Origin of the sequence: Streptomyces sp. NPDC006174 (assembly GCF_040614075.1) — a bacterium.
Classification (GTDB): domain Bacteria; phylum Actinomycetota; class Actinomycetes; order Streptomycetales; family Streptomycetaceae; genus Streptomyces.
The window spans coordinates 171,046-211,507 of the sequence record NZ_JBEXTJ010000013.1 but is presented as its reverse complement, the minus strand read 5'-3'; the positions used below and the strand labels follow the sequence as shown (position 1 = coordinate 211,507).

The window sequence follows — 40,462 nt, the reverse complement described above, 5'->3', positions numbered from 1 at the left end:
TGTATTTCTTTGTTTCGTCGTACCCCCCCCCCCCCGCGGGGGCGCGCTCTCTGTCCTACGGCCCGCCCCGCGGGGGGCTGTGCGCGCGGGGCCCGGGGGCCGCCCCCCCCAATCCCGGCCCCGCCCTCACCCCGCCCCCAACCCCCGCACCCGCTCCCACACCTCCGCGTCCACGGTCCCCACCCGACGCCGGAACCCGCCGATCCGCACCTCCCGCAGCTCATCCGTCTCCAGAAAGCTCTGCCGCCCGCGCTGATCCCCCACCGCCCCCGCAGGCAGCGCGATCACCCCGGGCCGCTCCTCATGGTGCTTACTGGTGATCTTGGCGACGAGCACCATGCGCCCCCGCCCCCGTCCCCGTACCGAAAGCACCAGGCACGGCCGGTCCTTGGACCCGGGCCCGTCCTCGTACGGCACATCGGCCCACCACACCTCGCCCGCCCGCGGCGTACGCCCCTCACCGCGTCCCGCCGGCCGCGACGGCTTTCCCGAGGGCCGCGAAGGCCGCGACGGAGGCCGGCCCGCCCCCTCCGGCCGCCGCGACCGCGGCCCCCGGTCCGAGCGCCCGCGCCCGTCCACCACCGCGGCGACGAGGGCCAGCAGAACCACGGCGACCAGCGCCACCCACCAGAACGTGTCCATCCCACGACCGTACCGGCGGGCCCGCGCGCACCTCGCCCGCGCCCGGACGCCGCGCCCGGGCCCACCGTGGGCGCGCTTCCATCGAACCGGTGACAGAGCAGGTGAGTTCCCCCACAACGGCAGGCGGCAGAGGAGCGACGCGGAGTTTTGCGCCTTACGCTCGACAAACCGCAAAACGTTCCGGCAGGAATTGCACGACCCTTCCGCACGAACCCTCCCCGTTCCCACGCCTCGGAGGTTCACGCTCCATGAAGCTCACCGTCGTCGGCTGCTCCGGCTCGTTCCCGTCCCCGGGTTCGGCATGCTCGAGCTACCTCGTAGAGGCCGACGGCTTCCGGCTGCTCCTCGACATGGGCAACGGCGCCCTCGGCGAGCTGCAGCGCCACGTCGGTCTCTACGACCTCGACGCGATCTTCCTCAGCCACCTGCACGCCGATCACTGCATCGACATGTGCGCGTACTTCGTCGTGCGCTACTACCGCCACGACGGCGCCCGCCCCGTTCCTCTGCCGGTCTACGGACCCGAGGGCACCGAGCAGCGCCTGACCGCCGCCCACGCCGACACCCCGTCCGAGCAGGCGATGAGCGAGGTCTTCGACTTCCACACGCTCAAGGCCGACGCCTTCGAGATCGGCCCCTTCACCGTTCGTACGGAGAAGCTCCGCCACCCGGTCGACACCTTCGGCATCCGGATCGAGCACGGCGGTTCCACCCTCGCCTACTCCGGCGACACCGGCACCTGCGACGCCTTGGAGGAGCTGGCCCGGGACGCGGACCTGTTCCTGTGCGAGGCGTCGTTCGTCGACGGCAAGGAAGACATCCCGGACCTGCACCTCAATGGCCGCGAGGCCGGCGAGGCCGCCGCGCGCGCCGGCGTACGCCGTCTCGTCCTCACGCACATCCCGCCGTGGACCGACGAGAACCGCAACCTCGCCGACGCGCAGGCGGTCTACCCGGGCCCGGTGGAGCTGGCCGTGCCGGGCGCGGTGTACGAGATCTGAGTACGCGTACGACGAGACCCCCGCCGTCCGGTACGGAGGCGGGGGTCTCGTGTGTACGAGGTGCGGCTGAGGGCTACTTCGCCTCGGCCTTCTGCAGCTCGGCGAGCTCCTCGTCCGACTCCCGGCCCGGGGTCGGGAGGTTGAACTTGGTGATCGCGAAGCGGAAGACCACGTAGTAGACCACCGCGAAGCAGAGGCCGACCAGGACCAGCAGCCACGGCTTCGACGCGATGCCGAGGTTCAGCAGGAAGTCGACCAGGCCGGCGGAGAAGCCGAAGCCGTCCTTCATGCCGAGCGCCCAGGTCAGGGCCATCGACACACCGGTGAGCACCGCGTGGATCGCGTACAGCACCGGAGCGATGAACATGAACGTGAACTCGATCGGCTCGGTCACACCGGTGACGAACGAGGTCAGCGCGAGCGAGAACATCATGCCGCCGACGACCTTGCGACGCTCCGGACGGGCGCAGTGGACGATCGCCAGGCAGGCCGCCGGGAGGGCGAACATCATGATCGGGAAGAAGCCGGTCATGAACTGTCCGGCGTTCGGGTCACCGGCCAGGAAGCGGGCGATGTCACCGTGGGCGCCGTTGTACTCGCCGGCCTGGAACCACGGGAAGGAGTTCAGCAGGTGGTGCATGCCGACCGGGATCAGCGCACGGTTGGCGACACCGAAGATGCCCGCGCCGACCGCGCCGGAGCCGACGAGCCACTCACCGAAGTTGTGCAGACCGGCGCCGAGCACGGGCCAGATCAGACCGAAGACGATACCGATGAGCAGACCCGCGAAGGCGGAGAGGATCGGGACCAGGCGGCGGCCGCTGAAGAAGCCGGCCCAGTCGGGCAGCTTCGTCCGGTAGAACTTCTGGTACAGCAGGGCCACGACTATGCCCATCACGACACCGCCGAGGACACCGGCGTTGACCGGCGCGTCGTTCATCACGATCTTGCCGTCGGCGACGCTCGCGACCTGCGGCAGGTTGCTGTCGGTGAAGGTGGCGAGCACCTTCTGGAAGACGAGGTAGCCGGTGACGGCGGCCAGCGCGGTCGAGCCGTCCGACTTCTTCGCGAAGCCGATGGCGATGCCGACGGCGAACAGCAGCGGCATGTTGTCGAGGATCGCGCCGCCGCCCGCGGCCATGTAGCCGGCGAGCTTCGTGATGAAGGTCGGGAACGACTCGCGGCCCAGCATGTCGCCGTTGCCGAGGCGGACCAGGAGTGCGGCGGCCGGCAGCACGGCGACCGGCAGCATGAGGCTGCGGCCGATGCGCTGCATGACGGCCATCGCGCCGGCGCCCTTCTTCTTCTCGGCCGCGGGTGCGGTCTCAGCCGTGGTCATCAACTTCCTCCATGGGACACGGTGCCGCCCAGGTCGTTGATGCGGGGAGGCGGCGACTCGACAGACCCTGCGGCAGAGCGCCGTGGTCTGGACCACTCAGTGGTGTAGACCAGTTTTAGCACGGTGAGGGTTAGATAAGGAACCTGCAATTCCCTGCTGATTCGCGGTAGCAGACCCGGTACGTTCGGTGACATGCGCAAGGCCCCCGGACCGGGCGGTCCGAGGGCCTTGCGTGACCGGGGTGAAACCCCGCCGACCTGCTACTTCGTCAGATCCTTCTCGATCTCCCTCTCGATCTCCTCCGGCTCACGGCCCGGCGTCTTGAGGTCGAACTTGGTGATCGCGAAGCGGAAGATGATGTAGTAGATCACCGCGAAGCACGCGCCGATGGGGATGATCAGCCACGGTTTCGTATCCAGATGCCAGTTGACGACGTAGTCGATCAACCCGGCCGAGAAGCTGAACCCGGCATGCACCCCGAGCAGCCAGGTGATGCCCATCGAGGCGCCGGTGAGCACCGCGTGCACGCCGTACAGCAGCGGCGCGACGAACATGAACGAGAACTCCAGCGGCTCGGTCACGCCGGTCACGAACGAGGTCAGTGCCACCGACACCATCAGGCCACCGACCTCCTTGCGCCGCTCGGGCCGCGCGCAGTGGGTGATGGCCAGAGCCGCTGCCGGCAGGCCGAACATCATGATCGGGAAGAAGCCCGAGGTGAACTGGCCGGCCGACGGGTCCTCGGCGAAGAACCGCGAGATGTCGCCCTGGACGGTCTGGCCGTCCGCCCCGGTGAACTCACCCGCCTGGAACCAGAAGAACGTGTTCAGGAACTGGTGCATACCGATCGGGATCAGCAGCCGGTTCGCGAAACCGAAGATCGCCGCGCCCCATGAGCCGAGGTCGATCAGCTGCTTGGAGAACCAGGTCAGCCCGTCACCCACCGGCTGCCACAGCAGCCCGAACAGCACGCCGAGGATCACGCAGAGGAACGCCATGATGATCGGCACCAGGCGCCGGCCGTTGAAGAAGCCGAGCCAGTCCACCAGCTTGGTGCGGTGGTAACGCTGCCAGATCACTGCGGTGAGCAGGCCGATCAGGATGCCGCCGAGGACGCCCGGGTTCTGCGGCTCGCCGTCGGGCAGCTCGTCCGTCACCGTCCCGTCCATCGGGAACGCGGTGAGGACGCCCCGGTAGACCAGGAAGCCGACGACGGCCGCGAGCGCGGTGGAGCCGTCGGCCTTCTTCGCGAAGCCGATGGCCACGCCGATGCAGAAGAGCAGCGGCAGGCCCAGCTGGCCGTCGAGGATCGCGGTGCCGCCGTTGAGCAGCACCTTGGAGGTCTTGTCCCAGAAGGCGCCGTCGAGGTAGGAGTCGAAGAGGTTCCCGAGGCTGACGAGCAGGCCCGCCGCCGGGAGGACGGCCACCGGGAGCTGCAGGGAGCGGCCGACCTTCTGCAAGCCCTGGACCGGCCCGTTCCACCATTTTGGCTGCGGTGCCGCAGCGGCGCTCGAACTCATCGGCATCCTTCCGGAACAGGCCTCGTTTGGCGGTCGTCGGAAACTGGTGTAGACCAGTTGCGTCACGGTCCGGGTCCGCCCTGAAGGCGAGGAGCCGGTGATCGTTATCTTTGGTGATAGTCCGGTTACCCGCCCGTGAAGTTGGGCCAACCGTGCGTTACCGTGACGAAACGGACCCGCAGCGGGCGGCCCGTCCGCACGTGAAAACCAGGGAGAAGGCATGGCCACCAAGGCTGAGAAGATCGTCGCCGGGCTCGGCGGCATCGACAACATCGACGAGATCGAAGGCTGCATCACCCGCCTCCGTACCGAGGTCCACGACGCCAGCAAGGTCGACGAAGCCGCCCTCAAGGCCGCCGGCGCCCACGGCGTCGTCAAGATGGGCACCGCGATCCAGGTCGTCATCGGCACCGACGCGGACCCCATCGCCGCCGACATTGAAGACATGATGTGACCGGCTGACAACCCGCCGCCGCGCACCGCAGGCCCCCGCACCTCACCAGGTGCCGGGGCCTGCGGCGTACCAGGGCGCCGGGCCCGCGCCGTACGTACGCTCCCAGGCTCCGCTCCCGGCCCACCGCACCCGAACGGAGCCACGCCCGCCACCCGATAAAGTCGGCCCCATGTCTCGCATCGACGGCCGCACCCCCGAACAGCTCCGCCCCGTCACCATCGAACGCGGCTGGAGCAAGCACGCCGAGGGCTCAGTCCTCATCTCCTTCGGCGACACCAAAGTCTTCTGCACCGCCTCCGTCACCGAAGGCGTCCCGCGCTGGCGCAAGGGCAGCGGCGAAGGCTGGGTCACCGCCGAGTACTCCATGCTGCCCCGCTCCACCAACACCCGCGGCGACCGCGAAGCCGTACGCGGCAAGATCGGCGGCCGCACCCACGAGATCAGCCGCCTGATCGGCCGTTCGCTCCGCGCCGTCATCGACTACAAGGCGCTCGGCGAGAACACCATCGTCCTGGACTGCGACGTCCTCCAGGCCGACGGCGGCACCCGTACGGCCGCCATCACCGGCGCGTACGTCGCCCTCGCCGACGCCGTCGCCTGGGCGCAGGGCAAGAAGATCGTCAAGGCCGGCCGCAAGCCGCTCACCGACACCGTCGCCGCCATCAGCGTCGGCATCGTCGACGGCACGCCGCTCCTCGACCTCTGCTACGAGGAGGACGTCCGCGCCGAGACCGACATGAACGTCGTCTGCACCGGCGACGGCCGCTTCGTCGAGGTCCAGGGCACCGCCGAAGGTACGCCGTTCGACCGCAAGGAGCTCGGCGCACTCCTCGACCTCGCCACCGCGGGCTGCGTCGACCTCGCCGCACTCCAGCGTGACGCACTCGCAACCACGCAGAACGCGTAGCGACTCACCCTCCCCGGGTAAAGAAGCAACCACATACGCACCACAGAGCGTCGTTACGAGCACGGGCGCACGGGTCGAACCGTGCGCCCGTCCGCGTAACCATCCCGGGGAGGGACCGCACCATGGCTTCGCGCCGCCACCAACGCCTCGCACTCGCCACCGCCGCCACCTTGCTGACGCTGACCACGGCCGTCGGCTGCGCCGGCCTCGACAAGGCCCTCGACTGCGTCCGCACCGCCGACGCCATCGCCACCAGTGTCGGCAACCTCCAGCAGGCCGTCTCCAGCGCCTCCGAGGACATCACGCAGGCCTCGGAGGCCCTGGACGACATCGACCGCGAGCTCAAGAACCTGGACGACACCACGGACAACGCCGACCTCTCCAAGGCGGTCGACGACCTCCAGGCGGGCGTCACCAACGTGCGCGAGTCCATCGAGAGCGGCGACGCCACTCCTGACATCACGCCGGTGACGAACGCGGCCACGGAGATCGGCAAGGTCTGCACGCCGTAGGATCCGCCCGCCGCGGGAGGAGACAATGGGCGCATGACGCGCCTGATCCTCGCCACCCGCAACGCCGGGAAAATCACCGAACTGCACGCCATCCTCGCCGACGCGGGACTCGCCCTCGACCTCGTCGGCGCGGACGCGTACCCGGACATCCCCGACGTCAAGGAGACCGGCGTCACCTTCGCCGAGAACGCGCTCCTCAAGGCCCACGCCCTCGCCCAGGCCACCGGCCACCCGGCGATCGCCGACGACTCGGGCCTCTGCGTCGACGTCCTCGGCGGCGCCCCCGGCATCTTCTCCGCCCGCTGGTCCGGCACCCATGGCGACGACAAGGCCAACCTCGACCTGCTCCTGGCCCAACTCGGCGACATCGCCGACGCCCACCGCGGCGCGTACTTCGCCTGCGCCGCCGCACTGGCCCTGCCCGACGGCACCGAACGCGTGGTCGAGGGCCGCCTGAACGGCACCCTGCGCCACACCCCGTCCGGTACAGGAGGCTTCGGCTACGACCCGATCCTCCAGCCGGAAGGCGAGACCCGTACCTGCGCGGAACTGACTCCGGCGGAGAAGAACGCGATCAGCCACCGCGGCAAGGCGTTCCGGGCGCTGGTGCCGGTGGTGCGGGAGTTGGTGGGGTAGGGCGTCCCCGCCAACATGGAAGGCCCGGCCCGCATCTCATGCGGGCCGGGCCTTCGACGGGGTGCGCGAGGAGGGACTCGAACCCTCACGCCACTAGGACACTGGCTTCTAAGGCCAGCCTGTCTCACCAATTCCAGCACTCGCGCGTCACCGGCAGTCTACAAGGGAGAAGGTGTAAGCCCTTTGGGTTATGTGGTGATCGACTTCGTACGGCGTCCTTTGCGGCACCACGTTTCGGTCAGCGCGTGACAGTTGGGGCACAGATAGCGCAGGTTCTCCGCCCGGTTGTCCAGCCCGAACTCCGCTGCCTTCCGCTGGAGCGTGCGTCGTCTGCCGCCGTTCTCCGGCAGCCCGAGTCGGCGCATCAGGTCGGTCCAGTTCGACGATGCGGATATGGCCTCCGCCAGCCGCTCCCGCGTGTACGGGCTGTTCCCCATGCGCCTGTCCCCCCTCCGATTCCGGCCGCACGTTCGCAGCCTCGTACGGAGTGACGAACCGTTTATCGGATGGTTACGTCCGGAATCCGGAGGGAGCACCTCAGAGGAAAGGTCTCAGAACTTCGGCTCGGGCGCCTGCGCCTGGACCAGTTCCGCCGCTTCCTCGTCCGTCTCCACCGACGGTGGCGAGCCGATCAGCGGCTGCTGGGCCGTCTCCTTCATGCAGGCCACCGCGATCACGCCGATCAAGGCCGCCGCCATCGCGTAGTACGCCGGCATCAGGTTCGAGCCCGTCCAGCTGATCAGCGCCGTGATCACCAGCGGGGTCGTACCGCCGAAGATCGAGGCGGAGAGGTTGTAGCCGACCGACAGTGAGCCGTAGCGGACGTGGGTCGGGAACAGGGCCGGGAGGGCCGCCGACATCGTGCCGAGCATGCAGACCAGGGAGAGGCCCAGCATCAGCATGCCGACCGTGATCGGGAGGATGCCGTCGATGCGGATCAGGAGGAACGCGGGCAGGGAGAGGAAGAGGAAGCCCAGCATGCCCGCCATCAGCAGCGGTTTGCGGCCGAAGCGGTCGGAGAGCTTGCCGACCTGGCTGATGATCGTCATCAGGAAGAGCATCACCGCGAGCAGGATCAGCAGCCCGTGCGTCTCGCTGTAGCCGAGCTCGTCGGAGAGGTACGTCGGCATGTACGACAGCAGCATGTAGTCGGTGATGTTGTACGCGCCCACCAGGCAGATGCAGAGGATCAGCGTCGGCCAGTACTGCCGGAAGATCTTGGCGAGGTCGCCCTTCGCCGTGGCCTCCACGCCGTCCGCCGCCTCGGTCGCGTGCGCCGTGCCGCCCTCCAGCTTCTGGAAGGCCGGGGTCTCGTCCAGCTTCAGTCGCAGGTAGAGGCCGACGAGGCCCAGCGGGCCCGCGACGAGGAACGGGATCCTCCACCCCCAGGCCTCCATCTGCGCGTCGTTCAGCAGGGCGTACAGGGCCGTCACGAGGCCCGCCGCGCCGACGTAGCCGGCCAGGGTCCCGAACTCGAGGAAGCTGCCGAAGAAGCCGCGCCGCTTGTCGGGGGCGTACTCGGCGATGAACGTGGACGCGCCGCCGTACTCACCGCCCGTCGAGAAGCCCTGGAGCATCCGGAAGAAAATCAGCAGGACCGCGGCCCAGACGCCGATCGTGTCGTGCGACGGGATCAGGCCGATCGCGAACGTGCCGACCGCCATCAGGATCATCGTCAGCGCGAGGACCTTCTTGCGGCCGACCTTGTCACCCATCGGGCCGAAGAACATGCCGCCGAGCGGACGGACGAGGAAGGCCACCGCGAAGGTGGCGAAGGAGGAGAGGAGCTGCGTGGTGTCGTTCCCGGACGGGAAGAACACCTGTCCGATGGTGACGGCCAGGTAGGAGTAGATCCCGAAGTCGAACCACTCCATGGCGTTGCCCAGCGACGCCGCTTTCACCGCGCGCTTCACCGCGGCGTCGTCCGTGACGGTGATGTCCGTCCGGCGCAGCCGCGGGTTCCTGCGCTTCCGGGCGGCCCGGAAGAGCGCGGGGTGGCGTTTGACCGCTGAGGGGTCGGCCGCCTGGTGGGGGTCGGGGGCCGCCATGGCCGGGTCCTTTCCTCGCAGGGTGTTCCAGGAGAGGCTTCTGCGCGGTCGTGGCGGTCGCAAACCGACTTCACGGTCCGATGCGATGTCCGTCACATGATCTCGACATCGTTTCGGGGCAGACGAGGGGCCGCACGTGGTCCGCCGCCGTACGGATGGCCCATCCGTATCACCTCGCCCCGGATGGCCCATCCGGGGCGAGGCCGAGCTGGGAGAGGACGGGTCAGATGCCCAGGTCCCTGATGATCTTGGCCACGTGGCCGGTCGCCTTGACGTTGTAGAAGGCGTGCTCGACCTTGCCGTCCTCGTCCACGACGACGGTGGAGCGGATGACGCCCGTCACCACCTTGCCGTACAGCTTCTTCTCGCCGAAGGCGCCGTACGCCTCCAGGGTCTCCTTGGACGGGTCGCCGACCAGCGTGACCTTGAGGTTCTCCTGCTCGCGGAACTTGGCGAGCTTCTCCGGCTTGTCCGGGGAGACGCCGATGACGTCGTATCCGGCGCCCGCCAGGAGGTCGAGGTTGTCCGTGAAGTCGCACGCCTGCTTGGTGCAGCCGGGGGTAAGAGCAGCCGGGTAGAAGTAGACGATGACCTTGCGGCCCTTGTGGTCCGCGAGCGAGACCTCGTTGCCGTCGGCGTCGGGAAGGGTGAAGGCGGGAGCGGGGTCGCCGGGGTTGAGTCGCTCGCTCATGTGGTTCTCCTCGGGTGGTGCACGGGTCGGACGGGACCGAGCGTAATAGGGGTGCCGCCGGGTGCGCGGGGGTTCGAGCTGACAGACTGTCGACGAAGGTTCACAAGAAGGTTCACCGGAGACACGACCACGGAGGCGGCGCAGTGTCGGATGCCAGGACCCCTGCGCAGATCGAGGCGGACATCATCAGCAGGCGCGAGCAGCTCGCTGTGGTGCTCGACGAGATCGGTGTGCGGGTACACCCGAAGACGATCATCGGCGATGCGAAGGCCAAGGCGGCCCAGACCGTGGACCGGACGGCGGGCCGCGCGTTCGTCGCGGTGAATCGCTCGGTGTCACAGGTGAAGGCGCAGTTCGTCGCGGTGGACGGTTCGCCGCGGCTGGAGCGGGTGATTCCCGCCGCGCTGCTGGTGGTGGGCGTGGTGGGACTGATCACGGTCTCCAAGCGCCGCGCGTGAGGGAGCCGTCTCCCGCGGCGGCGTACGGGCCCCTCAGGCGTGCGCGCCGGAGCGGTGGCGGTAGGTTGCGAGCGTGAGCGACAACACCCACGGCAAGATCCACGGCAGCCCGGGCGACGATGACAAGCTGCCCATCCGCATGCTGCACGACCGCGTCCTGGTGCGGAACGACACCGCCGAGGGCGAGCGGCGTTCCGGCGGCGGCATCCTGATCCCGGCGACGGCCGCGGTGGGCCGGCGGCTCGCCTGGGCCGTGGTCGTCGCGGTCGGCCAGAACGTGCGGACGGTGGAGCCAGGTGACCGGGTGCTGTACGACCCCGAGGACCGTGCCGAGGTCGAGGTGCGGGGCGTGGCGTACGTGCTGATGCGCGAGCGCGACCTGCACGCGGTGGCGGCGGACCGGTTCGAGGGGTCGGTGGACTCGACCGGGCTGTATCTGTAGGACCAACGGCGGAGGGCCTGGTGACCATGGTCACCAGGCCCTCCCGCCATTTCTTGCTACGGTGGAACCACCCCGACGAGACGCGCCGTACCGGGCAGGCAAAGACGACGCATCCGTGTTCGTTCGCGCGCCAGCGCGTTGTCGTCGGAGGTTCTCATGGCCTGGGTTCTGTTGATCGTCGCCGGTCTGCTCGAAGTGGGCTGGTCGATCGGGATGAAGTACACCGAGGGGTTCACCCGGCTCTGGCCGAGCGTGTTCACCGGCCTCGGGATCGTGGCGAGCATGGTGCTGCTGTCGCATGCCGCGAAGACGCTGCCGATCGGTACGGCGTACGGCGTGTGGGTCGGCATCGGCGCGGCCGGTGCGGCGATCCTCGGCATGGTCGTGCTGAACGAGCCGGTGACCGCCGCCCGGATCTTCTTCGTCTGTCTGCTGCTGGTCGCGGTGGTCGGCCTGAAGGCGACCTCCGGCCACTAGGAGTCACGCGCCCTGTTCGCGGCCGCCGCGCTCACTCACCCTGCTCGCGGCCGCCGCGCTCACTCACCCTGTTCGCGGCCGCCGCGGACTCCTTCGATGAGGCCGCCGCCGAGGGCTCCCGTACCGTCGTCGCCGTTGTCTCCGTCGGTGCCGCCCTCGGTGCCGGTTCCGCCGTCGCCGTCACCGCCGGTCGCTCCGCCGCCGTCCGTCTCTCCTGTCGTGCCGCCGCTCGCGCCCGTGGTCGCGGTGCTTTCGCCGTTGTCCGGCGGTGTGGACGAGGCGGGAGCGGTGGGGGCCGATGAGGTGGTGGGGTCGGCGGGAGGGCTGGGGGTGGGGGAGCCGTCCGGGGTGGCCGGGTCGGTGACGCTGTCGGTTCCGTCCTCGCCGGGCTCCTGCGGTTCGTCGGAGCCCGGAGCCGTACGGAGGTCGAACTCCTGGGCCGGGGAGGAGCGCAGGGCCGCTTCCGTGTAGGCGGCCCAGGTCTCGGCGGGTGCGCCGCCACCGTTGACGCGGTCCAGGCCGAGGGCTCCGTACAGCGGGGTCTGGACGCCGGATTCGGGGTTCTGGCCCATCACGGCGACGACGGTCGCGAGGTCGGGCGTGTAGCCGGCGAACCAGGCGGCCTTGTCCTCCTCGGCGGTGCCCGTCTTGCCGACGGCCGGGCGGCCCGCGGCCTGGGCGGCGGAGCCGGTGCCGCCTTCGACGACGGAGCGCAGGAGTGCGGTGGTGGTGTCGGCGGCCTCGCGGGTGATGGCCTGTTCGGTCGTGCGGTCGGGCAGCTCGATCTCGGTGCCGTCCTTGGTGATCTTGTCGACGAGCGTGTACGGGCCGTGCCGGCCGTGGTTGGCGAGCGTCGCGTACGCCTCGGTGAGGTCCAGGACGCTGGCGGTGGCCGGGCCGAGCGCGATGGACGGGGAGGCGGTGAGGTCGGGTGTGGTCTTCGGGATGCCGAGCGCGACGGCGGTGTCGCGGACCTTCTCCGGGCCGACGTCCTGGGCCATCTGCGCGTAGACGGCGTTGACGGACTTGTCGGTGGCGGTGCGGACGGTGATCTGCCCGTAGTCGACGTCGTCCTCGTTGGCGGGGTCGTAACCGGTGGAGCCCTGCGGGCCCTGGACGGTCCGCTTGTTGGTGCCGTCGTAGTACGTCTCCGGGGTGATGCGCCGGCCGTCCTGGGTGGTGGAGCCGCCCGCGACGGCTGCGGTGAAGACGAACGGCTTGAAGGTGGAGCCGACCTGGTAGTCGCGGCGGGTGGCGTTGTTGACGTACTGCTGCGTGTAGTCGATGCCGCCGTACATCGCGACGACCTCGCCGGTCTCCGGGACGATGGAGGCGCCGCCGACGCGCACGTTCTTGTCGGGCTCGCGGTCGCCGCTGCGCTTCTTCATCACGTTGTCCTTGACCGCCGCGACGAAGGCGTCCTGCTTCTTCTTGTCGAGCGTGGTGGTGATGCGGTGGCCGCCGGTGGCGAGGGTTTCCGCGTCGATGACGCCGTTGCCGGTGAGGTACTCCTCGACGGCCTGCACCAGGTAGCCGCGCTGGCCGGAGAGGCCGGTGGAGGGCTTGGCCTCGCCGGGGACCGGGAACTCGGTCGTGGACCGTTCGCCGGAGTCGAGCCAGCCTTCCTTGACCATGCCGTCCATGACGTAGTCCCAGCGGCTCAGCGCGGCGGCCTTGTTGCCGGGGTGGGCGACGACGTCGTACTGGCTGGGGGCGTTCAGCAGGGAGGCGAGGTACGCGCCTTCGGCGGTGGTGAGGTCCTCGACGTTCTTGCCGTAGTACGCCTGCGCGGCGGCCTGGATGCCGTAGGCGTTGCGGCCGAAGTAGCTGGTGTTGAGGTAGCCCTCGAAGATCTGGTCCTTGCTCTGCTCGCGGTTGAGCTTGATGGCGATGAAGAACTCCTTGGCCTTGCGGACGACGGTCCGTTCCTGGCCGAGGTAGTAGTTCTTGACGTACTGCTGCGTGATGGTGGAGCCGCCTTGCTTGCCCTTGCCGGTCACGGTGTTCCAGCCGGCCCGGAACATGGCGCGTACGTCGACGGCGGGCTGGCTGTAGAAGTCGCGGTCCTCGGCGGCGAGTACGGCCTGCTGGACGTTGGTGGGCACCTGGGAGAGCTTGATCTTCTCCCGGTTCACCTCGCCGTCGCGGGCCAGGACGGTGCCGTCCCTGTAGAAGTAGACGTTGGACTGCGCGTCGGCGTCGGCGTTGGCGGCCGGGATGTCGACGAGCTGGTATCCGGCGAAGAACCCGCCGACGAGCAGGAGTCCGGCCACCAGCGCGCTCCCGAGGACCATCCGCCAGGTCGGGACGAGGCGGCGCCAGCCGGTCCGCTCGGGGCGTTTCGTGCGCCCTTTCTTCTTCCCGTTCCCGGATGCGCTCCCTGGTGCGCTCTCGTCGGCCCCGGGGCTCGCGGAGGCGGCTGAGGGGTCCCGAGGGGCCCAGGTCTGGTGCTCGTCGCTCATGTCGGTGCGGGCTCCTCGGGTGCGGTCGGTGATCCCATAGTGCCCGTTTCGCCGTGAAACCCTCGTATCATCCTCCGATCTCCTCCGTTCTTCCGCCTCCGCGCCGCTCGAAAAGCCGTCGCGGTGGCTCCGTCCGTGGACTAAGGTCGTGCGCTTTGGTGTCCGGAGCCGGGAGCGGGTCTTCCGGTGGCGGCGAGTGCGGGGGAGAGGGGACGGCGTGCGGCTGTACGCAGTGGTGGCGGCGGGCGGGTTCCGGCGCTATGCCACGTACCGCACGGCGACGGCCGCGGGGGTGTTCACCAACACCGTCTTCGGCTTCATCCTGGCGTACACGTACATCGCCTTGTGGGACGCGAGACCGCAGCTCGGCGGGTACGACATGTCCCAGGCGCTGGCGTACGTCTGGATCGGACAGGGTCTCCTGGCGGCCTGCGCCATGATGGGCGGTGGCTTCGAGGACGAGCTGATGGAGCGGATCCGCACCGGCGACATCGCGGTGGACCTGTACCGTCCGGCCGACCTCCAGCTGTGGTGGCTGGCCGGCGACCTGGGCCGGGCGGCGTTCCAGTTGATGGGGCGCGGGGTGGTGCCGATGCTCGCGGGGGCGCTCGCCTTCGATATCGCGCTCCCCGGCTCGGCGTGGATCTGGCCGGCGTTCCTGCTCTCGGTGCTGCTGGGCATCGTCGTGAGCTTCGCCGTGCGCTACCTGGTCGCACTGTCGGCGTTCTGGCTGCTGGACGGCGCCGGCGCGACGCAGATGGCCTGGCTGCTGGGGCTGTTCTTCTCCGGGATGCTGCTGCCGCTGCCGCTCTTCCCGGGCCTGCTCGGCGAGGTGGCCCGGGTGCTGCCGTGGTCCTCGCTGCTCCAGATCCCGGCCGATGTGTTCCTCGGCAAGTACACGGGGTGGCGGCTGGTGGAGGCGTACGCGTTCCAGGCGGGCTGGGCGGTGGCGCTGCTGCTGGCCGGGCGGCTGCTCCAGAGCGTGGCGACGAGGAGGGTGGTGGTGCAGGGTGGCTGAGACGGTGGCGGTGCGGCCGGAGGAGAGCCGGGAGCCGGCCGGTTTCGTGTACGAGGAGCGGCCCAGGCTGCTGGAGGGGCTGCGCGCGTACGGGCTGATCGTGGCGATGTGGGTGCGCTCCACGATGGCGTACCGGGCCTCGTTCGTCATGACGACGTTCGGGAACCTCGCGGTGACGGCGTTCGACTTCCTCACGATCGTGCTGATGTTCACGCACGTCGACGCGCTCGGCGGCTACACGCTGCCGGAGATCGCGCTGCTGTACGGAGTGTCGGCGACGGCGTTCGGCCTGTGCGACCTGCTGCTCGGCTCGATGGAGCGGCTGGGCCGCCGGGTCCGGGACGGCACGCTCGACACGCTGCTCGTACGGCCGGTCCCGGTGCTGGCGCAGGTGGCGGCGGACCGGTTCGCGCTGCGCCGGATCGGACGGATCGCCCAGGGCCTCGCCGTGCTGGTGTACGCGCTGGTCACGCTGGACATCGCGTGGACGCCGCTGAAGGTGGCGCTGCTGCCGGTGATGGTGATCAGTGGTGCGGCGGTGTTCGGTGCGGTCTTCGTGGCCGGAGCGGCGTTCCAGTTCGTCGCGCAGGACGCCTCGCAGGTGCAGAGCGCCTTCACGTACGGCGGAGCGACGCTGCTCCAGTATCCGCCGACGATCTTCGCGAAGGACCTGGTGCGCGGCGTGACGTTCGTGGTCCCGCTGGCCTTCGTCAGCTGGCTGCCGACGCTGTACGTGCTGGGCCGGGACTATCCGCTGGACCTTCCGCGGTGGGTGGCGTTCCTGTCGCCGGTGGTGGCCGTGGCGTCCGGTGCGCTGGCCGGGCTCGCGTGGCGGGCGGCGCTGCGGACGTACCGGAGTACGGGCAGTTGAGGGAGAGGGAGAGGGAGTTGGAGACGGTGGACGGGTTCACACAACAGGTCGCGGGCGCGGGCGGTGACGGCTTCATCAGCCTCGACGGTGTCGAGAAGGTCTTCCAGGTCCGCCGGAAGGCCGGTCTGCTGCGCCGGGAGCGGCATGAGGTGCGGGCCGTGGACGGCATCAGCTTCCAGGTGGCGCGCGGCGAGATGGTCGGCTACATCGGCCCGAACGGCGCCGGCAAGTCGACCACGATCAAGATGCTGACCGGCATCCTCACGCCGAGCGGCGGCAGCCTGCGCGTGGCGGGCATCGATCCGTCCCGGGAGCGTACGCGGCTCGCTCACCGCATCGGTGTGGTCTTCGGCCAGCGGACGACCCTCTGGTGGGACCTGCCGCTGCGCGACTCGTACCGGCTGATGCACCGCATGTACCGCATCCCGGACCGCCGTTACCGCGAGAACCTGGACCGCTGCGTCGAACTCCTCAACCTGGAGTCGCTGTTGGAGGTTCCGGTACGCCAGCTCTCGCTCGGCCAGCGGATGCGCGGCGACATCGCGGCGGCTCTGCTGCACGATCCGGAGGTGCTCTACCTGGACGAGCCGACGATCGGCCTCGACGTGATCTCGAAGGCCAAAGTGCGCCAGTTCCTCAAGGAGTTGAACGAGGAACGCGGGACCACGGTCCTGCTGACGACGCACGACCTGACCGACATCGAGCAGCTGTGCCGGCGGGTGATGGTGATCGACCACGGCCGGCTGATGTACGACGGTTCGCTCGCCGGTCTCCATGAGGCCGGCGAGAGCGAGCGGATGCTGGTGGTGGACCTGGAGCGCGAACTCCCGCCGATCTCACTGGAGTCGGACGGGCCGGAGCCGGTGCTGCGAGCGGTCAAGGTGGAGGGCCCGCGCCAGTGGCTCGCCTTTCCCGCCTCCGCGTCGGCCGCTCCGCTGGTGGCGCGGATCGCGGCGGAGTACCCGCTGATGGACCTGTCGGTACGGGAGCCGGACATCGAGGCCGTGATCGCGAGGATGTACGAGGCGGCGCCGTAGGCCGTAAGCCGCAGGCCGTCCGCCGGGAGCCGGCGCGTAGGCCTGCGTGCCTGCGGGTCTGTGCCGGGAACGGGTCCGTTCAATAAGGTGCGCGATATGACAAGTGAACGTCCGGAGATGCGTGCTTCCGATGCTGAACGTGAGCGGATCGCCGAGTTGCTGAGAGAGGCCGTGGCCGAGGGCCGGCTGGACATGGACGAGTTCGAGCAGCGCCTCGACACGGCCTACCGGGCCCGTACGCACGGGGAGTTGGAGCCGCTCGTCAGCGACCTCCCGGCAGCCGGCACGGCGGTGGCCCCGGTCGGCTCCTCCGCGCCCGCGCCGGTGCGCGGCCCGGCGGCCGACTGGCCGGCCCGGATCGGTGGCCCGGCGACCTCCAAGGGCGGGTTCGCGCTCTGGGGCGGGTTCAACCGGCGGGGCCGCTGGACGGTCGGCCGGAAGTTCACCGCGTTCGCGCTGTGGGGCGGCGGTGAGATCGACCTGCGCGAGGCGGACTTCGAGGACCGTGAGGTGGTGATCCGCTGCTTCGCGATCATGGGCGGCATCCATGTGACGGCCCCGCCCGAGCTGAAGGTGGACGTCCGGGGCGTCGGCATCATGGGCGGCTTCGGCGAGGGCCCGAACGAGGACGGCGAGACCGTGCCGCAGGCTCCGCGTGTCACGATCACCGGCCTGGCCCTGATGGGCGGCGTCGGCGTGGAGCGCAAGCGCACGAAGGCGGAGCGCCGCCGCCTGAAGGAGGCCGCGGAGGCGGAGCGGGCGGTCCGCGACCGGCAGCGGCTGGAGGGCCCGGACGGCGGAGCGGGCGGCGGCGGCCGGAAGGAGCTGGGCTGAGGGGCCCGGCTCCCCGTCACCTCACAGCCGGTCGGAGTCCGGCGTGGTGCGGACCGGGTCCAGCGACGCCAGGTCCACCCGCTCGCCGAGCGCCCGGAACCCGGCGTCGTTGAAGTGCAGGTGGTCGCCGGAGTCGTACGCGGCGCGGACCCGGTTCGGCGCGGCGGGGTCGCGTACGGCCTCGTCGAAGTCGGCGTACGCGTCGAAGACGGAGCCCGACCGGATCTGCTCGTTGACCGCGAGCCGTACGGCGTTGCGCTCGGGCGTCCAGGTGGGGAAGCCCTGGAACGGGGTCAGGGTCGCGCCGACGGCCGTCAGCCCGCGGGCCCGCGCCTGCTCGGCCAGAGTGCGCAGGCCGGCCACGATGCGTCCGGCGTCCGGCTCCTGCGGCGCCTGCTGCACGTCGTTGATGCCGAGGGCCACGATCACGGTGCGCGCCCCGGCGACCGAGAGCACGTCCCGCTCGAACCGCACGGTCCCGGCCTGGCCCGCGGAGCCCTCGGTGAGGAGCCGGTTGCCCGCTATGCCCGCGTTCGCGACTCCGTACCGGCCGCCGAGCCGGTCCGCGAGGACGTCCGGCCAGCGGCTGTTGGTGTCCGTGGTGGAGCCGCTGCCCGCGGTCAGCGAATCGCCGATGACGACGACGGTACCGGGCACGGCCTCGTTGCGGACGTCCACGGCGGTGAGGTAGCGCCACTCGGTGGTGGACCAGGTGGTGCGGCCGTCGGCCAGGAAGGACGTCTGGTGGGTGTTCGGGTGGTAGGTGACCGGGCCGCCGGCGCGCGGGGTGCGGAAGTCGACCCGGAGGTCGGAGTCGGGCGCGACCGGCACGGTGACCGGGTCGCTGACGACCTGCGCGCCCGCCGCGACGGTGACGCCGGTGGCGCCGCCGAAGGTCACCGGCCGGGTGTTGACGGTGGCCTGGTCGACGAGGAGCGGGACGGTCCCGAAGAGGTTGGAGAGCGTGATCCGGGCGGCGTCTCCGCCGACGCTGGTGTGCACGACGTTACGGATGGTGCTGCCGGGAAACCCGCTCGCGGTGCCCGGCTCCGCGCCGACGGGTGCGGTGGTCCAGGTGGCGACCCAGTTCCCGCCGGCGTCGGCGGGCGCGACGGGGTTGCGGGCCGCCGCGTGCGTCTCGGCCGGGAGGAGCGGGGCGACCAGGGGGCCGGTGAAGAGCGTCGTGCCGAGGACGGCGGCGACGGCGAGTGCGGCGGTGCCCGCCAGTAGGGCGATGAGCAGGGCGTACCCCGGGCGCCTGGGCATGTGCGGTGTTTCTCCTTGTGATGATCGTCCTGGTCCCATGATGCGGCAGGCCGCGGGGAACTCGACATGCGCCCCGGGAGTAGGGGAAGTAGGGACAATGCGTACGTCGCGGAGGCGAGGCGTATGCGGACGGCTGGAACGGGTGGGACGGGTGGAGCGCATGGGACCGACCGGTTCCGGAGAGCAGGACGCGGTGCAGCAGTCAGGGCAGGAGCCGGACTCCGGGGGACCGGCGTCCGGAACGCGGAGCGATGCCCGCAAGGAGCTGGGCCCGGGGACGGCGGGCGGTGGCTCCGGCAGCGGGAAGGGCGCCGCCCCCGGTCCCGGTCCGCTGGCCTCGTTCGCGTACACCGCCGCCGACGAGGAGAAACAGCGCGGCGTGCGGCGGATGAAGCTCACGGCGACCGGCCTCCTTCTGCTCGTCGCGCTGGTCTACGTCCTGGCCACCTGGGCGGAACACTCAGGCGTGAAGGGCTGGCCGGGCTACGTCGCGGCGGCTGCCGAGGCGGGGATGGTGGGCGCTCTGGCGGACTGGTTCGCCGTCACGGCGCTGTTCCGGCGCCCGCTCGGCCTGCCCATCCCCCACACCGCCATCATCCCCACCAAGAAGGATCAGCTGGGACAGTCCCTCGGTTCCTTCGTCGGCGAGAACTTTCTCTCCGGAGACGTGATTCGTGACCGGATTCACGCTCTGGGCGTCGGCCGGAAGGTCGGTGCGTGGCTCGCGGAGCCGGCCAATGCCGACCGGGTCACCGCCGAGTTGGCGACCGCGCTGCGCGGCGCGCTGACGGTGCTGCGGGACTCCGACGTCCAGGCGGTGGTCGGCGAGGCCATCACCCGGCGGGCCAACGCCGTGGAGGTCGGTCCCGGTCTCGGCAAGATGCTGGAGCGGGTGGTGGAGGACGGCGGCCACCGCAAGGTCGTCGACCTGGTCTGCGTACGGGCGCACGACTGGCTGGTGGAGCACGGCGACTCGGTGATGGACGCGGTGCAGGGCGGAGCGCCGGGGTGGACGCCGCGCTTCGTGGACAAGCGGGTCGGCGAGCGGGTCTACAAGGAGCTGCTGCGGTTCGTCACGGAGATGCGGGACATGCCGGGCCACCCGGCGCGCGCCTCCATCGACACCTTCCTCACCGACTTCGCGGCCGACCTCCAGGCCGACGCCGACACCCGGGCCCGGGTGGAGCGGCTGAAGTCGGAGATCCTGGGCCGGAGCGAGGTGCAGGACGTCATCGCGTCGGCATGGTCCTCCGTCCGTACGATGATCCTCGCGGCGGCCGAGGACGAGCGCAGCGAACTCCGGCTGCGGGCCCGCGCGTCGCTGATGTCGCTGGGCGCCAAGCTGGCGGGTGACGAGCGGCTGCAGCGCAAGGTCGACGGCTGGCTGGAGGACGCGGCGGTGTACGTGGTCACGCGGTACCGGGCCGAGATCACCTCGCTGATCAGCGAGACCGTGGCGAGCTGGGACGCGGACCAGACGTCCAAGAAGATCGAGGCGCACATCGGCCGCGACCTGCAGTTCATCCGCATCAACGGCACGGTGGTCGGCGCGCTGGCGGGCCTGGCGATCCATACGGTGTCGCGGGCGCTGGGCGGCTGATCCCGGCTCCCGGCGTCGGTTTTCCGGGTGCGTACCCGTCCTGTCGTACGGGTACGCACCCGGCTTGCACGGGGGAGTTGCCCGGTAGTACGGAGTCGGGGCGTCGGGTGTTCAACGAGGCGCGGACTCTTCCGGGGGAGCGGGCGGCGGCCGGCCCGGGGCCTTGGTCACCTCGGCGCCTCACACCCCGCCGCCGCACCCGCCACCGCAGCCTCCGCCGCACGAACTGCTCGCGCCGACACCGCCGTCACCGGCCCAGCCGGAGGCCGCGGGCTTCGCGGGATGCTCGGCCTCGACCATCTCGATCCGGAACGGAAGGGGTGCGCGGGCCTCCTCCTCGTCGACGAGGCGCCGGCACAGCGCGTCGAACTCGGGCCACTGCGGAACCGCGAACCGGCCACCCTGGCCGTCGGTCATCCCGATCCAGATGCCCGCCGGCGCGTGCGCGGCCAAGGCGATCATGAACCAGGAACCGGAGGCGTCGGGCCGCTGGATGTAGAACGCGATCCCGTACACGAGGACGGCGACGAGACCGCACACGGCCGCCCACGCGGCCACGCGGTCGAGCACATACCGCGTCCGCTGCCGTGGCAGGCGGTGCTCGGCGGCCTCGCGCAGCTCGGAGCGGAAGGCGACGTATCCACCCGACGCCCGGACGCGCCGGACCGAGTGCGCCTCTCCGGCCTCCGCGGCTTCACGGACCGGCGTCCGGAGCGCCGCGAGCAGAGGTTCGGGCCGCGACCGCGCTCGGCGCTCCCGCTCGCTGGAATGCCCGTGCCGACGGGCCAGCACCAGCATTCCGGTCCGCGTGGCCGCCGCCTCTCCTTGGAGGTGGTACGCGGCGAGGACGGGCGCGTCCGCACCGGCGCCGAGGAAGCGTCGCATGATGACCCGGTCACGCTGGAGCCCGTAGCCGAGGCGGAGCAGCGAACAGGTCATGAACAGGCCGAAAGCGCTGCCCCAGACCACCGCGAAGGCGGTGAAGGCCGGTAACTCCGCCAGAAAACCGATCACGTGTCATCCCCCGTTCCCACCCGGCGGCGGACGGCACCACCGCCTGCCCATCCAGGATGACACCGGCTTCCCTCCGCGGAGGGCTTTGCGGCCTACCGGTTCGGCCCGCTCCGCGTGACGGCCCAGGAGGCGGCGGCCACGCCACCGGCGACGGCGAAGACGGCGGGCCAGGCGCCGACCTTCTTGGCGAGCGGGTGCGACCCGGCGAAGGCGGCGACGTACGCGACGGTCAGCGCGGTGGCCGCACGCGGTCCGGCCTGCCGGTTCCACTCGTACGCGGCGAGCGACCCGGCGGCGGCGAGCGCGACCCCGCCGAGCGGACGCTTCCCGGTCCACCGCGCGACGCCGTACCCTCCGACGAGCCCGCTCGCCGCCACCGCCGCTGCCGGAACCTTCGCCATCGCCGCCACCATCGCTTCCGTGTCCGTGTTCGGTGTCCTCACCGAGGCTAGCCTCTGGTCGGGCCGCGCCGGCGAGGCAGGTCGAACAGCGGCATGAGGAGGAGGAGCCGTCATACGGGGACGATCTCGCTCACTCCTCCCGCAGGCTCGTGATCAGCTCGCGCGGCAGCCCGTGGGTGTCGTGGAGGTGGTGGAAGTCCTCCTCGGTCAGCGGACCCCGGAACCGGGGCCGGGCGAGCACGTGCCGGCCGCGTTCCAGGAGCCGCCGGAACCGGTCCTCCTCCTCGCGCAGCATCCGGAGCACGTCACCAGGACGCATGTCCTGCCGGAAGTGGTCCAGCGTGTGCCGGACCAGCTCCTCCGGCAGGTCACCGAGCCTGTACGAGGAGTCCTCGCGCCGGAGCACGGTGAGGACCCGGCGTACCAGGCGGCGCAGCACGTAACCGCGTCCGGTGTTGGCGGGACGTACGCCGTCGCCGAGGATCACGACGGCCGACCGCAGGTGGTCGCAGACCAGGCGCGGCGACGGCTCGTCCAGGTGCCACAGGCCCGGCAGGAGGCGGCGCCAGGGGTCGAAGACGTCGCCGTCGAAGACGGACGGCTTGCCCTGGAGCAGCGAGGCCAGCCGCTCCAGGCCGAGTCCGGTGTCGACATTGCGCTGCGGCAGAGGGACGAGGGACCCGTCCCCGAGCCGGCGGTGGGTCATCGTCACGTGGTTCCAGATCTCGACCCAGCGGTCGTCACGGGTGGGCGTCGAGCGGGGCGGGCCGTCACCGCTCCACAGGAAGAACTCGGAGTCGGGTCCGCACGGCCCGACCGGCCCGTTCGACCACCAGTTGTCCTCCACGGTGAGCTCGACGGGAACGCCGAGGCGCTGCCACAGCTCGGCGGAGGCGGTGTCCGGCCCGGTCCGCTCGTCGCCGCCGAAGACGGTGGCGTACAACAGCCCGGGATCGACCCCGAACCCCTCGGTGAGCAGCCCGTACCCCCACTCCAGACTGAGCGGCCCTCCGTAGTCGCCCAGCGACCAGGTGCCGAGCATCTCGAAGACGGTGAGGTGCGTGGCGTCTCCGACCTCGTCCAGATCGGTGGTCCGCAGACAGCGCTGTACGTTGACGAGCCGCCGGCCGAGCGGATGGGGTCGGCCCTCCAGGTACGGCGTGAGCGGATGCATGCCGGAGGTGGTGAAGAGCACGGGGTCGCCGGGCGGTGGCAGGAGTGTCGATCCGGTGATCCGGTGGTGGCCGCGTTCCTCGTAGTACTCGACGAACGTGCGGGCCAGCTGTTCGGTACGCATGAGGTGGCTCCTTCGCAGGCTGCGGGTGGAGGCACCGGAGAACGGGACCGTGCGGTCACCCGGCCGGGCTCGAAGGGCCACGGCACCACCGACGGACCGTTTCCGGTCGCCGGGGGAGAGAAGAAGGTCAGACGGCGGCAACCGGCGAGCTGGTCGCTCGCGCGGTCGCGGTGGTACGTGGGCCGATGACGTTCATACGTACGACGGTAACGCGACCGGGTCCGTTCCGGCACGCGCATTTACGGCCGGTGCCTTGGCCACGGCGCGGGCTCGGTCCCCACGCGCCGATCTCCGCCGTCACGCCGGATGGCTCAACGGTGCCGGCCCCACCGCCGTGGGCATTACGACCGAGGTGACCCGCCCCAGGTGCGTGGGGTTCGCCGCGGTCTGGACGAGGGCGTTGCCCAAGGTTCCGCAGACGCCCGTGACCAGGCCCATGGATAGGGCCACCGTCACGGCGAGCGGCAGCGGCGGGACCAGGGCGATGGCGGTGGCCCCATCCGGCGTACCCGTGAAGTCCGCGTATCGGAGGCCTCACCCCTTCTCGGACGCCGCCGACTCCCGCGCGGCAGCCCCCACTTAATACAAGGCGAAAGGAAAGTGACGTCAGGATTCTTGACCGCGACCGTCGCGGCGGGCAAGGTTCCGGGAGAGCGCTCTCCCGCATCGGTTTCATCTTGAGGAGCCCCCGCATGCCCGCAGTCGGCATATCCCCCGCCGCCCCGGTGCCATCCGGCACCGGAACCGGCCGCCGCACCCCAAGACCGGTCACCCGTGGTGTAGTTGCCGCGATGGTCACCGCTCTGGCCGCCACTCTTCTCGCCTTCGTCCCCGCCACGAAGGCCGAGGCCGCACCCGTACTGCTCTCGCAGGGCAAGCCGGTCACCGCGTCCAGCGAGGAGAACTACGGCACTCCGGCCACCGCGGCCGTCGACGGCAACGCCAACACCCGTTGGTCCAGCGCCGCTTCCGACCCGCAGTGGATCCGCGTCGACCTCGGCGCGACCACGAAGCTCAGCCAGGTGGTCCTGGACTGGGAGACGGCCTACGGCAAGGGCTACCGGATCGAGCTGTCGAGCAACGGCTCCACCTGGTCCACCGCCTACCAGACCACCACCGGCGACGGCGGCACGGACACCCTGAACATCAGCGGCGACGCCCGCTACGTCCGCGTGTACGGCACCGCTCGCGGCACCGGATACGGCTTCTCGCTCTGGGAGTTCAAGGTCTACGGCGAGTCCGGCGGCACCGGCGGACCGCAGCTGCCCGGCGGCGGCGACCTCGGTCCCAACGTGCACGTCTTCGACCCCTCCACGCCCAACATCCAGGCCAAGCTGGACGAGGTGTTCGACCAGCAGGAGGCCTCGCACTTCGGCAACGGGCGGCACCAGTTCCTCTTCAAGCCCGGCACCTACAACAACCTCAACGCCGAGATCGGCTTCTACACCTCGATCTCCGGCCTCGGCCTCAAGCCCGACGACACCACCATCAACGGTGACGTGACCGTCGACGCCGGCTGGTTCAACGGCAACGCCACGCAGAACTTCTGGCGTTCGGCCGAGAACCTGGCGGTCAACCCGGTCAGCGGCACCAACCGCTGGGCCGTCTCGCAGGCCGCCTCCTTCCGCCGTATGCACGTCAAGGGCGGCCTCAACCTGGCTCCGAACGGCTACGGTTGGGCCAGCGGCGGCTACATCGCCGACTCCAAGATCGACGGCCAGGTCGGCAACTACTCGCAGCAGCAGTGGTACACCCGCGAGAGCTCGATCGGCGGCTGGTCCAACTCGGTCTGGAACCAGACCTTCTCAGGCGTCGAAGGCGCACCCGCCACCTCGTTCCCCGAGCCCCGCTACACCACGCTCCAGACCACGCCGATCTCGCGCGAGAAGCCGTTCCTGTACCTCGACGGCAACACGTACAAGGTCTTCGTCCCGGCCAAGCGCACCAACGCGCGCGGCGTCTCCTGGAACGGCACTCCGCAGGGCACGTCGATCGACCTCAACCAGTTCTACGTCGTCAAGCCCGGCGCCACCGCGGCCACGATCAACCAGGCGCTGGCCCAGGGCCTCAACCTCCTCTTCACGCCCGGTATTTACCACGTCGACCAGACCATCAACGTCAACCGCGCGGACACGGTCGTCCTCGGCCTCGGTCTCGCGACGATCATTCCGGACAACGGCGTCACCGCGATGAAGGTCGCCGACGTCGACGGCGTCAAGCTGGCCGGATTCCTCATCGACGCCGGTACGGTCAACTCGCCGACCCTGCTGGAGCTCGGCCCGCAGAACTCCTCGGCCGACCACTCCGCCAACCCCACCTCCATCCAGGACGTCTACGTCCGCATCGGCGGCGCCGGCGCGGGCAAGGCGACCACCAGCATCGTCGTCAACAGCGACGACGTGATCATCGACCACACCTGGGTCTGGCGCGCCGACCACGGCGAGGGCGTCGGCTGGGAGACCAACCGGGCCGACTACGGCGTCCGGGTCTACGGCGACGACGTGCTCGCCACCGGCCTCTTCGTGGAGCACTTCAACAAGTACGACGTCGAGTGGTACGGCGAGCGCGGCCGCACGATCTTCTACCAGAACGAGAAGGCGTACGACGCGCCCAACCAGGCCGCCATCCAGAACGGCGACACGAAGGGCTTCGCGGCCTACCGGGTGGACGACTCGGTCAACGTCCACGAGGGCTGGGGGATGGGCAGTTACTGCAACTACAACGTCGATCCCACCATCCGCCAGGACCACGGCTTCAAGGCCCCGGTGAAGCCGGGCGTGAAGTTCCACAGCCTGCTCGTGGTGTCGCTCGGCGGTATGGGCCACTACAACCACGTCATCAACAACACGGGAGCCTCCACGGTCCCGGCGGGCACGTCCACGGTGCCGTCCATGGTGGTCTCGTTTCCCTGACCAGGGCCTCGTTCTCCTGGCCCGAGCCTCGTTACCTGACCTGGGCCTCGTTCCCTGATCCGCCCTCCGCCGTGAACCTCTGACCCACGGCGGATGACTCCCCGGGCCGACGTCGACGGTCGGCCCGGACCGAATCCCCGGGCCGACGGCTGTCCGCCGGCCCGGAACGACTCCCCGGACCGGGCCTGACCCCGGCCCGGGGCCAGCTCCCGCTCACCTCTCCCGGCGCTCTCCACGGACGGCCGCCGTCCTCCCCGACGGCGGCCGTCCGCGTCACCTCAACCCCCTCATCCTCCACAGGAGCCGCAATGCCAGCCATGCCCCGATTCCGCAGGCCAGCCCTGCCCTCCCTCCGCAGACCCGCGCTGACCCTCACCCTCGCCGCTCTCCTCGCCTCCTCCCTCACCGTCATCGCCGCGCCCACCGAGGCGCGGGCCGCCGACCCGCTGATCTCGCAGGGCAAGACCGCCACCGCCTCCTCGCAGGAAGGCGACGGCCTCTCCGCCGCACAGGCGGTCGACGGCGACCTCACCTCCACCCGCTGGGCCAGCCAGTGGTCCGACCCGCAGTGGATCCGGATCGACCTCGGCAAGCGGTCCGACCTGAGCCGGGCCGTGCTCACCTGGGAGGGCGCCTACGGCAAGGCGTACGAGATCCAGGTCAGCGACAACGGCAATGACTGGACCACCATCCGGAAGGTCACCGACGGCGACGGCGGCACCGACGACCTCGCCCTCACCGGCTCCGGCCGCTACGTCCGGATGCTCGGCACCGCCCGCCCCGGCGGTTACGGCTACTCCCTCTGGGAGTTCCAGGTCTACGGCACCCAGGGCGACACCCCGCCGCCCGCCGGCGGCGCCGTCAAGGTCACCGGCGGCCAGGGCGCGTGGCAGCTCACCGTCGGCGGACAGCCGTACACCGTCAAGGGCCTGACCTGGGGCCCGTCGATGGCGGACGCTCCGCGCTACATGCCGGACCTGAAGTCGATGGGCGTCAACACCGTCCGCACTTGGGGCACGGACGCCAGCACCAAGCCGCTTCTCGACGCGGCGGCCGCGAACGGCCTGCGCGTCATGAACGGCTTCTGGCTCCAGCCCGGCGGCGGTCCCGGCAGCGGCGGCTGCGCCAACTACGTCACCGACACCGCGTACAAGTCGACGATGCTCACCGAGATCGCCAGGTGGGTCGAGACGTACAAGAACCACCCGGCGACCCTCATGTGGAACGTCGGCAACGAGTCGGTTTTCGGCCTCCAGAACTGCTACAGCGGCGCCGAGTTGGAGGCGCAGCGCAACGCGTACACGAGCTTCGTCAACGACGCCGCCAAGCGGATCCACGCCATCGACGCCGACCACCCGGTGACCTCCACCGACGCGTGGACGGGCGCATGGCCGTACTACAAGCGCAACGCTCCGGACCTCGACCTCTACTCGATGAACGCGTACGGCGACATCTGCGGCGTCCGCAAGGACTGGGTGGACGGTGGCTACACCAAGCCGTACATCATCACCGAGACCGGCCCGGCGGGTGAGTGGGAGGTGCCGGACGACGCCAACGGCGTACCGGACGAGCCCACCGACGTACAGAAGCGCGACGGCTACACCAAGGCCTGGGACTGCACCATGGGCCACCAGGGCGTGGCGCTCGGCGCGACCCTCTTCCACTACGGCCTGGAGCACGACTTCGGCGGTGTGTGGTTCAACCTGATCCCGGACGGCCTGAAGCGGCTGTCGTACTACTCGGTGAAGAAGGCGTACACGGGCTCCAACGCCGGTGACAACCTGCCGCCGGTCATCAGCAACATGAGCGTGACGCCGGCCGGATCGGCCCCGGCGGGCGGGGAGTTCACGGTCCGCGCGGACATCCGCGACCCGGAGAACGATCCGCTGACGCACAAGATCTTCCTCAGCGGCAACTACGCCACCGGCGACAAGGCACTCGTCCCGGCGCGGTTCAGGTCGACGGGCAACGGTACGTTCGCGGTCACCGCGCCGGAGAAGCTCGGCGTGTGGAAGGTCTACATCCAGTCCGAGGACGGCAAGGGCAACGCGGGCATCGAGACGAAGTCGGTCAAGGTCGTCGCGCCGCCGATGACCGGCACCAACGTGGCGCTCGGCAAGCGCACCACGGCCTCCAGCTCACAGGCCTCGTACGGCGACTGCCCGTGCCCGCCGGAGCGCGCCACCGACGGCCGGCTCGACACCCGCTGGGCCAGCGACTGGACCGACCCGCAGTGGATAGCGGTCGACCTCGGCGCACGGACGCCGGTCCGCAACCTCCAGCTGGTGTGGGACCCGGCGTACGCGAGGTCGTACGAGGTCCAGGTCTCGGACGACGGCAGTGCCTGGCGTACGGTCCACACCACGACGACCGGCAACGGTGACGTGGACACCATCGCGCTGACCGAGACGGCCCGCCACGTGCGACTCCACCTGACGGCGCGCGGCACGGGCTGGGGCTACTCGCTGCACGAGTTCGGCATCTACAGCTGACCGGGGCGCATCAGATCCCGGCGCATTGAAGCCGGTCGTACGGAAGACCGGCACATCAAAGGGGCCGTTCCGCGGCGGCGGAGCGGCCCCGCAGCGCGTCCGCACATGTCCGGCGGCCGTCACATCGGCAGAGCCCGTACGCGCTCCTCACCGTCCCCGGAACGTTCGCCGAACGCGGAGAACGCACGCTCCTCCCGCCGGGCGGCGGCGATGCGCACGCTGCTCCAGTCCAGCGCTTGCCGTGCCTCGTCGTGGGTCTGCTGGGCGGCGAGGCGCGCCTCCGCCGGTGCGTCGCCGCGCTCCTGGACGAGGAGGTCGTAGATCGGCGTGGTCGCGGATATCACTGAAGTGCTCACGACGGTTCCTTCTGCCCACTCATCACCGTTTAACCGTCCGGTCTCGCGGTGTGGACTCGGCATCACACATCATGTCCCTGGGCCGCGAGCCATCGGTGGACCGCGGCTTTGTCGGCGACGCTGATGCGTACGGCGCCGCCGGTGTCCGGCCCTTCGTCCTCGTTGAAGGCGGTGTCGGTGACCCGTGCGGTGACCCAGTCGGACAGCTCACGGGCGGCCGCGGCGGAGAGGCGGCGCTGCTTCCAGTCGCGTCCGGCCTCTTCGGCCGTGGGCGAGTCGTTGCGCGCCGCTTCGTCCAGCCACGCGGGCACGAGGCGTTCGGTCACTTCGGCATCGGAAGGTCCGGAAGGAGAGGACTGCGAGGAGGAGGTCATGGGAAGAGGGTGACCGGCTTCCGGGCGTCCCATGCGCGGCTTCGGCCATCCGGTCGTGGCTCAGGGTGGCTCGGAGCGGCTCAGCTCAGCCAGGCCTCGGCGTAGACGACCATCGCATCCCGTTGGTACGCCGCCAGCCCGCACCGGATCCGGTCGCAGTTCCGCCGGAAGCGCGCGTCATCGACGTAGGCCTGCGCAAGCTCCTTGTACGCGACCGCGTCCGGGGTCCAGAACCGGCGGATGCTCGCGTACTGGATGTCCAGCTCGGCCTGGACCTCGGGCGCGTCCACCGGCCTGCCGGCCGCCATGTATCCGGCGAGGCGGACCATCCGGGCGGTCACCTCGCGCTGCCACCACTCGTGATCCTCGCTGGTCATCGCCTGGCTGGCTTCGCGGGAGGCCTCCGTGAACCCTTCGAAGAGGTTCTCCGGCCTGCTGGTCCTCACGATGTCGCTCATCGCTCTGTCGTCTCCTCCACCTCGGAAGCCTCGTCATAGCCGGTCCGGCTGTGGCCGCGACACTAAGGCCTGACACAGCGGCAACCTCAAGTACGAGCGGAACAGGAGTACGACCTGAACGTATGTTCGCGTGGAGGTGGACGGCCCGAACGGGATACGGTGACGGCGCCATCACCCTCAGTGCGCACCCGCGTGCGAAGGGCGGCCCCCGGAGGTGCGACAACACCCACCGAGGGCCTTACACCCCCAGTGGAACGGACCCACCAGAAATGCTGCGTCATGTTATCGCGCCCCCTTCGGGCTGGACCAAGGCTCCGCACACCGTCGTACGTTCACGGCGGATGAACAGCGACGCCAAGGTGCTCCTCCTGTACGTCCAGGGCCTCCCGGAATCCTCCACGGACCGCTCGCTCGGCGAACTGGCCAGGAAGCTCGACATGAAGGGCCGCGCCTACCAGCAGGCCAAGAGGCAACTCACCGAGAACGGCTACCTCCACGAGTGGCGTTCTCAGGGCGACGGCGGCCGCTGGGCCACGGAACAGCTCTTGACCAGTACGCCGCTGACGCGGGACGAGGCGAAGGCGGTACGCGCCAAGTTGTCTTCCAGTACCGGGCAGTTGGCGCAGCCCGAAGGCGCTTGCTCGCCGCCACCGGGTGAGCGGTTTCCGACGGTCGGTGAACCGACTTCTCGGCCGGTCGGCGGCTATGAACCGAGGGGAGAACACTATGAGGAGACCACGTCCCACCCACCCTCCGAAGAGCAGGCGAAAGCACAAACCGAACCGCACCAGGACCCGAATCCAGAGGCATCCGGCTCCTCAACTCCCGTACAGCAAGAGCAAAAGGAACCACCTCAGGCCCACGAGTCGCGCCAACTGACGCGCGCAGAAAAGGTATTGCTCTCCCTGCGCCACTCCCGCCGCGAACTGTTCCTGGGTGTGGGCGAGGCGCGCGTCCTGGCGGTGGAGGCGGCCAAGTGGCTGGAGCGCGGCGTGTCGGAGCCGGAGCTACGGCACGCGCTGCTCGGCGAACGGCCGGCTGAGGGCGTGCGCTCGGCGTTCGGCTTCCTGCGCCACCGCCTGACCACCAAGTGCCCGGTACCTCCAGCTCCCGTAGCGCCTCCGGAGCCGCCGCCTCCGCCGGTGCGCGCGCTGATCGCGTGCGCGGCCGAGAGCGTCGAGGAGCACATGTTCCGGCCGCTCGGCGACGAGACGGAGTGCCCGGAGTGCCGCAGGGCGACGGCCTACGCGAGCTGGATGGCCGACACGGACACGTACGACTTCCCGCCGGACATGACGTGGCGCCAACGCATCGTGGCGGTGGCGAAGGCGGACGCGCTACGCGGCAGGACGACCTGAGGCCGGGAGCGGGCCGAGGCTGACACGGGCGGCGACGGGCAGGTGGTCGCTGCCGGTGGCAGGCAGCGTACGGATGTGGCGGACGGTGGCGGAACGCGCGAGGACCTGATCGATCCGGGCCACCGGAAAGCCGGCGGGAAAGCTGAAGGCGAACCCGCGCTCGGCCACGTTCAACTGCGAGGTCAACGGCTCCAGCCCGCGATCGTCGACGGTGCCGTTGAGGTCACCGACGAGGACCACGGCCCGCACCTTCTCCCGCCGAACGAGGTCCCCGAGGATCCGCGCACTCTCGTCCCGCGCGGCGGAGGCAAGCCCGCGGACCCCGACGCGTACGGACGGCAGATGAGCGACGTACGCGGCAACGTCCCCGTACGGCGTCCGCACGACGGCCCGCAACCCGCGACTCCACCCTTCTTCGAACGCACGAGGCTTGATGTCCACCACCTGATCCGCACGAATCGGATACCTGGACCAGAGCCCCACGGTGCCGTGGACGACGTGATGCGGATAGTGGTCGCCGAGCACGTCCTCGTACACACCCAGCGCGGGCACGACCACCTCCTGCAACGCGACGAGATCGCCTCCGGCGGCAGTGAGCGCACGTGCGGTCCCGGCCGGATCGAGGTTCACATCACTGACGTTGTGCTGCACGACGACCAACTCCCGAGCACCGACGTCGGGCGCGGGCAGCACCAACCCACCAAAGCTGTGCACCCAGACACCCACGGGCAGAAGCAGAGCCATCAGGACAATCCCGGACCGCCGCACGAGGGCGACGACGAGCAGCAGGACGACGAGGACTCCGTCCCACGGCAGGAAGGACTCGACCAAGCTCCCTAGGCGTCCAGGAGAGTTGGGAAGCAAGCCGTGAAAGGCCATCACGCCTGCGATCGCCACCGAGAGCCCGGCGACCAGTTGCCGCCGCCTGCTTGTGTCTGGAACGCGCCGTCTCATCGCCGACGTCACGCCACTGTCTCCCTGCTCCACCAAGTCTTCCCGTCTGCTCGCCTTCACCCTCACAGGACGATTGGCCAGGCGAATCAGTTCTGACGTCAAGGGCTGCACCCGCTTGAGCTTCATGCTGCGTCGGCCGCATGAAGCACATTTGGCCAGATACTGCAGGTTCCGGTCAGACATGCCACGTGCCGAGGGGGCGGCTGCGATCCATGAGTGGTCGCTTGGCAGCATGTCTCTATGCCTGCGTATAGAGCCACCTTCGGTCATGTGAACGATGTGCCCCCCGGCACGGCCTTTGAGAACAGGCGTGCCGTCAAGGATGCCAAGCTTCATAAAGAGAGCGAGGCGGGCATCTCGTGGGGGCGTGATGGCGATGACGAACGAGCTGCGGACGCCATCGTGCTCAACAACGGATATGAGGATGACGTAGACGAGTGGCACGAGATCACGTACACAGGAGCTGGAGGTCAGACACGGAACTCGAACACTCAGACCTCCGACCAGGGCTGGGATAACAAGGGAAACGCAAGCCTGAGGCGGAGCCGACTGATGGGATATCCCGTCAGGGTTATTCGTGGTAGTCAGGGTGAAGCCGCTTACTCTCCGGCGTTTGGCTATCGGTACGACGGTCTCTACAAGATTGTCAGAGACTGGGATGAAGTGGGCAGATCCGGGTTTCGCATCTGTCGCTTCAAGATGATTCGGCTTCCTGATGATCGACAAGATCTCACCTCGCTTGAGCAGCAGGTCAAAGACATTGTTGATCGTGGCGAGGTGGATGCCGGCGGTGATGCCGATGCTCAGGTTCGCAGGCGAAAGGCGACGATTGATCGCATCGTCCGCGACACCGCAGTGGCTCGTCGCGTGAAGGACCTTCACCGATTTACCTGCCAGGTGTGCAGTCTCTCTCTGCAAATTGATGCTAACGGTAGGAGCTATGCGGAAGGCGCCCACATTCAAGCCTTGGGTGGTCCCGAAGGTGGCCCGGATGTGGACGGCAACGTTCTTTGTCTCTGTCCCAACTGTCACATCAAGCTCGACCGTGGGGCGCTCTATTTGACCGACGACTTGCATGTCGTCGATCGATTTGCTGGTGCAGATGCTCCGCGCCGTGTTCCTCTTCGCACTGTGGAGAAGCATCGAGTGCAGGAACGATTCGCGCGTGCGCATCGACGGTTTTGGAACATCATGGACGAATATGGTGCAAGCTAGTGAATGAGGGGTGTTATCCAGTTCCTAGTGGATAACACCCCTCATGGTCGACTTGGGCCTCTTACCCCGCCCCGTGGCACCCCCCATAAGCCTCCCCCGACCCGCACCAGCAGGCCGCCGTGCGCGACGGAGGCCAAGGGGTGGCTCGGCCTCGGGCGGCGAGGGTGGTGGCGTATTGGGGGAGGAGGGACGGGGTGGAGGGGGAGGTGGCTTCGGAGGCGGCGAAGGCCTCGTACGAGGGGACCGTGGCCGTGACGATGCCCAGGTTCGGGGTGCCCGCCGCGTGGAGGTCGCGTAGGGATGCCTCCAGGCGGGACAGGTGCGTCGCGTGGTCCACGTACTCCTCCGTCAACTCCGGGTAGGTCGTCAGGAGTTCGCGGAGTTCCTGTGCGGGCCAGTGCAGCACCGCCACCGGGAACGGGCGCGAGAGGGCCGTGCGGTACGTGCCCAGCTCCGCGCGCAGGCGGGTGATCTCGGCCTTCAGCTCCGCCGGGTCCGAGGAGCCCAGTGACCACAGGCGCTTCGGGTCGTGGAGTTCGTCCAGCGGGACCGGGGCCGTGTGCAGCGCGCCCGCCAGTTCGTCCCAGGCGTCGTGCGGGAGAGCCATCAGCCGGCGTACCCGGTGGCGGCCCGTGAGCAGCGACTGCACGGCGTACGGGACCTCCTCGCCCGGGGCCAGCAGCAGCGTCAGCGCCGTCGAGAAGAAGTCGTGCGCCGACTCCAGCTCGTCGTGCGCCTCCAGCGTCTCCGCGGCGACCTGCCACGGCGCGGCGTCCAGCGGGCCCGCCGCGCGGATGCCCTCGATGATCGCGCGGGCCTCGGCCTCGTGCCCGTACTCCCAGAGGTTCGACGCCTTCAGCGCCTTGATCAGGTGCGGGTTCTCGGCGGTGGACTCGGAGGCGGCCAGCAGGTCGTCGTAGAGCGTGCTCGCGCGGGCACGGTCACCGGCGAGTTCCAGATGGGCCGCGGCCTGGAGGACCAGCGGCTCCTGGTCCTCGGGGTACTGCGCCGCGGTGCGGAGCAGGCGCTCGGCTTCGGTGGTGTGGTCAGCAGGCGTGTCGGGGCGCATGGATCACACGGTACTGCTGGACCGCGGCCGTCGGGAGGAGAGGTCGGAAGCCGGGCCGTATGTGCGATCAGCGCGTGTGGTGGCCGATGCGACGGATTCGTCGTGGATACGTATGCGGACGCGTATGGAGAGTTCTGAACGTTGGTCCTATCGTGCCCGCCGTGTGGAGACAGGAGCGCGATCGGAGGCGGAGGCCCTGGCGTGGTGGTGGCCGGGGGCGGCGCCTTCTTGCGACGCGTCGGCCGCGGAGCCTCCCCGCCCGTTCGGCTCGGAACCTTTTCGCGCGCGGGCTCTGGGTTTCCGCCGAGGCCGTCGTCACCCTTGGTGTTGTTCTCCTTCTCCTTGTCGTCCATCAGCTGTGGTGGACCAACCGGGAGGCCCGCCAGGAGGCCGGGCGTACCGTCCAGGCCCTTCAGCGGGAGTGGAGCCTGCCCGTCCCCGTTGCCGATGATGCCGACGATCCCTTGGTGCCAGAACCCGCACAGCCCTCCACCCCTCCCGCCGACAAGCCCACACCCGCCCCCACCCCCCGCCGTGATCAGGACCACGCCTACGCCGTCCTCCGCATCCCCCGTATCGCCCTCACCGTCCCCGTCGCCGAAGGCACCAGCAAAGGCGGCGTCCTCGATCGTGGGTACGTCGGGCACTACACCCGTACCGCGCAGGCCGGGCGGGCCGGGAACTTCGCGCTCGCCGGGCATCGCAACACCCACGGCGAGCCCTTCCGGCGCATCGACCGGCTCCGGGCCGGTGACCGGATCACCGTCGAGACCCGGGACGCCGTGTACACGTACACCGTCGACAAGACCCTCGCCCGGACCGCGCCCTCCGACAGCGGGGTCATCGCGCCCGTGCCGCGCTCCGACATCACCACCTCCGCCGGCTACAGCGAGCCCGGCTACTACCTGACCCTCACCACCTGCACGCCCGAGTTCAGCTCCCGCTACCGGCTCGTCGTCTGGGCCGAGCTCACCGCCATGCGTCCACGGTGATCGGGACGCCGGCAAAGCAACCGGGCCCATCCGATCATCGTGTATAACGAAAGGAACGAACGCCGTACGGAGAGGAGACGCCCATGCCCGACACCAGCCGGCTGCGCGGCGCCTTCGCCCGGTTCCTCCGGCCCGTCGGTCTCCTCGTCCTCCTCCTCGCCGAGGTCGTCCTCGCCGAGGGCGGTGGCCTCTCCGCCGCCGTCGCGCTCGCCGCCACCGCCGCGGCCGGCTCCGCGCTCCTCGCCTGCTCCGTCATCAGCGCCCGCTGCGCGCCTCCGGTGCCCCGCACCCGGGTCCGTACGGCGATCAGGGACCGGGAGAAGCGCACCGCCTTCCTGCCGCAGCGCGACCCCGACGCCCGTGGCCGGACCAGGCCCCGAGCGCCCGGACACGCCCTCCTGACGGCCGCCGCCGCTTAGGGCTCTTCCGCACGTCGAACCCGTAGCGCCCCGCGCCGGTCGTCGTCATGCCGCGTACCGAGCACCACGTTCGTACGTAACTCTCCTGGCACGACGAGACCCCCGGAGGGCTCATCCATGTCCGCCTTCATGTCCGCTTTCGCCGGCCTGGTCGGCTCGCTCGCCGATCTGCTCCAGCCGCTCTTCCACGGCGCGTCCACCGCCGCCGCGATCGTCCTGTTCACCGCACTCGTCCGGCTCGCCGTCCACCCGCTCTCGCGGGCCGCCGCGCGTGGCCAGAAGGCCCGTACCCGGCTCCAGCCGCAGATCGCCGAGCTGCGCAAGAAGCACGGGAAGAACCCCGAGCGGATGCAGAAGGCGATCATGGAGCTGCACGCCGCCGAGAAGGTGTCGCCGCTCTCCGGCTGCCTGCCGAGTCTGCTCCAGATGCCTACCTTCTTCCTCCTCTACCACCTGTTCTCCAGCGGCTCCATCGGCGGCGAGCCCAACGCGCTCCTCGGCCACGACCTCCTCGGCGCTCCGCTCGGCGGCCGCTGGCACGACGCCCTCGCGGCCGGCGGGCTCTTCGGAGCGCACGGGCTGGTCTATCTCGGGCTCTTCGCGCTCGTCCTCGCCGTGGCCACCTTCAGCTACCGGCTGACCAAGCGGCAGATGGCCGCCAACCCGGTGGCCCCCGCCGCCGGTCCCGACGGACAGCCCGTGCCCGGCATGGGCGCGATGGTGAAGATGATGCCGCTGCTCTCGTTCGCCACCTTGATCACCGTCGCCGTCGTCCCGCTCGCCGCCGCGCTGTACGTCGTCACCACCACCGCCTGGAGCGCCGCCGAGCGGGCCTGGCTCCACCGGGATGTGGCCGTGACCGGCGGCGCCATGGCCAAAGCGGCGTGATCGAGCCCAGAAGTGCGCCGGTCCAGTGTGTGAACGAGGTCTTGCGGAGTGTTCGCGACTCTTGGAGGATCAGCCAAGTCCTCCGTCGGCCGCAACCCGCCGGAGGGCCCCACCTCGAACAAGAGGAGTTGGACCGTTGAAGCTGCTTCGAGTCGGTACGGCGGGCGCCGAGCGTCCCGCGCTTCTCGACCGCGACGGGACTCTGCGTGATCTGTCCGGGATCGTCCGCGACATCGACGGCGATCTGCTCGCCGACGCCTCGGCACTCGCCCGGGTACGGACGGCCGCCGACGCTCCTGGCGTGCTGCCCGCTCTCGACCCGGCGGGGCTCCGCGTCGGGCCGCCGCTGGGCCGCATCGGCAAGATCGTGTGCATCGGGCTGAACTACCACGACCACGCCGCCGAGACCGGAGCGGCCATTCCGGACGAGCCGATCCTGTTCTTCAAGGCGCCCGACACCGTCGTCGGACCCGAGGACACCGTGCTCGTGCCGCGCGGGAGCCGTAAGACGGACTGGGAGGTCGAGCTCGCCGTCGTCATCGGGCGCACCGCCCGCTACCTGTCCTCCGCCGAGGAGGGCCTCGCCCATGTCGCCGGGTACGCGACCGCGCACGACGTCTCGGAGCGCGAGTTCCAGATCGAGCGCGGCGGCACCTGGGACAAGGGCAAGAACTGCGAGACCTTCAACCCGCTGGGCCCCTGGCTCGTCACCGCCGACGAGGTGGACGACCCGCAGGCCCTGCCGCTGCGGCTCTGGGTCAACGGCGAGCTGAAGCAGAACGGCACCACCGCCGACCAGATCTTCCCGGTCGGTGAAGTCGTCCGCTACCTCAGCCACTTCATGACGCTCTATCCCGGCGATGTGATCAACACCGGTACGCCGGCCGGCGTCGCGATGGGACAGCCCGAGCCGAAGCCGTACCTGAAGGCCGGTGACGTGGTGGAGCTGGAGGTGGCAGGGCTCGGCCGGCAGCGGCAGGAGCTGAAGGACGCGTAAACCTCGCCGGTACGGGGCCGGAGGCGCTTCCGGCCCCGTACGCGGACGAGAAACTCACTCCCCGAGCGTCGTCGCGAACTGCTCCAGCGCCTCGACCACCATCGCGTGGTCCTCCGCCTGCGGCAGCCCCGAGACGGTCACCGTGCCGATCACGCCCGCGCCCTCCACCGCGATCGGGAACGAACCGCCGTGCGCGGCGTACGCGCCCGGGTCCAGGCGAGACGACTCCTCGAACGTCGTGCCCTTCGCGCGGAACCGGGTGCCGACCAGGTACGAGCTCTCGCCGTACCGCTCGACCACCGCGCGCTTGCGGTCGATCCACGCGTCGTTGTCCGCGCTCGAACCCGGCAGCGCCGCGTGGAACAGCTGCTGCGGCCCGCGCCGGATGTCGATCGCGACCGGCGCGTGCCGCTCCCGGGCCAGCGCGACCAGCAGACTGCCGAGCGCGAACGCGTCGTCGTAGGAGAAGTGCGGGAGCGTAAGCCGGCGTTCCTGGGCGATCAGCTCGGAGATCGTGGGCGAGGTGGTGGTCATGCGCGGTGCTCCTCGTCGTGGTGCGGGAGAAGGGTGACGGAGACGCCTTCGCGGGCCGAGCGGCGCGCGGCCTCCAGTACGTCCAGCGCGGCGGCGGCCTGGAGCGCGGTGACCGGGTTCTCGCCGGTGCCGCGCACGGCGGCGGTGACGGCTGCGTAGTACGCCGGGTAGTCGCCGGGCAGCGTGCGGACCGGGGTGCCGCCGCCGGTCAGCGGGGACTCGCCGGAGCCGATCCGGCCCCACAGCTCCGCCACCTCCTCGCCCCACGGCTCACCGCCGGACCCCGGGCGCCTGCCCTCGCGCAGGGCCGCCTCCTGCGGGTCCAGGCCGTACTTCACATAGCCGGCCGCCGAGCCGAGCACCCGGAAGCGCGGGCCGAACTGGGCCGTGGTGGCGCTGACGTACAGGTGCGAGCGGACGCCGTTGGCGTGCGTGATCGCGATGAACGTGTCGTCGTCCGCCGACGCGCCCGGACGCCGTACGTCGGACTCGGCGTACACCTGCACGGCCGGGCCGAACAGCACCAGCGCCTGGTCGACGACGTGGCTGCCCAGGTCGTACAGCAGACCGCCGATCTCCTCCGGGTCGCCCGACTCGCGCCAGCCGCCCTTCGGCTGCGGACGCCAGCGCTCGAACCGGGACTCGAAGCGCTGCACCTCGCCGAGCTCACCGCCGGAGATCAGCGCGGCGAGCGTGCGGAAGTCGTTGTCCCAGCGGCGGTTCTGGAAGACCGAGAGCAGCAGCCCGCGCTCCTCGGCCAGCGCCGCCAGCTCGCGCGCCTCGGCGGCGGTCCCGGCGATCGGCTTGTCCACGACCACCGGCAGACCGGCCTTGAGCGCGGCCGTCGCGAGGGAGACGTGCGTCTTGTTCGGCGAGGCGATGACGACCAGGTCCAGCTCGTCCGCGCGCTCCCACAGCTCGTCCGGCGCGGCGGCGAACCGTACCTCCGGATACGCGGCGCGGGCCTCGGCCCGGCGCTCCTCGTTCGACGTGACGACCGTGTCGAGGACCAGGCCCTCGGTCGCGGCGATCAACGGGGCGTGGAAGACGGAACCGGCCAGGCCGTAGCCGACGAGGGCGACGCGGAGAGGAGCGCCGGAGGCTGTGGAGGTCATGCGTTCCACTTAAGCAACGCTGTTGCCAAAGTGCAAGCGACCGGCACAATGGGCGGGTGAAGGGGAGTGAACCGTTGAACGGGAGCCGGACGAAGGCCCAGGCCGGGACGGCTCCGCCGGGCCGGACGAAGAGTCAGGCCGGAGTGAATCTGCCGGGCCGGACGACGGCCCAGGCCGGGGTCAACCTGCCCGCGCTGCGCCACCACAACGCGGCGCTGGTCCTGGACCTGCTGCGGGCGGCCGGGACGGAGGGCATCAGCCGGCTGGAGCTCGCCGAGCGCACCGGTCTCACGCCGCAGGCCGTCAGCAAGATCACCGCGCGGCTGCGGGCGGAGGGCCTGGCCGTCGGCGCGGGCCTGCGGCCCTCCACCGGTGGCAAGCCGCGTACGGTGCTCCGGCTCGTCCCGGACGCGCAGTTCGCCGTCGGCCTCCACCTGGACCGCGACGGGCTCACCGCCGTCCTGGTCGACCTCGCGGGCCGTCCGGTCGCCGTCACCACGGCCCCGCTCGACTTCGGCGCTCCGGCGGAGCAGGTGCTGGCCGACGCGGCCGACGCCGTACGGGACCTGAGCGCGGCCGAGCCGCACCGGCCGGTGCTGGGTGTCGGCGTCGCCGTACCGGGCCCGCTCGACCACCGGGACGGCGTACTCCACCGGGTCACCGGCTTCCCGCAGTGGGACGGCTTCCCGCTGCGCGACGCGCTCGCCGAACGCACCGGCCTCCCGGTCACCGTCGACAAGGACACCAATGCCGCAGCCCTCGCGCTGGCGCTTTCGTCGGGCGAGCCGCGCGGTGACTTCGCCTACCTCCACCTCGGTACGGGGCTCGGCGCCGGCCTCGTCCTCGGCGGTGAGGTGCACCGGGGCGCGCGGACGGGCGCGGGCGAGTTCGGCCACCAGACCCTCCAGCTGGACGGTCCGCTGTGCGGGTGCGGCGGACGCGGCTGCATCGAGGCGCTGTGCCTGGCCGCCGAGGCGCGCGGCGACCGTGCGGAGGCGGCCCGGGTCCTCGGCGCGGGCGCGGCGAACCTCGTCGGGCTGCTCGACATCGACCGGGTCGTGCTGGGCGGCCGGACGGTGGCGGCCGACGAGGACGCGTACGTACGAGGCGTCCGCGCCGTGATCGAGGAGCGGGCCGCGCGAGGCGGCGGCGGAGGCGCGGTGACCGTGACCGTGGCGGGAGGCGGCGACCGGCCCGTGGCGGAAGGCGCGGCCCAGCTGGTGCTCGCACCGGTGTTCGGGCGGGTGGGGGAGCGGGGCTAGGGCGTGTCCGGTCAGGCCGCGGGTGTGTCCGGAACCGGGCCAAAACCGGCGGTCGTGATGGCAGGCGCGACGCTCCTCTGGAAGTGAAGCCGGTCGGGTGATCGTATGAACGAGTGTCGGCATGTCGACTCTCTGAGTCC

Annotated in this window: 39 protein-coding genes, 1 tRNA gene, 1 pseudogene and 1 riboswitch; of the genes and pseudogenes, 22 read left to right on the top strand and 19 right to left on the bottom strand. The window is 70.2% G+C overall.

The features are described 5' to 3' along the window. Positions 1 to 126: 126 nt before the first annotated feature. On the bottom strand, positions 127 to 642 hold the full coding sequence (locus ABZ267_RS27325) for a type II toxin-antitoxin system PemK/MazF family toxin (protein WP_356754101.1): 516 nt from the start codon (positions 640 to 642) through the stop codon (positions 127 to 129). Between the two features lie 248 nt (positions 643 to 890). Between ABZ267_RS27325 and ABZ267_RS27320 the strand changes: the two genes are divergently transcribed. Continuing rightward, on the top strand, positions 891 to 1,643 hold the full coding sequence (locus ABZ267_RS27320; RefSeq protein ID WP_356754103.1) for an MBL fold metallo-hydrolase: 753 nt from the start codon (positions 891 to 893) through the stop codon (positions 1,641 to 1,643). Between the two features lie 73 nt (positions 1,644 to 1,716). Here the strand turns inward: ABZ267_RS27320 and ABZ267_RS27315 are convergent, their stop codons facing one another. Beyond that, positions 1,717 to 2,982, bottom strand: a complete 1,266-nt coding sequence (locus ABZ267_RS27315) for a PTS transporter subunit EIIC (RefSeq protein WP_356754105.1) — start codon at positions 2,980 to 2,982, stop codon at positions 1,717 to 1,719. Between the two features lie 260 nt (positions 2,983 to 3,242). Further along, a complete protein-coding gene (locus tag ABZ267_RS27310; RefSeq protein WP_356754107.1) occupies positions 3,243 to 4,502 on the bottom strand; it encodes a PTS transporter subunit EIIC in 1,260 nt (419 codons plus the stop codon). A gap of 220 nt (positions 4,503 to 4,722) precedes the next feature. Between ABZ267_RS27310 and ABZ267_RS27305 the strand changes: the two genes are divergently transcribed. From ABZ267_RS27305 to rdgB, 4 genes are all read left to right on the top strand, one after another. Continuing rightward, positions 4,723 to 4,956, top strand: coding sequence for a PTS glucose/sucrose transporter subunit IIB (locus ABZ267_RS27305; protein ID WP_103532506.1), 234 nt, complete (start codon positions 4,723 to 4,725; stop codon positions 4,954 to 4,956). A 169-nt stretch (positions 4,957 to 5,125) separates the two neighbouring features. Beyond that, a complete protein-coding gene (gene rph, locus ABZ267_RS27300; RefSeq protein WP_356754109.1) occupies positions 5,126 to 5,863 on the top strand; it encodes a ribonuclease PH in 738 nt (245 codons plus the stop codon). A 122-nt stretch (positions 5,864 to 5,985) separates the two neighbouring features. Further along, on the top strand, positions 5,986 to 6,375 hold the full coding sequence (locus ABZ267_RS27295; RefSeq protein WP_356754111.1) for a hypothetical protein: 390 nt from the start codon (positions 5,986 to 5,988) through the stop codon (positions 6,373 to 6,375). Between the two features lie 33 nt (positions 6,376 to 6,408). Further along, positions 6,409 to 7,011 (top strand): RdgB/HAM1 family non-canonical purine NTP pyrophosphatase, encoded by a 603-nt coding sequence (gene rdgB / locus ABZ267_RS27290; RefSeq protein WP_356754113.1) that lies wholly within the window; start codon positions 6,409 to 6,411, stop codon positions 7,009 to 7,011. 62 nt (positions 7,012 to 7,073) lie between these two features. Here the strand turns inward: rdgB and ABZ267_RS27285 are convergent. The 4 genes from ABZ267_RS27285 to bcp all read right to left on the bottom strand — a co-directional run bounded on the left by ABZ267_RS27285 (position 7,074) and on the right by bcp (position 9,750). Beyond that, positions 7,074 to 7,157, bottom strand: a tRNA-Leu gene (locus ABZ267_RS27285). 42 nt (positions 7,158 to 7,199) lie between these two features. Then, positions 7,200 to 7,448, bottom strand: coding sequence for a hypothetical protein (locus ABZ267_RS27280; RefSeq protein WP_356754115.1), 249 nt, complete (start codon positions 7,446 to 7,448; stop codon positions 7,200 to 7,202). A 114-nt stretch (positions 7,449 to 7,562) separates the two neighbouring features. Continuing rightward, positions 7,563 to 9,059 carry a glycine betaine/L-proline transporter ProP gene (gene proP, locus ABZ267_RS27275; protein WP_356754116.1) on the bottom strand — a complete coding sequence of 499 codons (1,497 nt, stop codon included), beginning with the start codon at positions 9,057 to 9,059 and terminating at the stop codon, positions 7,563 to 7,565. Between the two features lie 223 nt (positions 9,060 to 9,282). Then, positions 9,283 to 9,750 carry a thioredoxin-dependent thiol peroxidase gene (bcp, locus tag ABZ267_RS27270; RefSeq protein ID WP_356754118.1) on the bottom strand — a complete coding sequence of 156 codons (468 nt, stop codon included), beginning with the start codon at positions 9,748 to 9,750 and terminating at the stop codon, positions 9,283 to 9,285. 143 nt (positions 9,751 to 9,893) lie between these two features. Here bcp and ABZ267_RS27265 point away from each other — a divergent pair, with 143 nt between their 5' ends. From ABZ267_RS27265 to ABZ267_RS27255, 3 genes are all read left to right on the top strand, one after another. Further along, on the top strand, positions 9,894 to 10,208 hold the full coding sequence (locus tag ABZ267_RS27265; protein ID WP_356754120.1) for a DUF3618 domain-containing protein: 315 nt from the start codon (positions 9,894 to 9,896) through the stop codon (positions 10,206 to 10,208). Positions 10,209 to 10,281: 73 nt separating this feature from the next. Beyond that, complete coding sequence (locus tag ABZ267_RS27260) at positions 10,282 to 10,650, top strand: co-chaperone GroES (RefSeq protein WP_356754121.1); 369 nt, start codon at positions 10,282 to 10,284, stop codon at positions 10,648 to 10,650. A 55-nt stretch (positions 10,651 to 10,705) separates the two neighbouring features. Beyond that, positions 10,706 to 10,764: riboswitch (guanidine-III (ykkC-III) riboswitch) on the top strand. Between the two features lie 42 nt (positions 10,765 to 10,806). After that, positions 10,807 to 11,127 carry a multidrug efflux SMR transporter gene (locus tag ABZ267_RS27255; RefSeq protein ID WP_018512395.1) on the top strand — a complete coding sequence of 107 codons (321 nt, stop codon included), beginning with the start codon at positions 10,807 to 10,809 and terminating at the stop codon, positions 11,125 to 11,127. Positions 11,128 to 11,186: 59 nt separating this feature from the next. Here the strand turns inward: ABZ267_RS27255 and ABZ267_RS27250 are convergent, their stop codons facing one another. Beyond that, the gene (locus tag ABZ267_RS27250; protein ID WP_356751530.1) at positions 11,187 to 13,589 is read right to left on the bottom strand and encodes a transglycosylase domain-containing protein; all 2,403 of its coding nucleotides are present in this window, start codon (positions 13,587 to 13,589) and stop codon (positions 11,187 to 11,189) included. Between the two features lie 217 nt (positions 13,590 to 13,806). Between ABZ267_RS27250 and ABZ267_RS27245 the strand changes: the two genes are divergently transcribed. The 4 genes from ABZ267_RS27245 to ABZ267_RS27230 all read left to right on the top strand — a co-directional run bounded on the left by ABZ267_RS27245 (position 13,807) and on the right by ABZ267_RS27230 (position 17,349). Beyond that, entirely contained in the window at positions 13,807 to 14,607 is an 801-nt protein-coding gene (locus ABZ267_RS27245) for an ABC-2 family transporter protein (RefSeq protein ID WP_356751528.1), read from the top strand. Next, positions 14,600 to 15,478, top strand: coding sequence for an ABC transporter permease (locus ABZ267_RS27240; RefSeq protein ID WP_356751526.1), 879 nt, complete (start codon positions 14,600 to 14,602; stop codon positions 15,476 to 15,478). Before ABZ267_RS27245 ends, ABZ267_RS27240 begins: the two co-directional genes overlap by 8 nt. A 17-nt stretch (positions 15,479 to 15,495) precedes the next feature. Next, entirely contained in the window at positions 15,496 to 16,515 is a 1,020-nt protein-coding gene (locus tag ABZ267_RS27235; RefSeq protein WP_356751524.1) for an ATP-binding cassette domain-containing protein, read from the top strand. Positions 16,516 to 16,632: 117 nt separating this feature from the next. Next, the gene (locus tag ABZ267_RS27230) at positions 16,633 to 17,349 is read left to right on the top strand and encodes a DUF1707 domain-containing protein (RefSeq protein WP_356751551.1); all 717 of its coding nucleotides are present in this window, start codon (positions 16,633 to 16,635) and stop codon (positions 17,347 to 17,349) included. Positions 17,350 to 17,370: 21 nt separating this feature from the next. Here ABZ267_RS27230 and ABZ267_RS27225 read toward each other — a convergent pair whose 3' ends face one another. Then, positions 17,371 to 18,615, bottom strand: coding sequence for an SGNH/GDSL hydrolase family protein (locus ABZ267_RS27225; RefSeq protein WP_356751522.1), 1,245 nt, complete (start codon positions 18,613 to 18,615; stop codon positions 17,371 to 17,373). A gap of 97 nt (positions 18,616 to 18,712) precedes the next feature. Here ABZ267_RS27225 and ABZ267_RS27220 point away from each other — a divergent pair, with 97 nt between their 5' ends. Beyond that, the gene (locus ABZ267_RS27220) at positions 18,713 to 20,215 is read left to right on the top strand and encodes a DUF445 domain-containing protein (RefSeq protein ID WP_356751521.1); all 1,503 of its coding nucleotides are present in this window, start codon (positions 18,713 to 18,715) and stop codon (positions 20,213 to 20,215) included. 180 nt (positions 20,216 to 20,395) lie between these two features. Here the strand turns inward: ABZ267_RS27220 and ABZ267_RS27215 are convergent, their stop codons facing one another. The 3 genes from ABZ267_RS27215 to ABZ267_RS27205 all read right to left on the bottom strand — a co-directional run bounded on the left by ABZ267_RS27215 (position 20,396) and on the right by ABZ267_RS27205 (position 22,927). Next, positions 20,396 to 21,229 (bottom strand): hypothetical protein, encoded by an 834-nt coding sequence (locus tag ABZ267_RS27215; RefSeq protein WP_356751519.1) that lies wholly within the window; start codon positions 21,227 to 21,229, stop codon positions 20,396 to 20,398. A 92-nt stretch (positions 21,230 to 21,321) separates the two neighbouring features. Beyond that, positions 21,322 to 21,630 (bottom strand): hypothetical protein, encoded by a 309-nt coding sequence (locus ABZ267_RS27210; RefSeq protein ID WP_356751550.1) that lies wholly within the window; start codon positions 21,628 to 21,630, stop codon positions 21,322 to 21,324. 130 nt (positions 21,631 to 21,760) lie between these two features. Next, positions 21,761 to 22,927 carry an alanine--tRNA ligase-related protein gene (locus tag ABZ267_RS27205; RefSeq protein WP_356751517.1) on the bottom strand — a complete coding sequence of 389 codons (1,167 nt, stop codon included), beginning with the start codon at positions 22,925 to 22,927 and terminating at the stop codon, positions 21,761 to 21,763. A gap of 791 nt (positions 22,928 to 23,718) precedes the next feature. On the opposite strand from ABZ267_RS27205, the gene ABZ267_RS27200 reads away from it, so the two are divergent. Both ABZ267_RS27200 and ABZ267_RS27195 read left to right on the top strand, forming a co-directional pair. Then, on the top strand, positions 23,719 to 25,839 hold the full coding sequence (locus ABZ267_RS27200; RefSeq protein WP_356751548.1) for a discoidin domain-containing protein: 2,121 nt from the start codon (positions 23,719 to 23,721) through the stop codon (positions 25,837 to 25,839). Positions 25,840 to 26,156: 317 nt separating this feature from the next. Next, positions 26,157 to 28,331: a discoidin domain-containing protein gene (locus ABZ267_RS27195; protein WP_356751546.1), complete on the top strand. Its 2,175-nt coding sequence runs from the start codon at positions 26,157 to 26,159 to the stop codon at positions 28,329 to 28,331. 119 nt (positions 28,332 to 28,450) lie between these two features. Here ABZ267_RS27195 and ABZ267_RS27190 read toward each other — a convergent pair whose 3' ends face one another. The 3 genes from ABZ267_RS27190 to ABZ267_RS27180 form a co-directional block, all read right to left on the bottom strand. Then, on the bottom strand, positions 28,451 to 28,687 hold the full coding sequence (locus ABZ267_RS27190; protein ID WP_356363605.1) for a hypothetical protein: 237 nt from the start codon (positions 28,685 to 28,687) through the stop codon (positions 28,451 to 28,453). A gap of 62 nt (positions 28,688 to 28,749) precedes the next feature. Then, positions 28,750 to 29,013, bottom strand: a complete 264-nt coding sequence (locus ABZ267_RS27185) for a hypothetical protein (RefSeq protein WP_356363602.1) — start codon at positions 29,011 to 29,013, stop codon at positions 28,750 to 28,752. A 128-nt stretch (positions 29,014 to 29,141) separates the two neighbouring features. Then, the gene (locus ABZ267_RS27180; RefSeq protein WP_356751515.1) at positions 29,142 to 29,519 is read right to left on the bottom strand and encodes a TipAS antibiotic-recognition domain-containing protein; all 378 of its coding nucleotides are present in this window, start codon (positions 29,517 to 29,519) and stop codon (positions 29,142 to 29,144) included. A 341-nt stretch (positions 29,520 to 29,860) separates the two neighbouring features. On the opposite strand from ABZ267_RS27180, the gene ABZ267_RS27175 reads away from it, so the two are divergent. Next, positions 29,861 to 30,877 (top strand): hypothetical protein, encoded by a 1,017-nt coding sequence (locus ABZ267_RS27175; RefSeq protein WP_356751513.1) that lies wholly within the window; start codon positions 29,861 to 29,863, stop codon positions 30,875 to 30,877. On the opposite strand, the gene ABZ267_RS27170 is transcribed toward ABZ267_RS27175, so the two are convergent. Continuing rightward, positions 30,857 to 31,792, bottom strand: a complete 936-nt coding sequence (locus ABZ267_RS27170; protein ID WP_356751544.1) for an endonuclease/exonuclease/phosphatase family protein — start codon at positions 31,790 to 31,792, stop codon at positions 30,857 to 30,859. The genes ABZ267_RS27175 and ABZ267_RS27170 overlap by 21 nt on opposite strands. 309 nt (positions 31,793 to 32,101) lie before the next feature. On the opposite strand from ABZ267_RS27170, the gene ABZ267_RS27165 reads away from it, so the two are divergent. Next, complete coding sequence (locus tag ABZ267_RS27165; protein WP_356751511.1) at positions 32,102 to 33,046, top strand: YDG/SRA domain-containing protein; 945 nt, start codon at positions 32,102 to 32,104, stop codon at positions 33,044 to 33,046. Between the two features lie 61 nt (positions 33,047 to 33,107). On the opposite strand, the gene ABZ267_RS27160 is transcribed toward ABZ267_RS27165, so the two are convergent. Next, positions 33,108 to 34,115, bottom strand: coding sequence for an SEC-C domain-containing protein (locus ABZ267_RS27160; protein ID WP_356751509.1), 1,008 nt, complete (start codon positions 34,113 to 34,115; stop codon positions 33,108 to 33,110). Between the two features lie 275 nt (positions 34,116 to 34,390). Between ABZ267_RS27160 and ABZ267_RS27155 the strand changes: the two are divergent. From ABZ267_RS27155 to ABZ267_RS27140, 4 genes and pseudogenes are all read left to right on the top strand, one after another. Next, positions 34,391 to 35,107 (top strand): annotated as a pseudogene (locus tag ABZ267_RS27155) (class E sortase); the annotation flags it as partial. 83 nt (positions 35,108 to 35,190) lie between these two features. Next, positions 35,191 to 35,526 carry a DUF6412 domain-containing protein gene (locus tag ABZ267_RS27150; RefSeq protein ID WP_356751507.1) on the top strand — a complete coding sequence of 112 codons (336 nt, stop codon included), beginning with the start codon at positions 35,191 to 35,193 and terminating at the stop codon, positions 35,524 to 35,526. 117 nt (positions 35,527 to 35,643) lie between these two features. Then, positions 35,644 to 36,414 (top strand): YidC/Oxa1 family membrane protein insertase, encoded by a 771-nt coding sequence (locus tag ABZ267_RS27145; protein WP_356751505.1) that lies wholly within the window; start codon positions 35,644 to 35,646, stop codon positions 36,412 to 36,414. 136 nt (positions 36,415 to 36,550) lie between these two features. After that, positions 36,551 to 37,411, top strand: coding sequence for a fumarylacetoacetate hydrolase family protein (locus ABZ267_RS27140; protein ID WP_356751503.1), 861 nt, complete (start codon positions 36,551 to 36,553; stop codon positions 37,409 to 37,411). Positions 37,412 to 37,465: 54 nt separating this feature from the next. Here the strand turns inward: ABZ267_RS27140 and ABZ267_RS27135 are convergent, their stop codons facing one another. Together ABZ267_RS27135 and ABZ267_RS27130 are read right to left on the bottom strand one after the other, a co-directional pair. Next, a complete protein-coding gene (locus ABZ267_RS27135; protein WP_356751501.1) occupies positions 37,466 to 37,945 on the bottom strand; it encodes a heme-degrading domain-containing protein in 480 nt (159 codons plus the stop codon). Then, positions 37,942 to 39,060 (bottom strand): Gfo/Idh/MocA family oxidoreductase, encoded by a 1,119-nt coding sequence (locus tag ABZ267_RS27130; protein WP_356751499.1) that lies wholly within the window; start codon positions 39,058 to 39,060, stop codon positions 37,942 to 37,944. Before ABZ267_RS27130 ends, ABZ267_RS27135 begins: the two co-directional genes overlap by 4 nt. Positions 39,061 to 39,209: 149 nt before the next feature. Here ABZ267_RS27130 and ABZ267_RS27125 point away from each other — a divergent pair, with 149 nt between their 5' ends. Continuing rightward, a complete protein-coding gene (locus ABZ267_RS27125; protein WP_356751542.1) occupies positions 39,210 to 40,322 on the top strand; it encodes an ROK family transcriptional regulator in 1,113 nt (370 codons plus the stop codon). Positions 40,323 to 40,462: the final 140 nt, after the last annotated feature.

Bases quoted from the DNA above. Each gene is read 5' to 3' on its own strand.
- ABZ267_RS27325 (WP_356754101.1), bottom strand. From the start codon at position 642: ATGGACACGTTCTGGTGGGTGGCGCTGGTCGCCGTGGTTCTGCTGGCC.
- ABZ267_RS27320 (WP_356754103.1), top strand. From the start codon at position 891: ATGAAGCTCACCGTCGTCGGCTGCTCCGGCTCGTTCCCGTCCCCGGGT.
- ABZ267_RS27315 (WP_356754105.1), bottom strand. From the start codon at position 2,982: ATGACCACGGCTGAGACCGCACCCGCGGCCGAGAAGAAGAAGGGCGCC.
- ABZ267_RS27310 (WP_356754107.1), bottom strand. From the start codon at position 4,502: ATGAGTTCGAGCGCCGCTGCGGCACCGCAGCCAAAATGGTGGAACGGG.
- ABZ267_RS27305 (WP_103532506.1), top strand. From the start codon at position 4,723: ATGGCCACCAAGGCTGAGAAGATCGTCGCCGGGCTCGGCGGCATCGAC.
- rph (WP_356754109.1), top strand. From the start codon at position 5,126: ATGTCTCGCATCGACGGCCGCACCCCCGAACAGCTCCGCCCCGTCACC.
- ABZ267_RS27295 (WP_356754111.1), top strand. From the start codon at position 5,986: ATGGCTTCGCGCCGCCACCAACGCCTCGCACTCGCCACCGCCGCCACC.
- rdgB (WP_356754113.1), top strand. From the start codon at position 6,409: ATGACGCGCCTGATCCTCGCCACCCGCAACGCCGGGAAAATCACCGAA.
- ABZ267_RS27280 (WP_356754115.1), bottom strand. From the start codon at position 7,448: ATGGGGAACAGCCCGTACACGCGGGAGCGGCTGGCGGAGGCCATATCC.
- proP (WP_356754116.1), bottom strand. From the start codon at position 9,059: ATGGCGGCCCCCGACCCCCACCAGGCGGCCGACCCCTCAGCGGTCAAA.
- bcp (WP_356754118.1), bottom strand. From the start codon at position 9,750: ATGAGCGAGCGACTCAACCCCGGCGACCCCGCTCCCGCCTTCACCCTT.
- ABZ267_RS27255 (WP_018512395.1), top strand. From the start codon at position 10,807: ATGGCCTGGGTTCTGTTGATCGTCGCCGGTCTGCTCGAAGTGGGCTGG.
- ABZ267_RS27250 (WP_356751530.1), bottom strand. From the start codon at position 13,589: ATGAGCGACGAGCACCAGACCTGGGCCCCTCGGGACCCCTCAGCCGCC.
- ABZ267_RS27230 (WP_356751551.1), top strand. From the start codon at position 16,633: ATGCGTGCTTCCGATGCTGAACGTGAGCGGATCGCCGAGTTGCTGAGA.
- ABZ267_RS27225 (WP_356751522.1), bottom strand. From the start codon at position 18,615: ATGCCCAGGCGCCCGGGGTACGCCCTGCTCATCGCCCTACTGGCGGGC.
- ABZ267_RS27220 (WP_356751521.1), top strand. From the start codon at position 18,713: ATGCGTACGTCGCGGAGGCGAGGCGTATGCGGACGGCTGGAACGGGTG.
- ABZ267_RS27210 (WP_356751550.1), bottom strand. From the start codon at position 21,630: ATGGCGAAGGTTCCGGCAGCGGCGGTGGCGGCGAGCGGGCTCGTCGGA.
- ABZ267_RS27205 (WP_356751517.1), bottom strand. From the start codon at position 22,927: ATGCGTACCGAACAGCTGGCCCGCACGTTCGTCGAGTACTACGAGGAA.
- ABZ267_RS27200 (WP_356751548.1), top strand. From the start codon at position 23,719: ATGGTCACCGCTCTGGCCGCCACTCTTCTCGCCTTCGTCCCCGCCACG.
- ABZ267_RS27195 (WP_356751546.1), top strand. From the start codon at position 26,157: ATGCCCCGATTCCGCAGGCCAGCCCTGCCCTCCCTCCGCAGACCCGCG.
- ABZ267_RS27180 (WP_356751515.1), bottom strand. From the start codon at position 29,519: ATGAGCGACATCGTGAGGACCAGCAGGCCGGAGAACCTCTTCGAAGGG.
- ABZ267_RS27175 (WP_356751513.1), top strand. From the start codon at position 29,861: ATGAACAGCGACGCCAAGGTGCTCCTCCTGTACGTCCAGGGCCTCCCG.
- ABZ267_RS27160 (WP_356751509.1), bottom strand. From the start codon at position 34,115: ATGCGCCCCGACACGCCTGCTGACCACACCACCGAAGCCGAGCGCCTG.
- ABZ267_RS27150 (WP_356751507.1), top strand. From the start codon at position 35,191: ATGCCCGACACCAGCCGGCTGCGCGGCGCCTTCGCCCGGTTCCTCCGG.
- ABZ267_RS27145 (WP_356751505.1), top strand. From the start codon at position 35,644: ATGTCCGCCTTCATGTCCGCTTTCGCCGGCCTGGTCGGCTCGCTCGCC.
- ABZ267_RS27135 (WP_356751501.1), bottom strand. From the start codon at position 37,945: ATGACCACCACCTCGCCCACGATCTCCGAGCTGATCGCCCAGGAACGC.
- ABZ267_RS27130 (WP_356751499.1), bottom strand. From the start codon at position 39,060: ATGACCTCCACAGCCTCCGGCGCTCCTCTCCGCGTCGCCCTCGTCGGC.